Below are 56,419 nucleotides of genomic sequence, written 5' to 3' on the forward strand. Positions count from 1 at the left end.
GGCCAGGCGGCCGAAGCCGAACGAGCGCTGGGTGTCCACAGCGACGGGGTCGACGTCACGCAGGCCGTACACGGTGTTGAACAGGACAGGCCGCAGCGCGGGCGGGGAGCCGCACGGGTGCGACGGCGCAGCCGTCGCCTTGACGAGTTCGCCGATCCCGGCGATGAAGCCCTGATCTTCACCGGGGCACGAGGCGGCACCTTCCGGCGGAGCAACTTCCGCCGAGCGGCCGACTGGTCGAAGAACACACGGAAGATCGGTCACAAGGATCTGCACTTCCACGATCTGCGCCACACGGGAAACACGCTCGCGGCGGCATCTGGGGCGAGCCTGAGAGACCTCATGGAGCGCATGGGGCACGACTCCGTACGCGCCGCGATGATCTATCAGCACAGTACCGCCGAAACAGACCGAAAGATCGCCAACGCACTGGACGACAAGATCAATCAGCTCAGCCCGACCGACGCGAATGGATCTTCAGGAACGCTCACCCGGTGAGCGAATGGCACGCTAATGGCACGAAGCCCCGTTTCCAAGATCGGAGACGGGGCTTTTTCGCAGGTGGGCGGTACTGGGTTCGAACCAGTGACCCCTCGCTTGTAAGGCGAGTGCTCTACCGCTGAGCTAACCGCCCCTGATCGGCACTACACCTTACGACACCCCGGGCGTCGGTCGCACATCCATTGTCCACGAAGCCCCCAGTTCCCCCCGCCCCGCGGCCCGCCAGCCCAGTAGTGCCGCGCCCAGCATCCCGGCGTTGACCCCCAGCGCCGACCCCACCAGCGGGGGCGCCTCGCGGAAGGCCAGGCGCTTGACCAGCCGGGTACGCACGGGGTCGAAGAGTGCGGGCCCGGCCTCGGCCAGGCCGCCGCCCAGCACGATCATGGAGGGGTCGAGCAGCAGCGTGTAGGTGGCCAGGGCGAGGGAGAGCGCCTCGACGGCCTCGTCCCACACCTCTATGGCCAGCGGGTCGTCCGAGGACACCACCTCTTCGGCCTTGGCCCCGGCGACGCCGGACCGCTGGCTGTAGCGCCGCCCCACGGATGCCGCCGAGGCGTACGTCTCCAGGCAGCCGAACTGGCCGCAGGCGCACGGCTCTCCGTCGGGGAAGACGGGGATGTGGCCGATCTCGCCGCCCCAGCCCTCGGCACCGCCGTACGGCTCGCCGTGCACGATCATGGCTCCGGCGATGCCGGTGCCGATCGGCAGGAACAGGAAGTCGGTCATGCCGCGCCCGGCGCCGAGGACGCTCTCGGCCAGGCCGCCGGTGCGGACGTCGTGGCCGAGCATGACGGGCACGTCCAGGCCGGTGAAGGCGGTGGCGGGCACGTCGCGCCAGCCGATGTTGGCGGAGTACAGGGCGGTGTCGGCGGTGACGAGGCCGGGGACGGCCAGGCCGACGCCTGCGGGGCCGCCGCCGCCGCGTGCGGCGAGGTCGGCGATGAACTCCCGGATGACGCCCACGACCACGTCGGGCCCGTCGGCGCGGGGTGTGGGGCGGCGCTCGGTGAGCAGCACCTCTCCCGACTCGCTGACGAGGCCGCCCTTCATGGACGTGCCACCGACGTCGAGCGCGACAACGTAGGAACTCATAGCAGGCATCCCGAAGGGTCTCGCAGGTGAACGGCTATGAACGATAGCGCACCCGCATATCGGGAGATGTCAGGCGCGGCCCAGGACGCGGTTGAGTGCGGCCTCGACCTCGGCCGACAGTCCGGGGGGCGCGCCCGAGGTCACGAGCTGGGATTCGGCCCGTGCGAGCCGTACCTGGCCGCAGGCGCGGCATTCGACCTCGCCGAGCCGGCAGATGAGCGTGGTGGACCCGCACGAGCCGCAGGTGTCGAGCTCCGGCTCGTGCGAGTGCTGGCAGTCCGGGCAGATGAGCACCTGGGTCTCGCTGCGCACGCCGCGCTTCCACGGGCTGGCGCCTCGGACCGGGTCGGTCTGCCGGGCCCCGCAGCGGTAGCAGGGCATCGTGGCCTCCGTTACGACAGTGCCTTGAGGTAGTCGGCTACGTCGCGTGCCGAGGCGATCGGATTGACGACCGACCACTGGATCACGCCCTCGCCGTCGATGATGAAGGTCCCACGCACCGCGTGCCCCTTCTCCTCATCGAGGACACCGTACGCCCGCGCGACCTGTCCGTGTGGCCAGAAATCGGATAGCAGAGGGAAGGAATATCCCTCCTGGTCCGCCCAGGCACGGTGGGTGAACATGGAGTCGACTGAGACGGTCAGCACCTGGACGTCCGCCGGCGCGTACGGGATGAAGTCGTCGCGCAGTTGCGCCAGCTCGCCCTGGCACACGCCGGTGAACGCCAGTGGATAGAAGATCAGAACGACTCTCCCGCCCCGGAAGCCGGAGAGCTTCACGGGAGTGCCGTGCTGGTCCCTCAGCTCGAAATCCGGGGCAGGAGAGCCCACTTCGACAGAACCCACGATCGTCTAGCGCCGGCCCTTGGGCGCGACGAGTCTGGTCCCCGACCAGTCGGGGGCGGCCGAGATGCTGCTGGTCTGGGAGAGGCCCGCCGTCGTGGCGTCCTCGCCGATGTCGCTCGGTTCGACGTGGCCGTCACGCCCCGCCTTGGGCGTCAGCAGCCAGATCTGGCCGGCGTCTGCGAGTGCTCTCATGGCGTCGCTGAGGGCGTCGAACAGGTCCCCGTCCCCGTCCCGCCACCAGAGCAGGACGACTTCGACGACTTCGTCGCTGTCCTCGTCCACCATTTCGTTGCCGGTCAGGTCCTCGATGGACTCGCGAAGCTCCTCGTCGGAGTCCTCGTCCCAACCGATCTCCTGCACCACCTGACCCGGCTTGAGGCCGAGTCGTTCGGCCAGGCCGCGCTCGCCCTGCGCCTGACCCGCGGTCGCGCTCACGTTTATCCCTCCTGCTTGAATGGCCCCGCTTATGCGGTTGTCGCTTCGGGACAGTCCACACGCTGTGACCCTCAGTCGTCAACGGTCGCCACGAGGACGGCCGTAGACCCCAAGGATCAACCAGACAAAAACGACAGGCGAACCTGGCGTTCCCGGTTGTCGACGTTCAGGTCGACGATGACCACGGACTGCCACATGCCCAGTGCGAGCCGGCCCCCGAGCACGGGGACGGTCGCGTAGGGCGGAATGAAGGCCGGCATCACATGGGACCGGCCGTGCCCGCGTGAGCCGTGGGCGTGCCGCCAGCGCTCGTCGGCGGGCAACAGGTCGCCCAGGGCGGACAGCAGGTCCTCATCGCTGCCCGACCCTATCTCGATCAGTGCCACCCCGGCGGTCGCGTGCGGCACGAAGACGTGCAGCAGCCCGTCGCCGCCGGACGCGGCCGCGAAGGCGTCACACTCGGCCGTGATGTCGTGCACCGTCTCGCGTGACCCGGTGGTCAGCGAGATGAGCTGGGATCTCACACGGGAATCCTACTTGTGTTCGATGACCGCATCCGGGCCGGGAAACACCAGACCGGTGTGGCCGTCGTCGAACTTCACCATGTACGGAGGACCTCCGTCCTCGCCGCGGACCTCAATGATCTCTCCATGACGGTCCGCTTCGCCCACGGTCTTCCCATGGACGAGGATCCGGTCTCCTGCCATCGCGTTCATACCTCCACCCTCGTACGGCGGGCCGGAAACGAACAGCCTCCCCCATGAGAGGGAGGTCGAACCATGGCCGAAACGTTACGCCGCGCAAGCGAGGTGATCAGGGAACCGGGCGGCGGCCTGTAAGCCCCCTGCGAGAGCCTGGGGTCCCCGGCGAGCACTCCGGGCGGGCAACGCGACCCCAAGGCCACCCAGGAGGCCCCAGGGGTCGCGGTACGCGGAGGACAAGCTGCCCCCGGGCGCATGGGCGGGTCTCGGGGCATCGGACCTGCTCTAGGCTCGGTCGGTCACATCAGGTGTCAAGAGTGTGTGAACCTCCCCACACCAGCGAACCCCTCTGGTGCGAAATTTCGTGACTTTTCTGGTCTTGATAAATCCGAACCTCGATGTAACCTTTGGTGGCGATTCGTCCTACGATCGGTGGTCTAGGCCACCATGGTCGCACTGCCAGCAGGGACGTTCTGGTTACCGGTGAGTAGAGTCGCACTTTCCGGAGCAAGAGACCAGGATGGAAGGCGACCCAGACCAGACATCAGTCATCCTCGGAAGGCGAGACCCAGTGGCTTCCGGACGCCAGCGTTTCTCGATCATCAGCGACGGCCTACCCAGCCAACTGCCTGATGTCGACCCCAGCGAGACCAACGAGTGGCTCGAGTCGCTCGACAACGTCGTCAAGACGGAGGGGCGCACCCGCGCCCGCTACCTGATGCTCCGCATGCTGGAGCGGGCGCGCGAGCACCACGTCGGCGTGCCGGGCCTGCGCAGCACCGACTACATCAACACGATCCCGCCGGAGCGCGAACCCTGGTTCCCCGGCGACGAGCACGTGGAGCGGCGCATCCGCGCCTACATCCGATGGAACGCCGCGGTCATGGTCTCCCGGGCCAACGCCCGTACCAACGTGGGCGGCCACATCGCGACCTACGCCTCGGCGGCGTCGCTGTACGAGGTCGGCTTCAACCACTTCTTCCGCGGCAAGGACCACGGCGAGTCCGGCGACCAGGTCTTCTTCCAGGGTCACGCCGCGCCCGGCATCTACGCCCGCGCCTTCCTGGAGGGCCGCCTCAACGAGGCCCAGCTCGACGCGTTCCGGCAGGAGCTCTCGCACGGCTTCCACGGCCTGCCCTCCTACCCGCACCCGCGGCTCATGCCCGACTTCTGGGAGTTCCCGACCGTCTCCATGGGCCTCGGCCCGATCGGCGCGATCTACCAGGCGCGGTTCAACCGCTACCTGCTCAACCGCAAGATCAAGGACACCAGCCGCAGCCACGTGTGGGCCTTCCTCGGCGACGGCGAGATGGACGAGCCCGAGTCGCTCGGCGCCATCGGCCTGGCCTCGCGCGAGGAGCTGGACAACCTCACCTTCGTCATCAACTGCAACCTGCAGCGGCTCGACGGCCCGGTGCGCGGCAACGGCAAGATCATTCAGGAGCTGGAGTCCTACTTCCGCGGCGCCGGCTGGAACGTCATCAAGGTCGTCTGGGGCCGCGACTGGGACCCGCTGCTGGCCGCCGACGTCGACGGCGTGCTGGTCAACCAGATGAACAGCACCCCCGACGGCCAGTTCCAGACGTACTCCGTCGAGTCCGGCGAGTACATCCGCGAGCACTTCTTCAGCGGCGACCCGCGCCTGCGCAAGATGGTCGAGCACCTGACCGACGACGACATCCGCAAGCTGTCGCGCGGCGGCCACGACTACCGCAAGGTCTACGCCGCGTTCAAGGCCGCCCGCGAGCACGTCGGCCAGCCGACTGTGATCCTCGCCCAGACCATCAAGGGCTGGACGCTCGGCAAGGACTTCGAGGCGCGCAACGCCACGCACCAGATGAAGAAGATGTCCAAGGCCGAGCTGAAGGAGTTCCGCGACCGGCTCTACCTGCCGATCCCCGACTCCGCGCTCGAAGGCGACCTGCCGCCGTACTTCCACCCCGGGGAGAACGACGAGGAGATCGCGTACATGAAGGAGCGGCGCGCGGCGCTCGGCGGTGTGCTGCCCAAGCGCGTGGTCCGCGCCAAGACGCTCAAGCTGCCCGGCGACGAGGTCTACTCGCTGCTCGGCAAGGGCTCGGGCAAGCAGCAGGTCGCCACCACGATGGCGTTCGTCCGGCTGCTCAAGGACCTCATGCGGGACAAGGAGATCGGCCACCGCTTCGTGCCGATCATTCCCGACGAGGCGCGCACCTTCGGCCTGGACGCGATGTTCCCGACGGCCAAGATCTACTCCCCGCACGGCCAGACCTACGAGGCCGTCGACAGGGAGCTGCTGCTGTCGTACAAGGAGTCGACCGAGGGTCAGATCCTGCACGAGGGCATCAGCGAGTCGGGCTCGATGGCCTCGACCATCGCCGCCGCCTCGTCGTACGCCACGCACGGCGAGCACATGATCCCGATCTACATCTTCTACTCCATGTTCGGCTGGCAGCGCACCGCCGACCAGATGTGGCAGCTGGCCGACCAGATGGGCCGGGGCTTCCTGCTCGGCGCCACGGCCGGCCGTACCACGCTGAACGGCGAGGGCCTGCAGCACGAGGACGGCCACACGCCGCTGATCGCCTCGACGAACCCCGCGGCCGTCTCCTACGACCCCTCGTGGGGGTTCGAGGTCGCGCACATCGTCAAGGACGGCCTGCGCCGGATGTACGGCGACCAGCCGGAGAACGTCTTCTACTACCTCACCGTCTACAACGAGCCCTACCTGCAGCCCGCCCAGCCTGCCAACCTCGACGTGGCCGGCCTGCTGAAGGGTCTGTACAAGTTCGCCGACGCCCCGCGCCAGGACGGCCCGAAGGCCAACATCCTGGTCTCCGGCGTGGCGGGCCCGTGGGCGATGGAGGCCCAGCGCCTGCTGGCCGAGGAGTGGGGCGTGTCGGCCGACGTCTGGTCGGCCACCTCGTGGACGGAGCTGCGCCGCGACGCGCTGGCCTGCGACGAGCACAACCTGCTCAACCCCGACGCCGAGCCTCGCGTGCCGTACGTCACCCAGGTCCTGTCCCGGGCCCAGGGGCCGTTCGTGGGCGTCAGCGACTACATGAAGGCCGTGCAGGACCAGATCGCGCAGTGGGTGCCGGGTGACTGGTCCTCGCTGGGCACCGACGGGTTCGGCCTGTCCGACACCCGGTCGGCGCTGCGCCGGCACTTCCACGTGGACGCCGCGTCGATCACGCTGGCCGTGCTCACCCAGCTCGTCAAGCGGGGCGAGCTCGACGCCGAGGTGCTGCGCGAGGCGATCTCGCGCTACCACCTCAAGAACGGCGTCACCGAGGCCGGTGGCGCGGAGAGCAACGACACCCAGTCCATGGGCGTCTGAGACAGCCGAGAGAACCGCCCGGAATCCCGGGCGGTTTTTTCATGCCGAAGTCGCGTCATGAACACTCCGTGACCGCGTCTGGTCAGATGAGGCGGCAGGCTCAGGAGGGGGGCTTGCCGCCTCACCCTGTTACCGGGCTCTCACCCACCGTATGAAAGGATGCCTGCTGTGCTCGAATTTGGGGGAAATTCCATGCGCAGCGTCTTTTTGACCGCCACAGCGGTGGGCCTGCTCACATCGCTGGCCGCTTGCGGCACCACGGCCGACACGCCCAAGCCCGCCGCCACCGGCAGTCCGGGCACCGCCACCGGCGGCATGCCTCAGGCGGGTTCCATCGCCTGGGGGGCGTGCACCGACATCGTCCAGCCCGACGGGGAGGCTCCGGCCACGCCGAACTCCGCCCTGCAGTGCGCCAAACTGGCCGTCCCACTCGACTACGCCGCTCCCGAGGGCGAGAGTCTGGACCTGGCCCTGATCAGGGTGCCCGCCACGGGCCCCGGCAAGCGGCTCGGGTCGCTGGTGTTCAACTTCGGCGGCCCCGGCGCGTCGGGGGTCGACACGATGGCGCAGGCGGCCAAGGCGTTCGAGAGTCTCAACACGCGCTGGGATCTGGTCAGCTTCGACCCGCGCGGCGTCGAGCGCAGCGCGGGCGTCCGGTGCGGCAACGGCGCCGACATGGACACCTTCACCTCGATGAACACCCAGCCGGTCAACCCGGAGACACGCGCGAAGATGGCGGCGGCCAACAAGCAGTTCACCGAGCTGTGCGCGCGCGACTCCGGCCGCGTCCTGCCGTACGTCGGCACGGTCAACGCCGCCCAGGACATGGACCGCCTGCGCACCGCCCTCGGCGACGCCAAACTCAACTACTTCGGCATGTCGTACGGCACGCAACTCGGCGGCGTCTACGCCACCAAGTTCCCGAAGAACGTGGGCCGCATGGTGCTGGACGCGCCGCTGGACCCGAGCGTCACCCTCGAACAGCGCACCGTCGTCCAGACGGCCGGATTCCAGAAGGCCTACCAGAGCTTCCTGAAGGACTGCGTCAAGCAGGTCTGCGAGCTCGGCCCCGACGTGGCCGCCGCCGATCGCAACGTCGGCAAGCTGATGAACGACCTGACCGCCAAGCCGCTGAAGGTGGGCCAGCGCGACCTCACCCAGGGCTTGGCGAGCACCGCGGTCGCCGCGGCGCTGTACTCCGATCTGACCTGGCCGCTGCTGGAGACCGCCCTGGCCCAGGGGATGGCGGGCAACGGGGAGTCCCTGCTCTACCTCGCCGACAGCTACACCGGCCGCAAGCCGAACGGCACCTACACCACGGCGATGACCAGCTTCCCGGCCATCACCTGCGTCGACACGGCCGAGCGGCCGGACGCGGCGGAGCTGCTGCGCACCGAGGAGAAGGCGCTGAAGATCTCGCCGCTGTTCGGCGGGCCCGGGGCGGGCTCGTTGTGCGGGGTGTGGCCGGCGCCGGGCAGCGACGAGGCGCGCCATGTGGACGCGACGGGGTCCGCGCCGATCGTGGTGGTGGCGGGCAAGGGTGACCCGGCCACGCCGTACCAGTGGGGGCCCAAGCTGACGGCGCAGCTCAAGACGGCGACGCTGGTGACGTACGAGGGTGAGGGGCACGGTGCCTACCTGTCGGGCAGCCGGTGCGTGCAGGGTGTGGTCAACAGCTACCTGAACGACGGGCGGGTCCCGCAGAAGGGCGCCAGTTGCCCGGCGGCGTGACCGTCCCCGGGTGATCGTCCTGGGCGCGCCGCCACTCGGCGGTCGGCGGCGAGCCCAGGGTGAGGGCCGCGCGCTGGGGCGGCCACTCCACGCCGGCCCGCTGGCCAGGCCGGTGGGGAAGGTCTCCGGCGCGGCGGCTCCGGGCGCCGAGGGGAAAGACTCGGCGCTCGGGGGGCTCGGCGTAGCTTCTCGAACATTTGAACGATATATCCGCCAGGCGACAACCCTATGTCGGTGTTTCCACTGATTTATCGCTGCGTCAGTCGAGCATGGTGCCTTGCACGATCATCTCGGGCACCTCGGTGGCGAACCCCTCCAGCGGCCGGTCGGGGCAGCGCTCGCCGGTCGTCGCCGCCCCGGCGATGCGGTCCAGGCGGAAGACGCGGACGTCCTCACGCAGGCGGCACCAGGCGACTAAGTACCAGAACCCGCCGCGGCCCCCCAGGAACACGCCCGGTTCCACGTCGCGGGAGGTGAGCGCGCCCTTCCGGTCGGCGTAGTCGAGCCGCAGCACCCGGCGGCGCAGCAGGGCGTCCTCGATGGTGCGGGAGATGCCCGCCGGGCCCAGGGGCTGGATGTCCGGGTCCGGCTCGGCCGGGGTGACGAGCTGCACCCGGCGGGCCAGCTCGCGGGCCAGGTCGCCCTCGGTGCCCGGCATGGCGGCGACCAGCTTGTGCAGGGCGCTGCGCGCCTGCCTGGCGAACGGCTGGTCGCCCGCCCTGCTGAGCGCCACCGCGATCGCCACGGCCTCGGCGGGGGTGAAGTTGAGCGGCGGCAGCGACGCCTTCTTGTCGATCGCGTAGCCGCCGCGCCGGCCCGGCTCGGCGTAGATGGGCACGCCGGACTGCTGCAGGGCGGAGATGTCGCGTTCGATCGTGCGCACGCTCACGTCGAACCGCTTGGCCAGCTCGCGAGCGGAACGGCACCGGGGAGAGATCGCGCGCAGGTCCTCGACCAACGCGTAGAGCCGATCGGTACGGTTCACATCCGGAACGCTACGCCGCGCCACCGACATTTCCCCGTCGCCCCAGGGGGAGACCTCCTTCACGCTCGGCTGAACACCCAGAGCCACCGCGGAGTGCCGTCGCAGGAGGAGGCGTCAGCCCCCGGCGGCGGTCAGGGCCGGGCCCGCCGCCTGGTGGGCCAGGGGTTCGCCGCGGACGTAGCGGGCCACCTCCTGGGCCACGATGCGGGCCGCGTTGGCCGCCGTCTCCTTGCTGGCCCCGGCCAGGTGCGGTGTCATCACGATGTTCGGCGTGGTCAGCAGCCGAGACCCGGCCGGGATCGGCTCGGCGGGGAACACGTCGAGTCCGGCCCCGAACAGGTGCCCGGAGTTTAGCGCGTCGCACAGCGCGTCGTAGTCGAGCAGCGCCCCGCGCGCGCAGTTGACCACCACGGCCCCGCGAGGCAGCGCGGCGAGCTCGGCCGCGCCGATCATGCCGGTGGTTTCGGGCGTGACGCGGGCGTGCAGGGACAGGAACCGGGAGCGGGCCAGCAGCTCGTCCAGTTCCACCTTCTCGGCGGCGGAGCCGAGCAGGTCCTGGGATACGTAGGGGTCGAAGACGAGCACGTGGGCGCCGAAGCCGGTGAGCATCCTGGCCACCCGGCTGCCGATCGCGCCGTAGCCGACCAGGCCGACGGTGGCGCCCTCGAGTTCGGGCCCGACGTTGTCGTAGACGTAGTAGTCGCCGCGCCAGGTGCCGGAGGCCAGGTCGGCGTGGGTGGGCGGGATGCGGCGGGTGGCGGCCAGCAGCATGGCGAGGGTGTGCTCGGCGGTGGCCACGGCGTTGCGTCCGGGCGCGAAGGTGACGGCGACCCCGGCTTCGGTGGCCGCTTCCAGGTTGGCGTTGACCGGACCGCCCCGGCTGACGCAGAACAGTTTCAGGTCGGGCGAGGCCTCCAGCACGCGCCTGGTCAGCGGGGCCATCTGGGTCACGCACACGTCGACGCCGCGCAGCGACTCGATCAGTTCGTCCTCCACGTCGGACGCCTCGTCGACCTCGCCCACCCGGCCGAAGGGGACGACGGGCCAGGGCAGTTCCAGCTCGCTGATCTCCAGTTCGGCCGGGACCTCGCGGCGCAGGGCGTCGATGAGCAGGCGGTTGAGGACGAACTGGTCGCCGGCGGCAAGGACGCGGATGGTCACGAGGAACTCCAGGAGATAGGCGAGTTGTACTGCAGGAACGCGGTGTGCCCCGCCTCGAGGCGGATCTCGGTGATGGCGCAGTTGCGCAGGTTCGGGAAGGTCCGCCGGTAGTCCTTCAGCGGCACGCCGAGCAGCGCGCACAGCGCGAGCCTGATGGCGGTGGTGTGCGCGACCACGAGCACCCGGCCGCCGGGGTGGGCGGCGGTGATGTCGCGCAGGCAGGCCACGAAGCGTTCGGCGGCCTCGCGGGGGTCCTCCCCACCGGGCAGGTGGTGGGCGACGGGGTCGGCCTCGAAGGCGGCGCGGGCCTCGGGGAAGCGTTCGCGCATCTCGGCGGCGGTCAACCCGTCGCCCTGCCCGAAGTCGAGTTCGCGCAGCCGCTCGTCCAGCCGTACCCCGAGGCCGGTCGCCTCGGCGGTCCGCCGGGCGCGGCCGAGCGTGGAGGACCACACGGCGGTCAGGCCCGCCCCGCGCGCCCAGGCGGCGAGGGTGGCGGCCTGCTCGATCCCGCGCGGGGTGAGCGCGATGTCGCTGAGCCCGGCGTAGCGGTTCTCGGCGTGCCAGACGGTCTCTCCGTGGCGGACGAGCACCAGGTCGGTCATCGGGAGGTCCTCTCGCGGGCGTGGGCGGCGGCGTGGGCGGGCAGCCAGCCGCGCCCGGCCAGCTCCTCGACGAAGCGCAGGTACGCCTCGCCGAGACCGTGGTCCGGTCGGGGATCCACGACGCTCCTGGTACGGATCATGCCGTCGGGCGCCTGACCGCCGGTGGAGGCGGCCAGCACGGCCATCCCGAGGGCGGGTTCGGCGTTCTCGCGCAGCGTCACCGGGCGGCCGAGCACGTCGGCGCGCAGCCGGTTCCAGTAGTCGCTCCTGGTCGCGCCGCCGGTCAGGATGATCTCGCCGTCCACCGGCGCGCCGAGCAGGTCCAGGTAGTCGAAGCAGAGGCGCTCGACGAACGCGGCGCCGCGCAGCACTGCGGCGTACCTCTCGACGTCGTCGGCGGGGGTGCCGAGGGTGAAGCCCTCGGCGCGGGGCGCGTTGAAGGGGAAGCGCTCGCCGGGCGAGACCAGCGGGTAGGTGGTCGCGGTGAGCCCCTGGCGGCTCGCGGCGCGGCGGCTCAGGTCGTCGAGGTCGCGTCCGGCGAACTCGCGGGCCAGCACGCCCGCGCCGGTGCTGGAGGCGCCGCCGGGCAGCCAGTCGCCGCTCGGCGCGCGGTGGGAGTAGACGACTCCCAGGGGGTCGTGGATCAGCTCGCGGCTGACGCCCTTGAGGACGAGGGTGGTGCCGAGCACGGTGTTCCAGCTGCCGACGCGAGTCGCGCCCGCGCCGAGCTGGGCGGCGCAGCCGTCGGTGGTCCCGGCGATCACCGGCGTGCCCTCAGGGATGCCGGTCAGCCCGGCCGCCTCGGCGCAGACGGCGCCGAGCGTGCTGCCCGGCCGTACCACGTCGGGCAGCAGGGTGGCCGGGACGCCGAGAGTGTCGAGTACGGCGGCGGGCCACTCCTCGCGGACCAGGTCGACGCCGGTCTTCAGCGCGTTGCTCAGGTCGGTGGCGACCTCGTGGCCGACGAGCCGCCGGTTGACGAAGTCGTTCTGGTGCGCCAGCCGCGCGCCGGACGGCAGTCCGGGGTGTTCGCGCAGCAGCCACAGCAGTTTGGGCAGCGCCCAGGCGGCCTGCATGCGCCGGTAGCCGAGCCTGGCCCACACCTCGGCCCCGGCCTCGTCGGCGCGGGCGACCTCGCCGGCGGCCCGCCTGTCGTCGTACATCAGGCCGGGGGTGAGCGGCCTGCCGGCGGCGTCGGTCAGCAGGATCGTGCCGGAGGTGGCGTCCACGGCGACGCCGCGCACCCGCCCCGGCCGCACTCCGGCCAGCGCCTCCCGCGCGGCGGCGGCCAGCTCGCGCCACCACTGCTCCGGGTCCTGCTCGTGCCGCGACCCGTCACGACTGCTGGTGAGGGTACGGCCGGCCGCCCCGGCCACCTCGCCGGCGCCGGTGACGGCCATCACCCGCACGCTCTGGGTGCCGAGGTCGATCCCGATCCAGACGTCGTCGTTCATGACCGGCCTCGCGTCCGGGTGAGCACGGGCCAGGTGGGGGTGTTCATCTCGCGCACGGTCAGGAAGTCCTCGTACATCTGTGAGTAGAGCGCCCGGCGTCCCGGGTCGGGTTCGCGGGCGGGGCCGAGCCGTACGTGCCGGCGGGCCGCCTCGTCGACGTCCGGCGCGGCGCCGGTGGCGACGAGGCCGGTCAGGTACGCGCCTCTGGCGCCCACCTCGGCGTCTGCCGAGCGGATCACCGGCAGCCCGGTGACGTCGGCGATCAGCCGCAGCCACGGCGCGCTGGCCGCGCCTCCCCCGCACACCCGCAGCTCCCGCGGCCGGCCGCCCGCGGCGACCAGGCAGTCCTGGATGACCAGGCTGAGCCCTTCGAGTACGGCCCGCGCCACCTCCGCCCGCCCGTGCTCGAACGACAGCCCGAGCAGCGCCCCCCTGGCCAGCGGGTCATGGAACGGCGCCCGCTCGCCGGCCGGGGACAGGTAGGGCAGGAACGCCAGGCCGCCCGCGCCGGGCGCGGCGCCGTCGGCCAGGTCGGCGAGTTCGGCGGGGCCGCCGAGGCCGAGCAGCCGGGCGGCCCAGCCCACGACCTCGCCGCCGGAGAAGGTGGGGAAGGCGCGCAGGTAGCGGCCGGGGACGCCGAGCCCGACGTTGATCCCGGCGGGCTCCCCGGTCAGGCCGGGGGCGTCGACGACGGTCTGTGTGCAGAGGGTGGTGCCGAGGATGCTGCTGGCCTGGCCGGGCTGGACGGCGCCGACGCCGAGCGCGGTCGCGGCGATGTCGTAGGGGGCGAGGACCACGGGTGTGCCCGGGGGCAGGCCCAGTTCGGCGGCGGCCTCGCCGGTCAGGTCGGCGGCGCGGTCGGTGTCGGCGCGCAGGGCGGGCAGGAGGCGTTCGGCCCAGCGCATGCCGTACTCGTCGAGCAGGTCGGGGGTGTGGGCGCGGGTGCGGGCGTCCATGAAGGGGGACTCGTCGGCGGCCAGTTCGCCGGTCATCCGGGAGAAGATCCAGCCGGCGCAGGTGAGGACCGCGCTGGAGCGCTCCAGCCGCCGCGGTTCGTGGCGGCGCAGCCAGGCCAGGACGGCGTGCTGCAGGCCCGAGGAGGTCAGCGAGCCGTTGCGGCGGAAGGCCCGCTCGACGACGCCGTCGCGGGCCCACTCCTCGACGATCCCGGCGGCCCTGCCGTCGTTCCACAGGATGGCCGGGCCGGCGGGGCGGCCGGTCTCGTCGACCAGCCAGGCCCCGTCGCCCTGGGCGGTCAGCGCGACGAAGTCGGCGGGCTCGTCGAGGGCCGCCGCGACCTCGCGCACGCTCTGCGCGACGGCGTCCCAGACGGCGGTCATGTCCTGCTCGGCCGTGGCCGCCGCGCGGCGGATCACGCCCGCCTCCCGCCGGGCCAGCGCGACCTCGGCTCCCGACGCGTCGTAGCCGACGGCCTTGATCAGGGTCGTGCCGGCGTCGACGCAGATAGCGGCCACCGGGCTCACGCCCTGCCGTGCGAGGTGCGCGACTTGCGCGCCACCGAGTCCAGCGCCACGGCCAGCAGCAGGACCGCGCCGGTGACCATGAACCTGAAGGAGGAGTCGAGGTTCAGCAGGGTGAGGCCGCTGGAGATGGACTGGATGACGATGATGCCGAGCAGGGCGCCGAAGGCGGTGCCGCGCCCGCCGAACAGGCTGGTGCCGCCGATGACGGCCGCGGCGATGGCGTTGAGGTTGACGTCGCCGCCGCCGCTGCTCTGGTTGGCGGCGGCCAGCCGGGCCGCGGCCAGGATGCCGCCCACCGCGGCGAACGTGGTGCACAGCACGAACGCCGAGGTGAAGACCGCCTTGACGTTGATGCCGGAGCGGCGCGCGGCCTCGGTGTTGCCGCCGACCGCGTACACCGCCCTGCCCCACTTGGTCCTGGTCAGCAGGTAGTGCATCACCAGGACGAGCGCGACGAAGAAGACGAACATCCAGCCCACGCCGCGCGTCTGGTTGAGGTACCAGACCACGAAGCCGAGCGCGAGCAGCAGGGCGGCCGAGCGGGCGAGCAGCGTACTGACGCTCTTGAACGACAGCCCCGCCCCGCGCCGTTCCCTGGCGTGCAGGAACCCGGTGGCGAACAGGCCGCCCGCGGCGACCGCGACCAGGACGTAGGACAGCCAGGCCGGGACGAAGGCGAGCTGGGCGAAGAACACCAGGCCCGAGTCGAACGGCAGGTTGATCGAGCCCTTGGCGCCGAGCACCCACAGCTGGAAGCCGAGGAAGGCGAGCAGGCCGGCCAGGGTGACGACGAAGCTCGGCACGCCGAACCGGTTGTACACCTGGGCGTACAGCCAGCCGATCACGGCGCCGGCGACGACGGCGCCCAGGATGGCGGCCCACACGGGCAGCCCCTGGTCGACGAAGAGCACGGCGACGATGGCGGCCGACAGTCCGCTGATCGAGCCGACCGACAGGTCGATCTCGCCGACCAGCAGCACGCACACCACGCCGAGCGCGATGACGCCGACAGCCGCGCTCTCCATCGCCAGGTTCACCAGGTTGGCGCTGGACAGGAAGTACGAGTTGAGGATCTGCAGGACCGTCCAGATCACCACGAGCCCCGCGACCACGGGGATCATGCCGAGATCGCCGCCACGGGCCCTGTCGATCACCCCGTCGAGCACGCCGCGCACGCCCTGGCGCTCCAGCAGACGCTCGTCCTGCAGATCTTTCGCGGTGTCGGTGACGCTCACGGACGCACCCCTCCCTCGGTACGGCGGGCCGCCCGCTGCGCGACCACGTTGTCGCTGGCCCCGGTGATGGCCGCGATCAGGTCCTCGGCCGTGACGTCCTTGACGGCGAAGACGCCGTTGTTGCGGCCGAGCCGCAGGACCGCGACGGTGTCGGCCACGGCGCGCACGTCGGCCATGTTGTGGCTGATCATGATGACGCCCAGGCCGCGCTCCCTGAGCCGTTCGACGAGGTTGAGCACCTCGGCCGTCTGGGCGACACCCAGGGCGGCCGTCGGCTCGTCCAGGATGATGACCTTCGGGTCGCCCAGCAGCGACCTGGCGATCGCCACCGTCTGGCGCTGTCCTCCGGACAGGGAGGCGACGGGCACCCGCACCGTGGGGATCTTCGCCGAGAGCTGGCGCAGCAGCTCCCACGAGCGCGTCTCCATCTCCACCTCGTTCAGGCGGAACGGGCGGACCTCCTGGCCGAGGAACAGGTTCTCGACCACGTTGAGGTTCTCGCACAACGCCAGGTCCTGGTAGACGGTCGCGATGCCCAGGTGCTGGGCGGCGGCGGGCGTCGGGATGCCGACGACCTTCGACTCGAAGGTGATCGTCCCGGAGTCGGCCGGGTGCACGCCCGACAGGATCTTGACGAGAGTCGACTTCCCGGCTCCGTTGTCGCCCACGACCGCCACCACCTCGCCCGCCGCGACGTCGAGGTCGACGTCGGTGAGCGCGGCGACGGCTCCGAAGGTCTTGGTGACCCCGCGGAGGGACAGGACGTTCTGCTGAGCGGACATGGCTACTTGATCCCGAGGTCCGCGCAGGCCGCCGCGTAGTTGCCGGTGCACACGTCGGCCGCCTTCATCTCGCCGCTGGTGAACAGCACCTCGGCGAGGTTCTCCTTGGTGACGACGGTCGGCGTGAACAGTTCCGAGGGCGTGTCGTACAGGGTGGTCTTGCCCGCGGGCTTCTTGCCCTGCATGAACTCCCACGCCACCACGGCGGACGCCTCGGCGACGATCTTGATGGGCTTGGAGATGGTGTTGTACTGGTCGCCGGCGATGATCCGCTGGGCGGCGGCCACCTCGGCGTCGTTGCCGGTCACCGGCGGCACCTTCTCGCCGGCGGCCTTGAAGGCGGCGATGGTGCCGCCGCCGGTGCCGTCGTTGGCCGCGACGACACCCGCGATCTTGCCCTTGAACTGGGTGATCTGACCGCTGACCCACTGCTGCGCCTTCTCCGGCTGCCAGTCGGGGGTGTCGTACTCGGCCAGCAGCTCGAAGCCGCTCGGGTCGACCGCGCTGTGGATGCCCTTCTTGATCAGGCCGGCCGCGGCGTCCGTGGGCGAGCCGTTGACCTGGAGCAGGCCGCCCTCGGCCTTCTCCTTCTTGAGGTGGTCCACGAGGGACTGGGCGATCAGCGCGCCGATCTTCTCGTTGTCGAAGGAGACGTAGTAGTCGGCCTTCGCGTCGGGGATCGGGCGGTCGTAGGCGATGACGGCGACGTTCTGCGCCTGGGCCGTCTTGACGATGGTGGCCGCCGCGGCGGAGTCGACGGGGTCGAGGACGATCGCCTTGACGCCCTGGGTGAGCGCGGAGTTGGCCTGCTGCTGCTGCTTGGCGGCGTCGGAGTCGGCGTTCTGGTAGATCACCGTGCAGCCGGAGCACAGCTCCTTCATCTTGGCCTCGAAGCGGGGCCGGTCGGCGAGTTCGTATCGGGTGGAGGCGAGGTCCGGCATCAGGAAGGCGACCTTGGCGCTCTCCGCGCCGCCGCCGGCCGTACCGGTGTCGCCTGCCTCGGAGGCACATGCGCTGAGGGCGAGTGCCAACGCCGCCAATGCGGCTACCTGAGCTTTCTTCACAGCAGTTCCTTACTCACCGCGCCCGTGCCGGACGCTTTCCGGTCGCCAGACCGTGACGCCCCCGAAATGCCGCTCCGTGCGTCTGGCGAGTCTCACAACGGGGCGAGCCGCCCTGTTGGTGCGCACACGCTAGCGTGGTGACAGAATATTTGTCCAGCACATGTGTTCAGGCTTTTTGCGAGCTGAAACGATGTGCGAAGCTTTGCCCCGGCCCTCCACGCACCACGCGGGAACAGGAGTACGCGCGATGAATGCCCCCGGCCCGGTCACGGCGGTGACGCGCTTTCCGCACGAGCTGATGTACGCGGCCGCCTCGCAGTACTACCTCGAGGACGCTACCCAGGCTGACATCGCCAAACGCCTCGGCGTCAGCCGGGCCACGGTCAGCAGGCTGCTCACCGAGGCACGCCGGCAGGGCATCGTGGAGATCAAGGTGCATCGCCCCGCCAGGTTCGAGGACGGCCTGCTCGCCGCCGAGGTCGCCAGGGCCCTGGCGCTGCAGGAGGTGCACCTCGTCCCGAACGCCGGCGGGCGGCTCGGGCCGTGGCTCGCCCCCGGCCTGGCCCGCGCCCTGGCCGCGGCCGGGCTGGAGTCCGGCGACGTGGTGCTGGTCTCCTCGGGCACCACGATCTACGAGTGCGCCCAGGAGGAGCTCGGCCGCCTGCCGGGCGTCGTCATCGCCCCGGCCGTCGGCGGCCAGGAGGAGCCGCAGCCCTGGTTCCAGACCAACGAGACCACCCGCATCCTGGCCGAACGCGTCGGCGGCGTGCCCAGCTACCTCTACGCGCCCGCGCTGCCCGGCCCCGAGCTGTTCCGCTCGCTGCAGCACGAACCGTCCTTCCAGCGCATCACCGCGCTGTGGGGGCGGGCCAAGTGCGCGATCGTCGGCATCGGCTCGGCCCCGGTGACCCGGCAGACCATCCCGGCCTTCGTGCCCTCCGACGCGGCCAGCCTGCGCCAGGCCGTGGGCGACGTCTGCTCCCGCTTCTACGACCGCGACGGCGAGGCCGTCGGCTACCCCGGCAGCGAGCGGCTGGTCGCCACCGGCCTGGCCGAGCTGCGGCGCATCCCCGTCTCCATCGCGGTGGCGGTCGGCGCGGAGAAGATCCTGTCGATCGTGGCCGGCGCGCGCGGCGGCTACTTCAACCGGCTGGTGACCGACGTGGCCACCGCCGAGGGGCTGCTCGCCTCGGCGGCGCTCAGACCGCCGTCCACTCCATGAGCTCGCCCAGCGGCCAGGCGTTGACCACCCGCGCGGGCTCGACGCCGCAGCGGGCGGCCCGCTCGCAGCCGAAGGACAGCCAGTCGAGCTGGCCGGGGGCGTGCGCGTCGGAGTCGATCGCGAACACGCAGCCCATCTCGTAGGCCAGCCGTATCAGCCGCTTCGGCGGGTCCTGCCGGTCCGGCCTGGAGTTGATCTCCACGGCCACGCCGAACCTGCGGCACGCCTCGAACACCAGCTCCGCGTCGAACTCCGACTCCGGCCGCAGGCCGCTGCGCCTGGAGCCGCCCCTCACGATCCGGCCCGTGCAGTGCCCCAGCACGTCGACGTGCGGGTCGGCGACCGCGGTGACCATCCTGCGGGTCATCTCGTGGGAGTTCATCCGCAGCTTGGAGTGCGCGCTGGCGACCACCACGTCCAGCCGGGCCAGCAGCTCGGGGTCCTGGTCGAGGGTGCCGTCGGGGTTGATGTCGACCTCGATGCCGGTGAGGATCCGGAACGGCGCCAGCTCCCGGTTCAGCCGCTCCACCAGGTCGAGCTGCCTGCGCAGCCGGGCGGGCGACAGGCCGTTGGCGACGGTGAGGCGCGGCGAGTGGTCGGTCAGCGCCCAGTACTCGTGGCCGAGGGCCCTGGCCGCCGCCGCCATCTCCTCGATCGGCGAGCCGCCGTCGGACCAGTCGGAGTGGCTGTGCAGGTCGCCCTTGAGCGCCGCGCGCAACGCCCTGGTCTCCTCGTCGAGGTCGGTGCCCTCGGTCGCGCGCAACCTGCGCAGGTAGGTGGGGACCTGGCCGTCGAGCGCCTCGGTGACGGCCAGGGCGGTGACCTTGCCGATGCCCGGCAGGTCGCCGAGGGCGCCGGAGCGGGCCAGCCGTACCAGTTCGTCAGGGGGCAGGTCCTCGACGACGGCGGCGGCGCGGCGGAAGGCGCGCACGCGGTAGGACGGCTCACCGGCACGTTCCAGGAGGAAGGCGATGTCGCGCAAGGCTTCGACCGGCTTCATTCCGGCAATGTACCCGGGGAACCAGCGCCTTCCCTTCGACGTTGAAACGGGCGAATCGGTACCGATAGGCTGGGCCGCTTACGAATCAGGAGCCCGATGGCAGCCCTACCGAAACAGAAGTCGTCGAAGATCGTCACCTTGTCCGTCGTCGGAGTGGTGTCCTTGATGGTGGTGGGGTTCTGCGCGGCACAGAACAACTATGAAGAGGTCGGCGCCGACTGCGTGGACCTCGACACGCGTAACCCCGACGGCTCCTACGTCGTGGTCGACGACGACTACTGCGAGGAGCGCCGCTACCACGGCTCCACCGGCGCCTACGGCTGGTACTACGCCGGCACCAGGCTCGGTACCCGGGTGGTCCAGGGCACCACCGTGCGCCCCTCGAACGCCCAGATCACCTCCCGGACCGGGTATGTCATCCAGCGTGGCGGATTCGGCGGCCGCGGCAGCAGCAGCGGCGGCTGAGGGTGCGCAGGCTCTCGTCGCGGTCGGTCACGGCCGGCGCCGTCACCGCGGTGTCCGCGCTCGTGCTCGCCTCCTGCGCGAGCCCGTCCGAGCCCACCTGGCGCCAGGCCGACCCCGCCCCCCAGGGCTACACCCCCTCCGAGCAGGTCGTCGAGGACTACGACGAATGGCTGGAGGAGGAAGAGGACGACGTGGTGGCGCACTGTGTGCGGCGTTCCAGCGAGGACGACGGCACCTACCTCGTCGTGCGCGACAAGCTGTGCGACGGCACCGGCAAACACCACGCCTACCTGTGGTACTACGGCGGCAAGCGGGTGAAGAACCTGGTCTCCAAGGGCTCCACCACCCGACCCCGCCATGTCACCGTGGTCACCAGAGGTGGCGACGAGGTCGGCCGCGGCGGCAAGATCTCCCGTGACGGGTTCGGCAACCGTACGACTGTGGGGTCCTGAGACAGATGCGGCGCGAGACCGGAACCCCCAGGCCCGGCTGGGAGAAGACCATCGAAGGCCACGGCCTGGCCTACCACCGCTCGGTGCACCCCGACCACCTGCACCGGCCCTACTGGGACGAGTCCGTCCACTACGTCTTCGGCATGGACGAGATCCTCACCCTGGAGGCCCAGGTCGAGGAGCTGCACCGGATGTGCCTGGCCGCGGTCGAGCACGTCATCGGCGCCGGGCGCTTCCGTGACTTCGCGCTGCCCGAGTGGACCTGGCAGGAGATCACCCATTCCTGGGAGCGCCGCGACCCGCACCTGTACGGCCGCTTCGACCTGCGCTACGACGGCGTGAACCCGCCCAAGCTGCTGGAGTACAACGCCGACACCCCGACCTCCCTGGTCGAGTCGAGCATCGTGCAGTGGTTCTGGCTGCAGGACGCCCACCCCGGCGACGACCAGTGGAACTCCCTGCACGAGCGGCTCATCGACCGCTGGCGCGAGCTGGCCCTGCCCACCGGGCCGACACACTTCGCCTGGACGAACATGGACGAGACCGGCGAGGAGGCGATGACCGTCGCCTACCTGCAGGAGACCGCCGACCAGGCCGGCCTCCGCACGATCGCGGTCGCCATGGAGGACATCGGCTGGGACCAGCTCAACCGCCGCTTCGTCGACATGGAACAGCGCGTCATCCGCTCCGCCTTCAAGCTCTACCCATGGGAGTGGATGCTCGCCGACCCCTTCGGCCAGCAGGCGGTACGGCACGCCGCCTCCACCACCTGGATCGAGCCGCTGTGGAAGACGCTGCTGTCGAACAAGGCGCTGCTGGCCGTCCTGTGGGAGATGTACCCCGGCCACCCGAATCTGCTGCCCGCCTACCTCGACGGCCCCCGCGACCTGACCTCCCACATCGCCAAGCCGCTGCTCGGCCGGGAAGGCGCGTCCATGCGCATCGTGACGCCCTCGCAGGACCTCAGCACCCCCGGCTCCTACGGCGCCGAAGGCTACGTCTACCAGGGCTTCGAGCCGCTCCCCGAGTTCGGCGGGCAGCGTCCCGTGCTAGGCGCCTGGATGGTCGCCGACGAGTCCGCGGGGCTCGGCATCAGGGAGACCTCAGGTTTGATCACGGACGACACCTCGTCGTTCGTCCCGCACCGCATCGAGATCTAGCGCCCAGGAGAGACCTGCCATGACCCCGGTTACCGCGACCGTCGCCGCCCCCCTCGCCGAGAACCTCGGCCGCGGCGCGCTGGCCATCGGCGCCTACGCGCTCCTCGGCGTGATCCTGCTCATCGTCGGCTTCTACGTGATCGACCTGGCCATCCCCGGCAAGCTCAGCGCGATCATCAAGACCGAGCGCAACCCCAACGCCACCCTGCTCACCACCTCCGGCATGATCGCGGTGGGGCTCATCGTGGCCGCCTCCATCTGGTCCTCGGGCGGCGCGCTGCACGAGGGGCTGCTCAGCACGGCGGTGTTCGGGCTGGTGGGCATCGCCGTACAGACCGTGGCCATGCTGGCCTTCGACCTGGTGGCCGGGGTGTCGGTGCGCGAGCTGGTGAAGGAGGCCGAGTTGCAGCCCGGCGCCCGCCTGCTGGCCGCGACGCACGTGACGATCGGCCTGATCACCGCCGTCGCCGTCATCTGACCTGCGGGCTCGGCACGCCCTCGGAGGTGGCACCCTAGAGGGCGTGAACGACCACGAGGATCGCACCCGCGAGGACACCACGCGGCGGCTCGAGCGCAACATGGGCACCCTGGGCACCGCGGCCATGGCCCGGATGGACGACCGGCTGCCCTGGTTCAGGGCGCTCAGCGCCGAGGACCGCTCCTGGGTGGGCCTGGTCGCCCAGGCCGGCATCGCCGCGTTCGTGGAGTGGTTCCAGCACGCGGGCGAGGGCCGGCCCACGCCCAGCATCGAGTTCTTCGGCACCGCGCCGCGCGAGCTCAAGCGCTCGATCTCGCTGCAGCAGACCGTCGACATCGTGCGCATCGTCGTCGAGGTCGTCGAGACGATGACCGACGAGCTGGCCGCGCCCGGCGGCGGCGACCAGCTCGAACAGGCCATGCTCCGCTACACCCGCGACGTCGCCTTCGCCGCCGCCCAGGTGTACGCCCGCGAGGCCGAGGCGCGCGGCGCCTGGGACGCCCGGCTGGAGGCGCTCATCGTCGACGCCCTCGTCCGCGGCGAGGTCGACGACGGCCTGCACTCGTGGGCGGCGGCGCTCGGCTGGACCTCCTCCCCCGTGGTCGTGATCGCCGGGCACGCGCCCGACGACGACCCGCGCGCGGTGATCGACGGACTGCGCGAGAAGGGCCGCCGCATCGGCATGGACCTGCTGGCCGGCGTCCAGGCCGACCGGCTGATCGTGATCGTCGGCGGCGCCGCCAGCGTGGAGGGCGCGGCCCGGCAGGTGGTCCCCCGCTTCGGGCCCGGCTCCATCGTCATCGGCCCCGAGGTGCCCGACCTGCACGCGGCGGCCCGCTCGGCCAGGGCGGCGATCGCCGGGCTCAAGGCCTCCTCGGGCTGGCCGGACGCGCCGCGCCCGGTGCACGCCGAGGATCTGCTCGCCGAGCGGGCGCTGGACGGCGACGAGGACGCCAGGGCGCAGCTCGTCGAGAACGTCTTCCAGCCGCTGACCGGCACCCCGCTGCTCGACACGCTGGCGACCTACCTGGAGCAGGGCACGTCGCTGGAGGCCACCGCCAGGCTGCTGTTCGTGCACCCGAACACGGTCCGCTACCGGCTCAAGAAGATCACCGAACTCACCGGGTACCAGCCGACGGAGGGCAGATCCGCCTTCACCTTGCAGGTCGGGCTGATCCTGGGCAGGCTGTCTGAGAGCGCCGTAACCTGGCGGGCTCTAACGTAACCCGCCCGAAACCCGTACTGTAGGAGTCCTACAAAGTACCCCGGACAAAGTTCGTGCAGATCTCTACCCCTGTAGTGAAGTTCCACAGGGCAAGGTGGATTTCGTGCTCGTACTCGTCGCTCCGGGCCAAGGCGCCCAGACTCCAGGATTCCTGTCCCCATGGCTTGAGCTACCCGGCCTGGCGGACCGGCTGTCCGCCTGGTCGGAGGTCGCCGGGCTCGACCTGATCGCCTACGGCACCACCGCCGACGCCGACGAGATCCGCGACACCGCCGTCGCCCAGCCCCTCCTCGTGGCCGCCTCCCTGGCCGCCGCCGAGGCGCTCGGCGCGACCCCTGACCTGCTGGCCGGCCACAGCGTCGGCGAACTGGCCGCGGCCGCCCTCGCCGGGGTGCTGACCCCCGAGCAGGCGCTCGGCCTGGTCCGCGAGCGCGGCCAGGCGATGGCCAAGGCCGCCGCGGTCACCCAGACCGGCATGACCGCCGTGCTGGGCGGCGCCGAGGACGAGGTGCTGGCCTCCCTCGACAAGCACGGCCTGACCCCCGCCAACGTCAACGGCGCCGGGCAGATCGTCGCGGCGGGCACGCTGGAGCAGCTCGCCGCCTTCAAGGAGGAGCCGCCGGCCCGCGCCAGGCTGATCCCGCTGTCCGTGGCGGGCGCCTTCCACACCGTGCACATGGCCCCGGCCGTGGAGCGGATGCGGCAGGCCGCCGCCGGGCTCACCCCCGCCGACCCGCACACCCGGCTGCTGTCCAACGCCGACGGCCAGGTCGTCGAGAGCGGCGCCGAGATCCTCGACCGGCTGGTCACCCAGGTGAGCAACCCCGTCCGGTGGGACTCGTGCATGGAGACCATGGCGGGGCTGGGCGTCACCGCGATGATCGAACTGCTGCCCGGTGGCACGCTGACCGGCCTGGCCAAGCGCGGCCTGCGCGGCGTGCGGACCGTCGCCCTCAAGACACCCGACGACCTCGACTCGGCCAGGGAGCTGCTCAAGTGAGGATCCCCGAAGCGGCGCCCGGCTCGAAGGTACTCGCCTTCGGCCACTACCAGCCCAGCGACGTCGTCACCAACGACGATCTCGCCAAGACGATCGCCACCAACGACGAGTGGATCCAGAGCCGGGTCGGCATCAAGGAGCGCAGGATCGCCCCGGCCGGCGAGTCCGAGGTCGACATGGCGATCCAGGCCGGCGGCAAGGCACTGGCCGCCAGCGGGCTCGCCGCCACCGACATCGACCTGGTCATCGTCGCCACCTGCACGCCCGAGTCGACCATCCCCAACGTGGCCGGCCGGGTCGCGCACCGCCTCGGCATCGGCGCGCCCGGTGCGTTCGACGTCAACGCCGCGTGCGCCGGCTTCTGCTACGCGCTGGCCGCGGCCGACTCCGCCGTCCGCTCGGGCTCGGCCCGCAACGTGCTGGTCGTCGGCACCGAGAAGCTCTCCCAGTGGATCGACTGGACCGACCGGGCGACCGCGGTGATCTTCGCCGACGGCGCCGGCGCGGCCGTCGTCAGCCGCTCCGAGACCCCGGCCATCGGCCCGGTGGTCTGGGGCAGCGCCGGCGACAAGTACGACGCGATCATCATCAAGGACCGCGACTCGTTCCTGCACCAGGAGGGCCAGACGGTCTTCCGCTGGGCCACCACCGCGCTGCACCCGGTGGCCAAGGAGGCCTGCGAGCGCGCCGGGGTGGACCCGTCGGAGCTGGCCGCCTTCGTCCCGCACCAGGCCAACCTGCGCATCATCGAGACCATCGCCCGTAAGCTGGGCGCCGAGCAGGCGGTCATCGCCCGCGACATCGTCCTGGCGGGCAACACCTCGGCGGCCTCCGTGCCGCTGGCCCTGTCGCGCATGATCGAGCGCGGCGAGGTGCAGTCAGGCGGGCTCGCCCTGCTGCTCGGCTTCGGGGCGGGGCTGACCTATGCGGGCCAAGTGATCGAGATTCCATAGGATCCGGTACGGCTTCGCCGTACCTCCAGAGTTTGTGCGGCGTGGCCGTGCAGAACCCAGAGTAAGAAACCTAAAGGAGAACCACCGACATGGCAGCCACCGAGCAGGAGATCCTCGAGGGCCTCGGCAAGATCGTCAACGAGATCACCGGTATCCCGGCCTCCGACGTCACCCCGGAGAAGAGCTTCGTGGACGACCTCGACATCGACTCCCTGTCGATGGTCGAGATCGCCGTGGCCGCCCAGGACGAGTTCGGCGTCGAGATTCCGGACGACCAGCTCAAGAACCTGAAGACGGTCAAGGACGTCCTCAGCTTCATCCAGGCCTGAACGAGTACCCCTGCTGATCGACAAGGAGCGTAAACAAGTGAGTGCAAACCGGGTACGTGTCGTCGTCACCGGGCTCGGCGCGACGACGCCCCTCGGTGGAGACGTCACCTCGACCTGGTCGGCGCTCCTCGCCGGTCAGTCTGGTGTTCGCACGCTCACCGAGGACTGGGTCGACGCCGTCCCCGTGAAGTTCGCGGGAACCGCGGCCGTCGACCCGGCCGAGGTGCTGCCCCGGCCCGAGGCCCGGCGCCTCGACCGGAGCGAGCAGTTCGCCCTGGTGGCCTCCCGTGAGGCCTGGCGGGACGCGGGCGCGCCCGACGTGGCGCCCGAGCGACTCGGCGTCGTGGTCTCCAGCGGCATCGGTGGCATCACCACCACGCTGTCGGCCTACGACACCTTCAAGGAGAAGGGCTGGAACCGGCTCTCGCCGTTCACCGTGCCCATGCTCATGCCCAACGGCCCCGCCGCCTGGATCGGTCTCGACCTGGGCGCCATGGCCGGCGTGCACGCCACCGTCTCCGCCTGCGCCTCCGGCGCCGAGGCGATCGGCTACGCGATGGACATGATCAGGTCGGGCCGGGCGGACGTGGTCGTCGCCGGTGGCACCGAGGCCGCCATCCACCCGCTCAACATCGCCGCCTTCGCGGCGGCGCGGGCCATGTCGACCCGCAACGACGACCCGCAGGGCGCCTCGCGCCCGTGGGACCGCGACCGTGACGGCTTCGTGCTCGGCGAGGGCGCCGGCATCGTCGTCCTGGAGTCCGAGGAGCACGCCCGCGCCCGCGGCGCCCGCGTGTACGGCTACGCGGCCGGTGTCGGCTACTCCGCCGACTCCCACCACATCACCCAGCCCGAACCCGAGGGCAGGGGCATCATCATGGCGATGACCATGGCGTTGACCGACTCGGGCGTCTCCGGCACCGACATCAGGCACATCAACGCGCACGGCACGTCGACCCCCGCGGGCGACGTGATCGAGGTGCAGTCGATCGCCAAGTCCATCGGCACCCACCCGCTCGTCACCTCGACCAAGTCCATGACCGGCCACCTGCTGGGCGGCGCCGGCGGCATCGAGTCGGTGTTCACGATCAAGGCGCTCCAGGAGCGCATCGTGCCCGCCACGATCAACCTGGCCAACCCTGACGACGGCATCGAGGTGGACCTCGTTCACGGCGAGTCCCGCAAGCTGCCCGAGGGCGACATCGCCGCGGTCAACAACTCGTTCGGGTTCGGTGGCCACAATGTGGCCGTCGTCTTCGCCACGCACTGAGGGAGCTCCAGATGACCGTGCTCGACAACGGGGTGGTGACGGCGTCCTCCGAACAGGACGCCGCCGATCCCCGCGACCCCGTCGTCCGCCTCTCCGCGATGCTCGACGAGGGCTCGCTGCGACTGATCACGCCCGAGGACAACAGCGGCGTGCTGGCCGCGATGGGCCGCGTCGAGGGCGTGCCCGTGGTCGCCTTCTGCAGCGACGCCCGCTTCCAGGGCGGCGCGATGGGCGGCGAGGGCTGCGAGCACATCGGCCACGCCTATGACGTCGCGGTGCGCGAGCGGGTTCCGGTCATCGGCGTCTGGCACTCCGGTGGCGCGCGGCTCGCCGAAGGCGTCGAGTCGCTGCACGCCGTCGGGCGCGTCTTCGCCGCCATGACCAAGGCGTCGGGCGTCGTCCCGCAGATCTCCGTGGTCGTCGGTCCCGCCGCCGGCGGCGCCGCCTACGGTCCCGCGCTCACCGATGTCGTCATCCTCGCCGACGAGGGCCGCATCTTCGTGACCGGCCCCGACGTCGTGCGCAGCGTCACCGGCGAGGACGTCACCAGCGCGGCGCTGGGCGGCCCCGAGCCGCACAGCAAGCGCAGCGGCGTCGTGCACATCGTCACCAAGACCGAGGCCGACGCGCTGCTGCGCGCCCGCCAGCTCGCGGTGCTGCTCGGCCACCAGGGCCGGGTGCGCGCCGACAGCGTCGGCGAGGTCGACTTCTCCTCCCTGCTGCCCGAGTCGGCCAGGCGTGCCTACGACGTCAAGCCGCTCGTCAACGGTCTGCTCGACGAGCCCGGCCTTGAGCTGCACCCGAAGTGGGCGCCCAACATCGTCACATCGCTCGGCCGCCTCGGGGGCCGGACGGTCGGTGTGATCGCCAACAACCCGATGCGGCTCGGCGGCTGCCTCGACGCCACGTCCGCCGAGAAAGCCGCCCGCTTCGTTCGTATGTGTGACGCTTTCGGCGTCCCTTTGGTTGTCCTGGTGGACGTGCCCGGATATCTCCCCGGTGTCGGGCAGGAGCACGACGGCGTGGTCAGGCGCGGCGCCAAGCTGCTGCACGCCTTCGCCGAGGCGTCCGTGCCGCGCGTCACGCTGGTCACCCGCAAGGCGTACGGCGGCGCCTACATCGCGATGAACTCCCGCTCGCTGGGCGCCACCAAGGTGTTCGCCTGGCCGACGACCGAGATCGCCGTCATGGGCGCGGTCGCCGCGGTGCGCGTCCTCAAGCGGCGCCAGCTGGCCGCCGCCCCCGAGGAGGAACGGGCCGAGCTGGAGGCGAAGCTGGCCGAGGAGCACCAGCTGCAGGCCGGTGGCCTGCAGCGGGCGCAGGAGCTGGGCGTGATCGACGAGGTCATCAAGCCCGAGGAGACGCGCGGCGCGATCGCCAAGGTGCTCGCCCAGGCCACCCCTGCCAGGGGGGCGCACGGCAACATCCCGCTGTAGAACGTGAACGAGAAGGTCCCCGCCTGGTGGCGGGGACCTTCTCGCGTTCCGGGGGCCGCTTCGGGAGGAGGAGCGGCCCCGGCCGTACGGGCGAAGGGGGTGCGGGCGGTCAGACGGCGGCGTGCAGCCAGCGGACGGGGGCGCCGTCGCCGGCGTAGCGGAACGGCTCCAACTCCTCGTCCCACGGGCGGCCGAGCATGCGGTCCAGCTCGTCCTCCAGCGCGCACCGCCCCTGCGCCGACATCAGCATGGCGGCCCGCAATCGGTCCTCGGGGATCAGGATGTCGCCCGCGGCGCCGGTGACGGCGGTGAAGGCGCCGAGCGTCGGCGTGTAGGCATGCCGGGACCCGTCGACGCCGGGCGAGGCGTCCTCGGTGATCTCGAATCGGATGCGTTGCCAGCCCATGAGAGAGGAGGCGATCGCCGCGGCGATGCCCGCGCGTCCTTCCCATTCGGCCTGCGCGCGCAGAACGCCGGGCGCGGCCGGTTGGGGGGTCCACGTCAGGTCTACGGGCACGCCAAGGACACCCGCGACTGCCCATTCGATATGAGGGCACAGCGCGGGCTGAGCCGAGTGGACGTAAAGCACGCCACGAGCAGACACCGGACCTCCCGTTTCGGTACGAGGTGCGCCTTCCCCAACGGCCTCGCCCCGGGATGATCACAAGTGACTAGGGAGAGACTACCGTCGGTTGCGACCTGACACCAGTGGGGGGCTATACCAAGATGTTGCGCCAGTGGCACGTGACACCCGTCCCGAGGCGGAAAGATACAGCGCCATGAACGCCCAAGCGGTCGGCGCCGCTCTCATCCGCCCAGGTCAGCTCCTTACCGATCGGAGCGCGGTGTCGGCTGTGGCGCAGTGGACGCAAGCGGTCGCCGAGGCGGACGGGGTCTGCCGGATCAGACTGACGCCTGGGGTGGATCCGTGCGAACTGGTGGTGCGGTTGCGCGAGGAGGGACACCGCGCCTCGCCCAACCACGTGCTCGTCGGGCAGCCGCTGTTCTTCGGCGGGCCCGCCTCACGGCCCTTCCCCGCCGAGCCGGAGGACTTCACGGCGCGCCCGGCGCGACACCCTGTGACCGTCGGCGTGCTCGACACCGGGATCGCGCCGCACCGCTGGTGGTCCGGCAGCGACTGGTACACCGCGCTCGGCAGGGAGTGCGCGGACCTGCCCGGCTCCCCCGGCGACGGGCGGCTCGGCGCGCAGGCCGGCCACGGCACGTTCGTCGCGGGGCTGATCCTGCGGGGCGCGCCCGAAGCCGCGCTGCGGGTGACGCGGGTGCTCGACAGCGACGGCATCGGAGACGAGGCCGGCGTCCTGCGCGCCCTGTACCGGCTGCGCGAGCGGGCGCCCCAGGTGCTCAACCTCTCCTTCGGCGGCCACACCTTCGACGACAAGCCCTCGCCGCTGCTGGCCGACGCGCTGGCCGGGCTGCCCGCCACGGTCACCGTCGCCTGCGCGGGCAACACCGGCGCCGACCGCCCGCTCTGGCCCGCCGCGCTGCCCGGCGTGATCGGGGTCGGCGCGCTCGACTCAGCGGGCGAGTCGCGGGCGCCGTTCTCGGCGTACGGGCCGTGGGTGGACGCCTGCGCCCCCGGCGAGTGGCTGACCAGCGCCTTCCTGGAGGTCGGCGACTTCGCCGGGTACGCCCGCTGGAGCGGCACCTCCTTCGCCGCCGCGCTCGTCACCGGAGCGATCGCCGAGGCGGCCCGCGAGCGGACCCCGGCCGAGGCCGCCGCTCACCTCCTCGAAGGGCCCGGAATCCGGCGCGTCGCAGGTCTGGGCGTCGTGGTGGCGGGGAAAAATCGTCGATCCGAGGACCTAGATCCTCCCCGGTAGATAGAGTTCACACTCAGTCCTCGACCGATTACGAGGAGGCAGAGTGGAAGATCCGCGCGGCGGGGCGGAGCTGCTTGTAGCCATGGCAGCAGGAGACCACTCGGCCTGGTGTGATCTCGAGGCGAGGTTCGGTCAGCAACTGTGGTCGGTCGCCCGCGCGTGCGGGCTCAACGAGGCCGATACCGCGGACGCCGTCCAAGGAACCTGGCTGCGATTGCTTGAGCACCTCTCCTGCATCAGGGAACCGGCGAGCATCGGCGCGTGGCTGTCCACCACCGTCCGGCGCGAAGCCATGCTCATCGCACGCAGGGGCGGTGCCGAGTCCGCACTCGACACCGCGTCGCACCCTTGTGAAGCGGATCCCGCGTCGGCCATCCTCGAAGCCGACGAGGGGCGCCTGCTCTGGCAGGCGATCTCCACCCTGCACGAACCATGCCGCACGCTCCTCCGACTGGTCGCCGGCGACACCGGCAACCAGCAACTAGCGGTACGGCTGGGCGTGCCCGCGGGCAGTGTCGGTCCTACCAAGGCCCGCTGTCTCGACAAGCTGCGCACCCTGATCTCTCTAGAGGAATTGGTGCCATGATCGACGACGAATATCTCCTAGCCGCCCTCCGCATCGCCTCCGGGCACGACCCGATACCCGCACATGTGTCGGCGACCGCCCGGGATCTCTATTCGCTACGACTGGCCCACGCCGTCACCGCCGCCCCCGTCCAGTGCGCCGCCACCCGCGGCGTCCGCGGGGCCGAGGGGCCGCGCGTGGTCCGCTTCGCCACCGACGACCTGCTCTTCGATCTGGAGGTGACGATCGGCGACGGGCTGATCGACCTGACCGGCCGGGTGTCCCCGTACCCCGGGCAGGACAGCACCGTCGACATCCGCACGCCCCACCTGACGGTGACCCGCATACCGGCCCCGGGCGGCCAGTTCGCGGCGACGGGTCTGCCGCCGGGCTGGTTCAGTGTGGTCTGCCACCGACCCGGCCACCGCCCGGTGGCCACCCGGTGGGTGCGCATCAGACCGTGACCTTCTCCCCCGCCTTCGGGCGGGGGACTCGACACCCGCTCCTGCGGCCGCCGTAGCCGGTGCCGATCAAACCCTCCGACAGAACCGGGAGCCCGACGTGCGGCACACAGCCACGTTTCCTTACCGCTCTGTAGGTGATCGGTGACCGATGTGGCCTGGAAGGAACTGGTGGGGGCCGCCGAGGCGGCCGTTCTCAGCTCGGGAATCGACCCAGGTCACGCGCTGGCCAGCGCCCGCGAGGTGCTGGCGGCGGCCGAGCGCATGGAGGCCGTCGAGCCCGCCGTGATCGCGCTGCGGGCGATGGCGCTGGCCTCCCGGGAGCTCGGTGACCTGCAGAACGCCGAATGTCACCTGCGCCGCGCGATCGCCACGACCGGTGCGCCCGCGGAGCGGCTGGCCCAGGCCAGGCTCTCGCTGGTGACGGTGCGCACCGAGCGCGGCCATCCGCTGCAGGCGCTGCGGGTGGCCGCGCTCGCCTGGTCCTACCTGTCGCCGCTCGACCGCGCCAAACTCGACACCCAGCGGGCCGTCGCCCTGGCTCACCTCGGGCGGCACCAGGAGGCGATCGCCTGCTGCGACCGGGCCTTAGCCGTACTCGCCGATGCTCCCGGCACCGTCGACGACCTGCGCTTCCTGGCCGGGGGCCTGCTCAACCGCGGGCTCGTGCACGCCTACCGGGGCCGCTGGGACGCCGCGACCCGCGACATCGGCGGCTGCCTCGACGTGGCCCAGCGCGCCGGCCTGGCCCACCTGGCCAGGCTCGCCGCCGCCAACCTGCCCTTCCTCGCGGTACGGCAAGGCGACATCCCCCGAGCCTTCGCCCACTACCGGGCCTCCGAGGACACGCTGTTCGGGTTCCCCGAGCGGCTGGCCACGATGCGCGCCGACTTCGCGGGCGCCCTGCTGGCCGCCCATCTGCCGGGCGAGGCGCGGGCGCTGCTGCGGCTGGCCATTCCCGACCTTGAGGCGTCGGGGGCCCGGGTGGCGCTGGCCGAGGCGCGGCTGAAGCTGGCCCAGGTGGAGTTGCTGGCCGGGGACGCCCGGCAGGCCGTATCCGTGGCCGAGCAGGCCAAGGCCGAGCTGGCCTCGCAGGATCGCGCCTCCTGGGTGCCGCTGGCCGCCGAGGTCGTGCTGCGGGCCCGGCTGGTGCTCGAACCGGCCCGGGCGGAGCTGCTGGCGGAGTTCCTCGCCTGCGTGCGGGAGTTGGAGGATCACGGGCATCATGCCGGGTCCGCGGCGCTGCGGCTGGCGGCGGCCGAGGTGGCGCTCACCCTCGGCGACGAGGACGCCGCCCTGGCCGAGCTCGACCGCATCAACGCGAACGAGCCCGCCGAGCCCGGCCCCGGCGCGGCACCCGCGCCGGAGCCCGAACCCGCCCCTGACTCCGGCGAGGGAGTCTCGGGCCGTCACCTGGCCTTCGCGTACGGGGCCGGGGGCGGGTCGCTGGTGCTGACCCGGCTGGCCTCCCGGCAGCAGGCCGCGTACCTGCAGCCCGGCGCGCGCGACGACGGCGTCCCGGCGGTCGTCAGCCGGCACGCGGCGGCGTTGCAGGCCGCGCTGCGCGGCGACACGGCGGCCGCGTACCGGGCGGTGCTCGACGGGCTGGCGAACGTGGGCGCGCGGGCCGGGACGCTGGAGGACCCCTCGCACAAGGCGCACGCGGTCCGGGCGGGCGAGCGGCTGGCCGACCTCGGCCTCGACCTCGCCGTCAAGGGCGGGGAGCCCGAGGAGGTGTTCGCCTGGGCGGAACGCTGGCGGGCCGTCGCCGCGACCGGCGCCCCGGCGGCCCCCTCACTCGACGCCGTCCGAACGGCTCTCGCCGGAACCGTGCTGATCGAGTTCATCCGGCACGGCGACGACCTGCTCGCCGTCCTCATCTCCCGGGACCGCGTCCTGCTGCGCCGCCTCTGCGCGGCGACCACGGCGGCCGAGGCCGTCATGATGCTCAGGTACGGCCTGCGCCGCGCCATCCTCGGCGACTGCGCCACGCTTTCCCGGCCCCACGAACCCACCCCGGTCACCGCCGAGGGGGCGCAGTTGGAAGAGCTGCTGCTTGGCCCGTTCAAGGCGGAGCTCGCCGGCCACCCGCTGGTCGTCGTCCCCACCGGAGCGCTGCACACCCTCCCCTGGTCGGCTCTGCCCTCCCTGCACGCCCGCCCGGTGAGCGTCGCCCCCAGCACGGCCGCCTGGCTCGCCGCCCAGTCGCCGGAACCCGCCGTCCAGGCTGTGGCCGGTTCCCGGGGCGGTCCGCTGGTGGTGGCCGCGGCGGGACCCGGGCTTGAGTACGCGGAGGCCGAGGTCGAGCGGGTGCTCAGGTGTCATGGGCGGGCGGAGCGGGTGGCGGCGCGTACGGGCGAGGTGCTCGACGCGCTGGACCGGGCGGACGTGCTGCACCTGGCCACCCACGGTGTGTTCCACTCCCGGAGCCCGCTGCTGTCGGCCATCACGCTCGACGACGGCCCGCTGATGGCCTACGACCTGCTGACCCTGCGCCGGCCGCCGCGGCTCGTCGTGCTGTCGGCGTGTGACAGCGGGATGGCGCACGTCCCCGCCGAGGGCGCGCCGCTCGGGCTCGCCGGTACGTTCCTGGCGCGGGGTGTGGCCTGTGTCGTCGCGGGCCTGGTGCCGGTGGACGACGAGGAGGCCGTGAAGGTGATGACGCTGTTCCACGAACTCCTCGCCGGTGGCGCCTCACCGGCTGCGGCCCTGGCCACGGCCACCGCCCGGACCGGCACCCTCGGCTTCGCCTGCTTCGGCGCGGGCAACCAGCCCCTGGCGAGACCGGCAACCGGCCAACCGGTCAGCCCGTGGCGACCGGGCGGGTCGGGTCGGTGAGCCAGTGGGACCAGGAGCCGACGTAGAGGGCGGCGGGGATGCCGGCCAGTTCCAGGGCCAGGACCTCGTGGGCGGCGGTGACGCCTGAGCCGCAGTAGGCGCCGACCTCGACGCCCTCGCGGGCGCCCAGGCCGGTGAACCGGGAGCGGAGTGACGCGGAGGTGAGGAATCGGCCGTCGGGGCCGACGTTCGCCGCCGTGGGGGCGTTGACCGCGCCGGGGACGTGCCCGGCGACCGGGTCGATCGGCTCCACCTCGCCCCGGTAGCGTTCGGCGGCGCGGGCGTCGAGGAGCAGGCCGGTCTTCGCCAACGAGCCGGCCTCGTCGGCGGTGAGGATCGGCATCCCGCCGGGCCTGGCCGTGAAGTCGCCGCGCGGAGGCTGTTCCGTCTCCCGCGTGACCGACAGCCCCGCCTCGGTCCAGGCGCGGAACCCACCGTCGAGAACGCGGACGTCGGAGTGGCCGAAGTAGCGCAGCGTCCACCAGGCCCGCGCGGCGGCCGTGGAGTCGGCGTCGTCGTACACGGCGACCATCCGCCCGGCGCGCACGCCCAGCCGCCGCATCGCCTCCTCGAACGACTCGGCGGACGGCAGTGGGTGGCGCCCGCCGCTGCCGGGCGGCGCGGCCAGGTCGGCGTCGAGGTCGCAGAAGGCTGCCCCGGGGATGTGCCCCTCGGCGTACAGCGAGGCTCCGGTCGGCCCGCCCGCCGACGCCGTGAGCCGGAAGCGTACGTCGAGGACGGTGACCTCGCCCGCGTCTGCGAGGTCGGCGGCGGTGATCAGCGGGCTCATCGGGTGCTTACCTCCAGAAGTGGTACATGCTGCTCGATCGGCGTGAGCGAGCCGTGGTAGCCGGTGAAGAGCGCCTCGATCGGGTGACTCGCCGCGGTGATGATCGCACAGTCGGCGTACGGCACCGCCACCACGTCCCCGATCCTGCCCAGCCACCGCTGCCGCACCACGGGCCCGAACCAGCCGGACTCGACGGCCTCCTGCCGGGAGACCACCCACGCCTTGCCGGACAGCGTCTCACGCCAGGCGGCCAGGGTGTCGGCGGCGCCACCGTCGACGGTGTACACGTGCCGGGCCCTGGCGTCACCGCCGAGCATCGCGACGCCTTCCACCAGGGCCGGAACGGTCTCGGCGTCGATCTTCTCGGTCACGTTGATCATGCCGTGGTCGGCGGTGACGTACAGCGCGGAGCCCGGCGGCAGCGTCTCGGCCAGGCGCTCGGCCATCCGGTCGACGATGGCGAGCTGGTCGAGCCACTCCTCGCTGCCCCAGCCGGTCATGTGCCCGGCGGCGTCGAGGTCGCCGTAGTAAACGGTGACGTGCGCGCGCGGTTCCGCCATGGCCGCCTTGACCCCCGCGACCCTGGCGTCCACCGTGTCGGCGGGGACGTAGGAGACGCCGCGGTAGACGGCGTCGGTCAGACCGGTGCCCTCGAAGGCGGCGGGCGCGACGTAGGTGGAGGCGACGCCGTCGGCGTACGCCTGCTGGTAGACGGTGGTGGCGGGCTGCCAGGTGGCCGGGTCCATCGGTTCGACGCCTCTGGGCAGGGTCCAGCGCAGGCAGTTCAACAGGTGGCCGGTGCCGGGCACGGCCAGCAGCATGCCGAGCATCCCGTGGTCGCCCGGCGGGACCCCGGTGCCGAGCGAGCACAGGCTGGTGACCGTCGTGGCGGGGAATCCGGCGGTCAGCACCCTGCTGGTCAGGCCGGACAGGAAGGGCGCGCGGTCGGCGTGGGCGCGCAGCAGCTCGGCGCCGAGCCCGTCCACCAGGAACAGGCAGACCCGGCGGGCGGGTTCGAGGCCGAGCACGTTGCCGTCGCCGACGCCGAGCGCGCCCAGCAGGGAGCGGGGCAGGTCGGCGAGTGACGAACCACCGTAGGCGGGAATCGTGGGGGTCGGTTCCATGCCTTGAGTATGCGCCGTGTCAGGTGGCGGCGAGAGCGGTGGCCTCCGACAGCGCCTTGGCGAAGGCGAGGACGTGGGTGACGGCTTCGGGACCGTCGGCCGCCTCGCTGACCCGCAGGGACAGGTCGTCGGCGGTGATCGCGCCGGTGTAGCCGTGGTCGGCCTCGCAGTTCTCGTCTCCGCAGGTGGCCGGTTCCAGGTCGACGTGGGAGATGGCGCCCCAGCCGATGGTGAGGGTCACCTCGGTGGGCGGCACGCCCGGGGAGTAGGAGGCGGGGTCGGGCACCACGCGGGTGACGGCGACGGACTGCACGCGGCTCAGCCGCACGGCCTCGGTGGTGGTCGAGGCGTGAGCGGAGGAGACCCCCTCGACGGGGGGATGCTCGTCGGTGTGGCAGACCAGCAGGCGGGAGGTGGACAGCACGAGCACGGTGACGTGCCTGCGCACCTCCATGGCGGGGTCGAACGTGGCCTCGTGGTGCACCACGAAGGCGGTCACCGCCTCCTTGCCCAGCGCGGATTCGACCGCATCGGTGACGAGGTCGGGGTAGTAGCCGCTGCGCTCGATCGCTTCGCGCAGGCCCGCGGCTGAGACTCGGGTTTCCCTCATGGGTCCATCCTGCCAGCCTCCCGCCTGTGGCTCATACGGCTGCCGTATAACGGGATATATCAATCTATAAAGCGATTAAAAATGACATTTCCGACTTTGGGCGAGTTGCTAATGGCATTTGGGGAATTCGGAATTCAGCTGAGGCGGCGGGGGCCGCCGTCGCGGCGGGGCACGACAGGGCTGTGGAGTACGGCGTGGGCGCCGAGCACGATCACTCCCGACTCCCCCACCAGCACCTGATCCAGGTCGAGGCGGGCCACCTCCGGCAGGTCGTGCGCCAGCCGCCCCACCCGGACCAGCAGGTCCTCCAGAGCGTCCACCGCGACGGGCGGGTAGCCGTACTCGCCGAACAGCAGGGGGGCCGCGCGCACCGAGCGGACCAGCCCGGCCGCGTCCTCGCCGGTGAGGGGCGCCAGACGGTAGCCCTGGTCGCGCAGGAGCCGCGCGGTGACCTCGCCGAGCCCGAAGGAGACGACGGGCCCGAAGGCCGGGTCCTCCACGACGCCGACCACGGTCGGCACCGCGGGCTGCGGCGCCATGCGCTGGACCGCCAGCACGGCGTCGTCGCCGAGCAGGGCGGTGAACTCGGCGTAGGCGTGGCGCACGCTGTCGGGGGCGCCCAGCCCGAGGCGTACCGTGCCGGCGCGCCGGGACGCCTCCGGGTCGGCCACCTTGAGCACGACCGGCCAGCCGAGCCGCTCGGCGGCGGCCACCGCCTCGTCCGGCGAGGAGACCGTCTCGGACGGCCACACCTGGACGCCGTAGCGGGCGAGCAGCTCGGCCGCCTCGACCTTCCCGGACTCGACCAGCTCGCGGGCGCCCGCCGTGTCGACGTCCTCCAGCGGCGGGGGCGGGGCGGCGGGCTGGTCGCGCCAGGCGGCGTAGCGCACCACGTGCGCGAGCGCCCTGACCGCCTCCTCGGGCGCGGCGTAGGAGGGCACGGACCCGCGCGGCGGTGTGACGCCCCCACCGGCGCTCAGCTCGCTCAGCATGCCGAGATGCCCCTGGAAGGTGGCGAGCACGGGCTTGCCCGTCTCCTCCGACACCCGGACCAGCTCGGCGGCCACCTCGTCGGCCCGGCCGGGAATGGGCGGCATGTAGATCACCACGGCGGCGTCCACGTCGGGCGAGGCGAGCACGCCGGCGAGCGCCGTGCCGAACTCGGCGGCGCCCGCGGCCGGGCCGAGGTTCACCGGCGGGCGGGGTTCCAGCTCCGCACTGACGCACGCGTCCACCGCGAGCAGGCCGAGCGCGTCGGAGTTGGTGACCAGGCCGACCCGCGGTCCCGCGGGCAGCGGCTGGTAGGCCAGCAGTTGGCCGACGTCGAAGAGCTGGATGAGGTCGTCCACGCGGATCACGCCCGCCTGCGCGAACAGCGAGCTGAGCGCGGTGTCGGGCAGGCGCAGCGCCGAGGCGGAGTGGCCGATCGGCACGCCCTGGGTGGTGCCGCCGCTCTTGACCACCACGATGGGCTTGTGGCGCGAGATGCGCCGGGCCAGGCGGGTGAACTTGCGCGGGTTTCCGAGGGACTCCAGGTAGAGCAGGATCACCTCGGTCGCCGGATCCTCCTCCCAGTACTGCAGCAGGTCGTTGCCGGACACGTCGGCCCGGTTGCCCGCCGACACGAACGAGGAGATGCCCATCCCGCGCTGGGCCACCCGCTGCAGCAGGGCGGTGCCGAGCGCGCCCGACTGGCTGAAGAAGCCGACCCGGCCGCGCCCGGGGACGGTCGCCGCGAGCGTGGCGTTGAGCCGTACGGCGGGGTCGGTGTTGGCGATGCCGAGGCAGTTGGGGCCGACCACGCGCAGGCCGTACGCGCGGGCGAGGCTGGCCAGCTCGTCCTGCCTGGCCCGGCCGGCGGGGCCGGTCTCGCCGAAGCCGGAGGAGACGACGACCAGGCCGCGCACCCCCTTCTCCGCGCACTCCTTGACCACGCCGAGCACGCTGTCGGCGGGCACCGCGACCACCGCGAGGTCCACCTCGCCGTCGATGGCGGTCACGCTCGGATAGGCGCGCACCCCCGCCACCGCCCGCACCTCGCGGTGCACGGGGTAGACGGGGCCGGTGAAGTCGGCGGCCAGCAGGTTGCGCAGCACGGTCTGGCCGACGCCGCCGGGCTCGCGGGAGGCGCCGATGACCGCGACCGAGCCGGGCGTGAGCAGGCGGGCGATCGAGCGGGCCTCGGCGCGGTGCTCGCGGGCGGTCGTGACGTCCTGGGCGGTCTCGGTGGGCGTGAGGTCGAGGGTCATCCGGACGACGCCGTCGGCGAACCGGCTCTGCGCGGTGTAGCCGGCTTGGCGCAGCACGGCCATCATCTTCATGTTCGCGGGCAGCACGTCGGCGACGAAGCGCTCGATGCCGCGCTCGCGGGCGGTGGCCGCCAGGTGTTCGAGCAGGATGGAGGCGACGCCCCGGCCCTGGTGGGCGTCCTCGACGAGGAAGGCGACCTCGGCCTCGCCGGGCTCGATCCGGTCGTAGCGGATCACCGCCACCATCTCGGCGCCGATGGTGGCGATCAGCGCGACCCTGTCGACGTAGTCGACGTTGGTGAAGCGGTCGACCTCCTTGTCCGACAGCCTCGGGTGCGGGCCGAAGAACCGGAAGTAGATCGTCTCGGCGGAAAGGCGGGAGTAGAAGGAGCGCATCCGGTCGGCGTCGGCCGGCCGGATCGGGCGTACGTGCGCGGTGCCGCCGTCGGTCAGGACGACGTCGGCCTCCCAGTGGGCCGGATACTGAGCCTCCACAGTCCCGAGGGTAGACCCGCATCCCATATGCCAAGACATCGCGCGCCCTTTGGGCAACGCTTGTGCATCGACTGCGGCCCGGTGTCCGGTGTATGCCCCACGAGCAGGCCGGAAGCTGTTAGTTTTCTCGGCGTCAGGCTCGTACGGGAGCGCATGACCGAAGGCAGCAAGGTGGTGACATCATGACGCGGGTGGTCGTGGTGGGCGATCTCATGACCGACGCGGTCGCGCGCGCCCGCTATGCACTCGCCAGGGCGAGCGACACCCCGGCCGTCGTGACGATGCACGGCGGCGGGTCCGGAGCCAACATCGCCTCTTGGCTGGCCGTGGAGGGCGCCGAGGTGGCGTTCATCGGCCGCCGGGGCGCCGACATCACCGGCCGCAACCGCGACATGGAACTGATGGGGTACGGCGTGGACGCCCGCCTCGTCATGGATCCCGAGCGGCCCACCGGCACCTGCGTGGTGCTCGTCACGCACAAGGGCGAGCGCACCATGCTCTCCGACCCGGGCGCCAACGCCGCCCTGTCCCCCGAGGACCTGCCCCGCGACCTGTTCGCCGGCGGCACCCACCTGCACCTGTCGGGCTACACCCTGATCAACGAGGGTTCGCGCGAGGCCGGGCTGGCCGCGCTGGAGATGGCCCGCAGGACCGGCATGTCCATCTCGGTCGACTGCTCCTCCTCCGCCCCCCTGGAGCGCACCGGCGCCGAGCCGTTCCTGGAGTGGACCAACGGCGCCAAGCTGCTGTTCGCCAACGGCGACCAGGCCAAGGTGCTGACCGGCCGCGACGACCCCGAGGCCGCAGCCAAGGTGCTCACCGCCTGGTTCCCGCAGGTCGTCATCAAGCTCAACACCGAGGGCGCGCTGTGGTACACGAACGGCCGCCCGGAGCCGGTCCGCGTGCCGGCCGAGACGGTCGAGCGGGTCGTCGACGGCACCGGCGCGGGTGACGCGTTCACCGCGGGCTTCCTGCCCGCCTGGCTGGAGAACAAGCCACCGGCCGAGTCGCTGGCCTCGGGCTGCCATCTGGCCGCCAAGGCCATCTCCCACCTCGGCGCCAGGCCGCGCCTCTAGCGGCGAGCAGGCGTGCGTCCGCTGCGGCCCGGCGATCCGCGGGCGGTCGGCGCCTACCGGCTGACGGGGTTCGTCGGCGAGGGCAGCGTCTATCTCGGCAGGGGCTCTTCGGCCTCGCCACGGCCCCGCCGCCCCTCTTACCCACCCCGCCCCTCGACGTGCGGCACGACCAGGTCATGGCCCCTTCCCCAGTGCGGCGGCGCGGCCTGCTCCTGCCGGCGGGCGCGGTCGCCGTGGCGGCCGTGGTGGGCGCTGCAGATCCTGCCCGCCGTCTGGCAGCGCAGCGTGCTGCTGCGCGCCAAGACGGCCACGAACGTCCAGGTCAGCGACGCCTACCAGAACTACGACCTGCTCAACATGGGCGTGCGCTAGCTGGTGGTGGCGAGCGCCAGCGGCAGGACGGCGGGAGCTCCGGCGTGGCGCACCAGCGCGGCGCCCAGCGTCATCGTCCAGCCGGTGTCCACCCGGTCGTCGACGAGCAGGACCGGACCGCCCGCCTGGGCGATCGCGGCGGCCACGTCGGTGGGCATGGCGAGCGTCGCCCTGATCGCCTGGACCCGCTTGGCGCTGTTGAACTGCTTGCCCGGCGTGCCCGCCCGGTAGCCGAGCTCGCCCAGGTAGGTGAGCCTGCCCACCTGCGCCAGCCGCTCGGCGAAGCCGCGTACCAGCAGGGGCCGTGAGGCCGAGGGCACGCTGACCACGCCGACGGGCCGCTCGCGCCAGTCCCAGGCGGCCAGCACCTGGATGACCGCCTTGAACATGTCGTCGGCCATCGGCCCGTCGGCACCGTTGAACAGCTCGCGCAGCCGGTTGCCCCAGCCGATGTCGGTCAGCCGGCCGAGCGCCCGGCCCGGCTCCGCGCCCAGCTCGGGCTTGATCCGGCCGGACAGGTCGGCCAGCCCGGTGGGCCACTGCCTGCGCGCCTCCAGCTCGACGCCGGGCCTGGCGAGCCGTTCGCGGGCGGTGCGCACGGCCCCTTCGGCGATGTCGGGCGAGCGGTGCCGTCCCGTGCAGTTGTCGCAGCGCCCGCACGGCTTCGCGGTGTCGTCGTCGAGGCGCCTGCGCAGGTACTCCTCCCGGCAGTCGGTCGTCGTCAGGTAGCCGATCATGGCCTCCTGCTCGGCCCGGCGTTCGCCCGCGATGCGGGTGTAGCGCTCGGCGTCGTAGTCCCACGGCTCGCCGGTCGCCTCCCAGCCGCCCTTGACCCTGCGCACCGCGCCGTCCACGTCCAGGACCTTGAGCATCATCTCCAGCCTGCTGCGGCTCAGGTCGACGCGGCTCTCCAGCGCGGGCGTGGACAGCACGCCACCCTCGGCCAGCGCCTGCAGCGTGGCCCGCACGACCGGCTCGGGCGGGAAGGCCAGCGAGGTGAAGTAGGCCCAGATGTCGCGGTCCTCGACGCCCGGCAGCAGGATGACCTCGGCCCGCTCCACCCCGCGCCCGGCCCGGCCGACCTGCTGGTAGTAGGCGACGGGCGACTGCGGCGCGCCGACGTGGATGACGAAGCCCAGGTCGGGCTTGTCGAAGCCCATGCCGAGCGCGCTCGTCGCCACCAGCGCCTTGATCTTGTTGTTGAGCAGCGCCTCCTCGGCGGCCAGCCGCTCGGCCGGATCCGTTTGCCCGGAGTAGGCGGCCACCTCGTGGCCCTGCTCGCGCAGGTAGGAGGCGATCTCGCCGGCGGCGGCGACGGTCAGCGTGTAGACGATGCCGGAGCCCGGCAGCTCGTTCAGGGTCTGCGCCAGCCAGGCCAGGCGCTGCTCGGCGGTCGGCAGCCGGACCACGCTCAGGTGCAGGCTGTCGCGCTCCAGCGCGCCGCGCAGGACGAGGGTCTCCTCGCCCATCTGCTCGGCCACGTCGCGGGTCACCCTGGCGTTGGCGGTGGCGGTGGTCGCCAGCACGGGCACGCCCGGCGGCAGCTCCTCGAACATGGTGCGCAGCCTGCGGTAGTCGGGCCTGAAGTCGTGGCCCCAGTCGGAGATGCAGTGCGCCTCGTCGACCACCACCAGCCCGGCGCTCTCGGCGAGCTCGGGCAGCACATTGTCGCGGAAGTCCGGGTTGTTGAGCCGCTCCGGGCTGACCAGCAGCACGTCGACCATCCCGGCCGCGACCTGCCCGTAGACCTCCTCCCACGACTCCGGGTTGGCCGAGTTGACGGTGACCGCCCGGATCCCGGCCCGCTCGGCGGCGGCGATCTGGTTGCGCATCAGCGCCAGCAGCGGCGAGACGATGACCGTCGGCCCCTCGCCGAGCTCGCGCAGCAGCGCGGTGGCCACGAAGTAGACCGCCGACTTGCCCCAGCCGGTGCGCTGCACCACGAGCACCCTGCGCCGCTCGACCACCAGGGCCTGGATGGCGGCCCACTGGTCCTCGCGCAGCCGGGCGTGGTCTCCGGCCAGTGCCCGCAGGCGTTCCTCGGCCTCTTCGCGCAACGCCGCTACATCTTCAAACATGTGCTCCTTGTTACCAGGCTTCTGCGACGAAATCCTCCCAACGGGCGGCGATCTTCCGGCCGGGCGGTCGGTCGCCCGGCCGGAAGCCCGGTCTCAGCCGAAGATGGGCAGCAGGCGGCGCAGCTCAACCTCGTCGGCCTGCCTGCCGTACTCGGCCAGTTGGAAGGTCTCCGCGTGGTGGACGGTGGCCGCGTGCTCGGCGCCGTAGGAGCGGGTCAGGGCCGGGCGCGTCTGTTCGGTGGCGAGCAGGAAGTCCGCCCAGTGCGTGCGGACGAAGTCGCGGCCGGCCGCCATGTCGCCCTGGGCGGGGGCCTGGTCAAGGAAGCCGCGCTGCCAGGGCGCGTACTCCAGGAACTGGGAGGCGTGCGCCAGGCAGGCGTCCAGCTTGGCGTCGAGGACCGGGTCCACGTCCACGGCCAGGTCGGGCCGGTGGAAGGGGGTGGAGGCGTAGTCGGTCATGACCAGGCAGACCGGCTGGCGTTCCAGTGGCGGCGGGCCCGCCTCGACGTTGCGCGTGGTGGCGAAGGCGACCGCGTGCTCGACCAGGCGGCCGGCCGCGCGGTTGTCCGGATGCCCGGGACCGTCGGCGTGCAGCGCGATCACCAGGTCGGCCCGCCACGCGCGGATCGCCGCCAGCACCCGCAGCCGCAGCTCGACCGTGGGTTCGAGCAGGCCGTCGTGGACGTCGAAGATGGAGTAGTCGACCACGCCGAGCGCGTCGGCCGCCCGCCAAGCCTCCTCGGCCCTGCGGCGGGCCAGCGGCGCGCGCTCCATCTCGTGGTGTCCGGCGTCGCCGTTGGTGAGCGTCAGGAACTTCACCGCGTGCCCGGCGCGGGCCAGCAACGCGGCGGTGCCGCCCGCGTAGATCTCGGGCTCGTCGGGATGAGCGGCGATCACCAGGGTTCGCAACATGTGTCTCAGGTTTCCTTCAGGGAGTTGTCTCGCCGGTACGGCCTGCCGTACCGGCTTGGAAGACCCGCTCACGGGCCAGGTCGAGGGCGTGGCGCACGGCGCCGTCGAGCACCGCGTTGCCGTCTCCGGCGCCGCAGGCGACGGGCACGGGCGCCAGCGAGGTGGCGGCGAGGTGCTCGGCGACCAGCGCGCGCAGCGGCTCGCCCGCGGCGGCGCAGAGCGGGCCGCCGAGCACCACCAGGCCGGGGTCGAGCACGCCGACCGCGGCGATCACGCCGAGCGCGACGCGGGCGGCGACGTCGGCCAGGAAGTCCGGATGGGCCGCGGCGCCGCACAGCGTCTCGGCGACGGCGGCCAGGGTGGGTTCGGTGGTCAGGCCGTGCGCCGCGGCGAGGTCGGCGAGGGGCCCGGCGCCGAGCAGGGCGCCGAGGGGGCCGCCGCCGGGGCCGTAGACGCGGCCGCGGCCGACGGGGTCGGGCACGACGACGGAGCCGATCTCGCCGCCGCGACCGGTGGCGCCGCGCCACAGCCTGCCGTCGAGCACGGCTCCCGCGCCGACGCCGCCGCCCAGCCAGAACAGCACGAAGGTGGACTGCTCGCGGAGGGCGAGTTCCTGGATGGTGACGAGGTTGACGTCGTTCTCCAGGCGGACGCGTTCGGGGCCGAGCCGCTCGCGCAGGCCGGTGAGGTCGTCGAGGTGGGACCAGCCGGACAGCTGGACGGCCTGGCGCAGCCGCTCGCCGCCGGGGTCGACGACGCCGGGGACGCCGACGACGATCTGGTCCAGGTCGTCGAGGTCGACCCCGGCGTCCCGGGCGGCGGCGCCGAGCGCGCCGGCCAGGAACTCGGCGGCGTCCCGTCCCTCGTCCGGCGCCTGCGCGCGGTAGGGGCCGACGACCGCGCCGGTCAGGTCCGCGACGGCGATCTCCACGGAACGCGCGGTGAGGTCCACGCCGGCCACCCGGGCGGCGGTTCCCTCCAGCACCCATACCTGCGCGGCGGGGCCGGCGGGGCCGGGCCGGTGGCCGCCCTTCCTGGCCAGCCTGCCCTTCTCCAGCCGGCGCAGCACCTCGGCGGCGGACGCCTTGGACAGGCCGGTGTGTGTCTCCAGCTCGGCCCGGGTGAGGGAGCCGTGGCGGAGCAGGAGCTCAAGGGCGGCGCGCTCGTTCAGGGTGCGCAGGACCGTGGGGTTTCCCGTTCTCATCTGCGTGATCCTTGCCTATTTCACGGCGCCCGAGGTGAGCCCGGACTGGATGTGCCGCTGGAAGAGGATGTAGGCGAGCACGACGGGGATGACGGTCATGCTGAGGGCGGCGAACAGGCCCGGCCAGTCGGCCTCGTACCCGGCGATGGTGGAGATGTCGGCGATGCCCTGGGTGATGACCCACTTGTCCTTGTCGCCGGCCACCAGCACCAGGGGCAGGAGGTACTGGTTCCACTGGCCGAGCACGTTGAAGATGGTCAGGCTGATCAGGCCGGGCTTCGCCATGGGCAGCATGACCTGGAAGAACGTCCGGGTGTGCGAGGCGCCGTCGATCATCGCGGCCTCGGCCACCGCGGTGGGCAGCGACCTGAAGAACGAGGTGAGGAAGAAGACCGTGAACGGCAGCGAGTAGGCGATGTACACCAGGACCAGGCCGGTGTGCGTGTTCAGCAGGCCGACCCGTTCGACGACGAAGAACAGCGGCACCAGGGCGAGGAACACGGGGAAGGCCATGCCGGAGACGAACAGGTAGTAGATGATCCTGTTGCCGAAGAACTTGTAGCGGGCCAGTACGTAGGCGGCCATCGAGCTGAGCAGCATGGTGCCCGCGACGCCGAAGAAGACCACGATGACGGTGTTGAGCAGGTATCTGCCGATGTTGGCCCGGTCCCAGGCCCGTACCCAGTTGTCGAAGCGCAGTTCGGCGGGCAGTTGCAGGGCGTCGCCGAAGATCTCGGCGTTGCTCTTGAAGGAGGCCAGCAGGGTCCAGATCAGCGGGGCGATGATGAGCAGCGCCCAGACGGCCAGCACGACCTGGGCCAGGCCGCCGGACAGGCGGGTGGAATTCCTGGGCATGTCAGAACTCGATCTTCTCTCGCCGGGTGACCCGCAGGGTCAGCGCGGCGAAGGTGAGGGTCAGGAAGAACAGCGCCACACCCATGGCGGAGGCGTAGCCGAAACGGGAGTAGCCGAAGGCGTTCTTGTAGATCTCCAGGGCCAGCACGGTGGTGGCGCCACCGGGTCCGCCCTGCTCCATCGACAGCACGTTGACCAGGGCGAAGGCGTCGAACGCGGCGATGCCCAGGTACACCCAGCCGACCTGGACGGTGTCCCAGAGCAGCGGCAGGGTGATGGAGGAGAACATCCGCAGCCGCCCGGCCCCGTCCAGCGCGGCGGCCTCGAACACGTCCTTGGGAATGGCCGCCATGCCCGCGGAGAACAGCACGACGTAGAAGCCGACGGCCTGCCACACCATCACCGCGATGATCGACCACAGGGCCAGCCGCGGGTCGGTGAGCCAGCCGACCGGTTCCAGGCCCAGCTTCGCCAGCACGCCGTTGATCACGCCGCTCTGGTCGGGCCGGTAGACGGCCTTGAACAGCACGCCGACCACGGCCACGGCGAGGACCTGGGGCAGGAAGAACACGACGCGGTAGAACCCCGCGCCCGGGACCCCGGTCATCTTGCCCTCGCGCGTGCCGCCCGCCGCGTTGAGCAAGTAGGCGAAGACCAGGGCGAGGGCGATCGTCAGGAGCGGCAGCGCGACGAGCAGGATCCCGTGGTTGCGCAGGGCCTGCCAGAAGGCGGCGCTGCCCAGCAGCCGGGTGAAGTTGTCCATCCCGACGAAGTTCAGGTTCGCCGACACTCCGCGCCAGTCGGTCAGCGCGATCTGGAACGCCTGGGCGTACGGGCTGATCACGAAGATCGCGTAGAGGGTGACGGGGAGGACGAGGAAACCGGTGACGAAGCCGTACGCGCGCAGCCGCCCCATCGCTCAGACGCTCCGGGTCTGCTTGACGATGGCGGAGTCGGCCTTGAGCTCGTCGGCCTTCTTCTGCATCTCCGCGCAGAACTGCTCGGGGGTGACGCGCCCGGACATGACGGCGTTGGTCTGCGTCTGCCCGTGGTCGAACAGCTCCTTGTACCAGGTCTCGAACCTGGCGTCGGTGATGATGTGCTGCCCCGCGGCCTCCTGCGCCCTGGCGGCGCTGCGCACGGCCGAGGTCAGCTCCAGGCCCTCGACCACGCCGTTGACCACCGTGAGGTTCTTGGTCATCTCGGTGTAGCCGCGCGCGCCCTCCCGGGAGAGCATCTGGCGCAGGTACTCCATGCCGCCCTGCGGGTTCTTGCCCTTGGCCCCGACGAAGAACGCCTCACTGACCCCCACCATGATCGCCTCGTACGGCATGGCGTCCGCACCGGTGACGCTCGGCACGGGGGCGAGGGCGTAGTCGAACCCGGCAGGCTTGTCCTTGGCCATCTCGTTCTCCAGCCACGACCCGCACGGGTAGAACAGCACCTTGTCCTGCAGGTGCTTGATCTGCGTCTGGGTGTGGTCCAGCCCGAGGTAGGCCTTGTCGCCGAAGTCGCGCTGGACGTCGGCCCACGCGGTGACGGCCTTGAGCACCGCGTCGGCCTGCCAGGCGCCGTCGGCCAGGTTGTCGATGTCGACGATCACCTTGTTCCCGCCGATCTTGGCGGCGCTGTAGACCAGGTTCCAGAGCTGGTAGAAGGGGCCGACCTGGCCGGGGTAGGCGAACAGCGCGACGCCGTCCTTCTTGGCCTCCTCGCCGAGCGCGGTGAACTCCTGCCAGGTCTTGGGCGCCTGCCAGCCGCGCTTGGCGAAGAGCTTGGCGTTGTACCAGAGGGCGCGGTGGGCCACGGTGTACTGCAGGACCCGGGGCACGCCGTCGATCAGGGAGTTCTCGTAGACGCCGCCCACCAGCGTCTCGCGTACCGTCTTGGCCGGGTCGGCCAGCGACGGCACCTCGAACAGCGGGGTCAGGTCCGCCACGTGCCCTTCGGCGACCAGGGTCTGCAGGTCGAGGGCCTCGGGTCCGGAGTTGTTGACCACGTCGGGGGTGTCGCCGCTGATGAAGCGGGGGCGAAGCTGCGTGCCGACCTTCTGGGTGGCGACGTGGTTGATCTTCGCCTTGGGGTGGGCCTTGCTGTAGAGCACCTCGTGCAGCTTGGTGGCGTAGCCGTCACCGTTGCCGCCGCTGAAGATGACGACCTCGAGCTGCTTGGCGGAGTCGACGCCGAGGGGGTTGGCGGCGGAGGTGGGGACCGCCGAGGCCGCCCCGGAGGCGGTGGGGGTGGCTGAGCCGCCGGTGGCACAGGCGCTGAGCAGGCCCGCGCCCGGGCCCGCGGCCAGGGCGGCGAGGCCGATCCTGCGCAGGACTTCGCGGCGGTTCGGCTCGCTGGGGGTGTGGGACATCGACGTCCTCCGTGAACCAAAACCGTCTGGATACTTTCCAGACGGTTAGCGGGAGAATAGAAACTTCCGCCGCGCACGTCAACCCCCCGAAACCACCCCTGACCTGGGCATGCTTGAACCGGGACGGGCGCTCGGCGCCCGCCCCGGCAGGGCGTTCGGCTCAGAAGTGTCCGCGCAGCCGGATCTTCGCCTCCTCGCTCGCGCCGATCCGGTCCAGGCCGTTCAGCGCCGCCCCCACGATGGGCGGCACCTCGGCCACGACCTGCTTGGCCCGCGGCGCGCGGGCGGCGAACCGCTCGTCGAGCAACCGCGTCAGCAGCGGATCACGGGCCCGCAGCACGCCGCCGCCCAGCACCACCTCCGTCGGCGTCTCCAGCAACCCCAGGCGGCGCAGGCACACCTCGGCCAGCGACACCACCTCCTCGGCCAAGCGCGTCACCAGCGAGACGGCGACCGCGTCACCCGCCGCCGCGACCGTGAACAACCCGGGCGTCAGCTCCAGCAACCGGATCGGCTCCAGCCGCCCGAAGTGCAGGCCGAGCACGACCTCCTCGACCGTGGCCGCCCCGAAGCGCGCCTTGACCAGACCGGCCAGCGCGGTCGGCTCCCCCCGCCCGTCCTCAGCCCGTACGGCATGCCAGAGCGTCTCCTCGGCCAGCCCCTGCCCCCCTCCCCAGTCGCCGCTGATGCGGCCGAGCGCCGGGAAGCGAGCCACCTGGCCGTTCGGCGAGACGCCGACCGCGTTGATCCCCGCGCCGCACACCACCGCGACGCCCCACGGCTCCGAGGTGGCCGCGCGCAGCAGCGCGAACGTGTCGTTGCCGACCACGACGTCACCGGCGAACCCCCTGGACCTGAACTCCGCGGCCAGCGCCTCCTCCTCGACCGGCAGATCGGCCCCGGCCAGGTAGGCGGCCACCAGACCGGCGTACGGCGGCGCGGCGCCGGGGCCGAGCGCCTGCCGTACCGCCTCCTCCACGACGTCGACGGCCGCGGCCACCCCCGCGCTCTGCGGCAGGAAGGGGCCGCCCCGGCCCTGGCCCAGGATCGTGCCGTCGGAGGCGAGCAGGAGCACGTCGGTCTTGCTGTTGCCGCCGTCGACCGCGAGGACCGTCGTCACCTGGTCACCCACGGCAGGTGCGCGGCGTTGGCGTCCAGCAGCAGGCCGGTCAGCTCGCCGGCGACCGCCTCCTGGCCGATCAGCGGATGGGCGAGCAGCGCGTTGCGGACCCGGTCGGCGCCGCCGCGCAGGGCCGCCTCCAGGGCCAGGCTCTCGTAGGCCGACACGTTCGCGATCAGCCCGGCGTACAGCGGCTCCACGGCGGGCACGGCCAGCGGTACGGCTCCCGCCGCGCCGACGGCGGCGGGCACCTCGATGACGGCCTCGTCGGGCAGGAACGGCAGCGTCCCCGCGTTGCGCACGTTGACCACCTGGGTGTCGCCGCCATCGCCCAGCAGCGAGGCGATGAGCGCCACGGCCGCCTCGGAGTAGTAGGCGCCGCCGCGCTTCTCCAGGAGTCCGGGCTTGGTGTCGACGGCCGGGTCCGCGTACAGCTTCAGCAGTTCGGTCTCCATCGCGGCGACCTCGGCGGCGCGCGACGGCTTGGCCCGCTGCTCGGCCACCACGAGGTCGTGGGCGTAGAAGTAGCGCAGGTAGTAGGAGGGGACCACGCCGAGCCTGGTGAGCAGGGCGGGCGGCAGGCCGATGTCGTCGGCGATGGCCTGGCCGTGCTCGGCCAGCAGTTCCGGCAGCACGTCGACGCCGTCCAGCAGGACGGAGCGCTCCCAGGTGAGGTGGTTCAGCCCGACGTGGCCGAGGCCGATCCGCTCGGGCGCGACGCCCAGGTGCCCGGCGAAGCGCCGCTGGAAGCCGATGGCCACGTTGCAGAGGCCGATGGCGCGGTGCCCGGCGTCCAGCAGGGCGCGGGTCACGATGCCGACCGGGTTGGTGAAGTCCACGATCCAGGCCTCGGGCGCGTGCTCGCGCACCTGCTCGGCCAGCTCCAGCACGACCGGCACGGTGCGCAGCGCCTTGGCCAGGCCGCCCGCGCCGGTGGTCTCCTGCCCGACGCAGCCGCACTCCAGCGGCAGCGTCTCGTCCACAGCGCGGGCGGCCTGTCCGCCCACCCGGAGCTGGAAGAGCACGGCCTGCGCGCCCGCGACGCCCTCCGGGACCGAGGAGGTGGCCACGACGACGGCCGGATGCCCGGCCCTGGCCAGCATGCGGCGCGAGACCCCGGCGACCAGTTCCAGGCGGCGGGGGTCGGGGTCGATGAGGGCGATCTCGGTGAGCGGCAGGTCGTCCCGCAGGCGGGCGAATCCGTCGATCAGTTCTGGGGTGTACGTCGAACCGCCCCCGATTACGGCGAGTTTCAACCCTTTGCTCCCATCTCTGAATTAGGAAAGTTTCCTAACTACATTAGCCGGAGCCCGGCGATCGCGACATCCGGGGGGCGCAGAGCCGTACATATCGCCCCGCCTGGAACTCGAAGTCGCGGGCACCCGCAGTTCTTCGGCACAATGTTCGGATGGCCCGACGTACGACCACACCCCCGCCCGAGGACTTCGAGGAACGGATCGTCGACATCGACGTGTCCTCGGAGATGCGCACGAGTTTCCTCGAGTACGCCTACTCGGTGATCTACCAGCGCGCGCTCCCCGACGCCCGAGATGGTCTCAAGCCCGTCCAGCGGCGCATCCTCTACTCGATGAGCGAGATGGGATTGCGCCCCGACCGCGGGCACGTGAAGTCCTCGCGCGTGGTCGGCGACGTCATGGGCAAGCTGCACCCGCACGGCGACAGCGCCATCTACGACGCGCTGGTCCGGATGGCCCAGCCGTTCTCCATGCGGCTGCCGCTGGTCGACGGGCACGGCAACTTCGGCTCCCCCGACGACCTGCCCGCCGCCATGCGGTACACCGAGGCCCGGCTGACCTCGGCCGCGATGCTCATGGTGCAGTCGCTCGACGAGGACACCGTCGACTTCAAGCCCAACTACGACGGCCAGGAGACCGAGCCCACGGTCATGCCGTCGGCCTTCCCCAACCTCCTGGTCAACGGCACCACCGGCATCGCGGTCGGCATGGCGACCAACATGGCGCCGCACAACCTCACCGAGGTCGTCGCCGCGGCCCGGCACCTGATCAAGAAGCCGGACGCCACGCTCGACGAGCTGATGCGCTTCGTGCCCGGCCCCGACCTGCCGACCGGCGGCTCGATCATCGGCCTGGCCGGCATCCGCGACGCCTACGAGAGCGGGCGCGGCACCTTCCGGATGCGCGCCAAGTGCACGATCGAGCAGGTCACCCCGCGCCGCAGGGGCATCGTCGTCACCGAGCTGCCGTACAACGTGGGCCCCGAGCGGGTGGTCACCAAGATCAAGGAGCTGGTGACCAGCAAGAAGCTCCAGGGCATCTCCGACCTCAAGGACCTCACCGACCGGCACAAGGGCCTGCGCCTGGTCATCGAGATCAAGAACGGTTTCATCCCCGAGGCGGTGCTGGACGAGCTCTACCGGCTCACGCCGATGGAGGAGACCTTCGGCATCAACAACGTGGCGCTCGTCGACGGCGAGCCGCGCACGCTGGGGCTGAAGGAGCTGCTGCGGGTCTACGTCGACCACCGCCTGGAGGTCGTCCGCCGCAGGTCCGAGCACCGCCGCCGCAAGCGCGAGGAGCGCCTGCACCTGGTCGACGGACTGATCGTCGCGCTGCTCAACATCGACGAGGTCATCCAGGTCATCCGCTCCTCCGACGACTCCGGCCAGGCGCGCACCCGCCTGATGGAGGTCTTCGAGCTGTCGGAGATCCAGGCCGCCTACATCCTCGACACGCCGCTGCGCCGGCTGACCCGCTTCGACAAGCTGGAGCTGGACAGCGAGAAGCGGACGCTGAGCGAGGAGATCGCCGAGCTGACCGAGATCCTCTCCTCGCCCGAGCGGCTGCGCCAGGTGGTCTCCGGCGAGCTGGCCCAGGTCGCCAAGCAGTACGGCACGCCGCGCCGTACCGTGCTGCTGGAGTCGTCGGGCGTGGTGCGCAACACGGCCGTATCGCTGGAGGTGGCCGACGACCCGTGCCTGGCGCTGCTGTCGTCCACCGGGCTGCTGGCCCGCACGAGCGACGCCACACCGCTGGCCGGCGGGGACGAGCGGTCCGCCCACGACGTGCTGATCTCCGCGGTCCGCACCTCCGTGCGCGGCGACGTGGGAGTGGTGACCTCGCTGGGCCGCATGATCCGCGTGTCCGTGGTCGACCTGCCCACCCTGCCGCCGTCGGCCAACCCGCCGTCGCTGTCGGGCGGCCATCCCGTGGCCGAGTACATCACGCTCGAACCCGGGGAGAGCGTGGTCGGCCTGGGCTCCTTCGACCCGGACGGGCCCGGTCTCGCGCTGGGCACCGCGCAGGGCGTGGTGAAGCGGGTGGTGCCCGACTACCCCGCCAACCGCGACGACTTCGAGGTGATCACGCTCAAGGACGGGGACCTGGTGGTCGGCGCCGTCGAGCTGGAGTCCGAGGCGCACGACCTGGTGTTCATCACCTCCGAGGCGCAACTGCTGCGCTTCCAGGCCACGCTGGTGCGCCCGCAGGGGCGGCCCGCGGGCGGCATGGCCGGGATCAAGCTCGACGGGGCCGCGAAGGCGATCTGGTTCGGCGCGGTCGATCCCGGACGGCCCGCCCAGGTGGTGACGGTCGCCGGATCGTCCACCGCGCTGCCCGGCACGCAGGTCGGCGGCGGCAAGATCTCCGACTACGCCGAGTTCCCCGCCAAGGGCAGGGCGACGGGCGGCGTACGGGCACAGCGTTTCCTCAAGGGAGAGGACGTGCTCCTGCTGGCCTGGGCCGGTCCCGCGCCCGCCAAGGCGGTGTCGGCGGTGGGCAAGCCGGTCCCGCTGCCGGAGGAGATCGGACGCCGCGACGGCTCCGGCGTACGGCTGACGCACACGATCGTGGCGGTCGGCGGCTCCCTCGCCGCCGACACCGCCCCACCGCCCGCCTAGCCCGCCTCCCCTTCCCGCTCCGGGCCAGGCAGCCCGGGGCGGGGCTTCAGGAGGAGGGCGCGAGAGAGGGCAGGGCGAGCAGGAGCTCGCAGGGCTCGCCGCCGTACCAGTCACGGATGAGGCGGGCCCCCTTCTCACCAGGGTCGAACGTGCCGAGGTCGAAGAATCCGGCCTTGACCAGCAGGTCGATGAGCGGATCGTCGCCGGGCAGGCTCTCGGCGTAGGCGGCGGCGTCGAGGAGCGCGAGGGCGCTCCGCGCGTTGCGGCCGTCGTCGTGGGTCTCCACCCGGTCCAGGCGCCGTCTGGCCTGCGCGCGGAGGTAGACGCCAAGCGATTCGGTCCTGCTCACAGCAACCTCCTTCGATCACGCACCAAGGGCTACGACATCATCACGCAAAGTGAGGGGTGATCGTGGGATCTTCGCCAACTCGGCCCCGGAAATCATCAGGAAACGGGCGTACGCCATCATCAGTCACATGAGCGCGTTCGACGACATCCTGCAGGCCAACCAGAAGTACGTGGGAGGGTTCGCCTACTCGGGACTCACCGGCAAGGCGGCGCGCGGTCTCGCCGTCGTCACGTGCATGGACTCCCGCATCGACCCGCTCGGCCTGCTGGGCCTCAAGGCGGGCGACGCCAAGATCCTGCGCAACGCGGGCGCCCGGGTGACCGACGACGTCCTGCGGACGCTGGTGCTGGCCGTGTACCTGCTCGGGGTCGAGCGGGTGCTGGTGATGCCGCACACGGACTGCGGCATGTCGAAGGTCACCGACGCGGACGTGCACGCGCTGACGTACGCGCAGGGGGTCGACACGCGCAGCCTGGAGTTCCACACCGTCCCCGACCAGAGCGCCGCCCTGCGCCACGACCTGACCCGGATCAGGACCAGCCCGTTCCTGCCCGACAAGCTGCCGGTGGCCGGGGCGATCTACGACGTCCACACCGGCGGCCTGGTTCCGGTCGAGATGCCATAACTTCCCACCCCGGGGAATTTCCGGAAACGGCTTCTCGCGGTTGTACGGTGGCCTCACCGCGTACTGGCGGGAGGAGGTCGGGCATGAACGTGCTCGTCGTCGCGGACTGGGTGCTGCTCGCCGTCGCGGTGGTGTGTGCCTTCGTGGGGGTGCCGGAGTCGTGGACGGTGCGGGCCGCGGCGCTCCTGGGCGGTCGTGAGGCCGGTGCGAGAGGCTCCGACACTGTGCTGACCGAGGAGTTCCGCGCTCTGTTGGACGCCCTGGCCGACCGTCCCCGAAGTGACGAGGCCGATCTTCTGGCGTGGCGGCTGGACCGGTTGACCGTCCGCTCGCGCAAGCTCGTGTGCGAGCTCATTGACACCGACAGCGCGCCGGCGCGCGATCAGGCCGTCGACGAGCTGGCCCTCTTGCTGTGCATGTCAACCGGCGCCGGCAAGACCCAGTCCGCCGTCCTGCACCGGCTGGCCACCTCCCGGAGGGGGGCGACGTTCGGGTCTCTCCGCTCCGGTCGGACGAGGTACCTGGTGCACGGGACACCCGGTAGCGGCAGATCGGCTCTGATCGCGCGCATGATGGCGGAGGCCGGCCGCTCCAGCGGATACCGCGACCTACGGATGGCCCTGCACAAGCTGTGGTCCCATCTCACCGACCAGAACGAACCACGTGATCCGGAAGCGGATTGGACGGCGCTCGTTCTCGCCTCCCTCCTGTTCGCGGACGCCCCCTGGCCGAGCCGCGCGAGCCTGCTGCGGGAGCTGCCGTGGCAGGCGTTCAGGGCCGTCGAGAGTGCCGTCGGCCGCGCCGAGACCCACCTGTTCGTGCTCACCCGGCGATGCCTCGGCGAACTGCGCGCACAAATCACACGCGCCCTGACCTTCCCCGCGAACGCCGCCCTGCACCCGCCGGGCGCGCTCATGACCTCGCTTCCCCGGGTGACGAGGGGCCCGACCGCCTCGCGGTCCGTCCTGGTCATGTCCGTCAGCGGGTAGCCCTGTCGCTCCCCGCCTTTCCGGGGAGTGCTCCCATGCTCGATCCTCTCCTGCGCCTGCTCGTGGCGCTGGGCGAGACCGCGGCCTGGATCGGCGTGTTCGCCGCGGCCGTCGTCGGCGCCTTCGTGTTGTACGTGGGCGTGGCCCTGTGCGCCGCGCTGTTCACCGCCCGGACGCCCGACGACCGGGCGTACAAGTACAAGATCCTGCTGAGGCTGCTGTCCCTGTTCCAGGGCAGGCGGAAGTGAACGCGCCCGCCCGCCTGCGCGGACGCCCTCGCGCGTGCCCGGACGAGGTGCTGCGAAGGGTGGTCGCCCTGCGACAGGCAGGCGCCATCTACGCCGACATCTGCGCGGCCCTCAACGCCGAGGGCGTCCCCACCCCGGGCGGCGGCCACCGCTGGTGGCCCTCCCACATCTGCAGGCTCCTCCGCACCCGAGACGCCCAGCGCCTCCTCAACGCGCCTCCCTGAGCCCCACAGCCCCCGCTGAGGCCCTCCCAGCCGTGCCCATGCCTTCCGGCTACGACTGGGAAGCCCGTGGTGGAGGTCCTCCACCACGGGCCGTTCGTCTGGGATGGTCAGGCGTCGATGTGGTCGCGGTCGACTTCCGCGGCGCTGTTGACGATGAACTCGCGGCGGGGGGCGACCTCGCTGCCCATCAGCAGGTCGAAGATGCGCTCCCCGGCCTGGGCGTCCTCGATGCGGACGCGGCGCAGGATCCGGTGGCGCGGATCCATGGTGGTCTCGGCCAGCTGGTCGGCGTCCATCTCGCCCAGACCCTTGTACCGCTGCACCGGGTCCTTCCAGCGCTTGTTCCGCTTCTGCAGGTCGCGCAGCACCTTCTGCAGCTCGGCGTCGGAGTAGCAGTAGATGTACTTCTCCTGGCCCCGCCCGGGGTTGGTGAGCTCGATGCGGTGCAGCGGCGGCACGGCGGCGAAGACCCGGCCCGCCTCGACCAGCGGACGCATGTAGCGGTGGAAGAGGGTGAGCAGCAGGCAGCGGATGTGGGCGCCGTCGACGTCGGCGTCCGCCATCAGGATGATCTTGCCGTAGCGGGCCGCCTCCAGGTCGAAGGACCGGCCCGACCCGGCGCCGACCACCTGGATGATCGAGGCGCACTCGGCGTTCTTGAGCATGTCGCTCACGGACGCCTTCTGCACGTTGAGGATCTTGCCGCGGATCGGCAGCAGGGCCTGGAACTCCGAGTCACGGGCCAGCTTGGCCGTACCGAGGGCGGAGTCC

Annotated in this window: 55 protein-coding genes and 1 tRNA gene (1 of these 56 cut by a window edge); 25 read left to right on the forward strand and 31 right to left on the reverse strand. The window is 71.8% G+C overall.

All coding sequences use genetic code 11. The features are described 5' to 3' along the window. The coding region (locus ABZ911_RS31525) for a tyrosine-type recombinase/integrase (protein WP_358064068.1) at positions 1–498 on the forward strand (498 nt) is incomplete at its 5' end. A 64-nt stretch (positions 499–562) separates the two neighbouring features. Here ABZ911_RS31525 and ABZ911_RS31530 read toward each other — a convergent pair. The 7 genes from ABZ911_RS31530 to ABZ911_RS31560 all read right to left on the reverse strand — a co-directional run bounded on the left by ABZ911_RS31530 (position 563) and on the right by ABZ911_RS31560 (position 3,589). Next, positions 563–634: transfer RNA gene (locus ABZ911_RS31530), tRNA-Val, on the reverse strand. A 17-nt stretch (positions 635–651) separates the two neighbouring features. Then, positions 652–1,593, reverse strand: coding sequence for an ROK family protein (locus ABZ911_RS31535; protein ID WP_358064071.1), 942 nt, complete (start codon positions 1,591–1,593; stop codon positions 652–654). A gap of 69 nt (positions 1,594–1,662) precedes the next feature. After that, complete coding sequence (locus ABZ911_RS31540) at positions 1,663–1,974, reverse strand: hypothetical protein (protein ID WP_358064074.1); 312 nt, start codon at positions 1,972–1,974, stop codon at positions 1,663–1,665. Positions 1,975–1,985: 11 nt separating this feature from the next. Next, a complete protein-coding gene (locus ABZ911_RS31545) occupies positions 1,986–2,441 on the reverse strand; it encodes a peroxiredoxin (protein WP_358064341.1) in 456 nt (151 codons plus the stop codon). A gap of 3 nt (positions 2,442–2,444) precedes the next feature. Beyond that, positions 2,445–2,873: a DUF3052 domain-containing protein gene (locus ABZ911_RS31550; protein ID WP_358064077.1), complete on the reverse strand. Its 429-nt coding sequence runs from the start codon at positions 2,871–2,873 to the stop codon at positions 2,445–2,447. A gap of 116 nt (positions 2,874–2,989) precedes the next feature. Then, the gene (locus ABZ911_RS31555; protein WP_358064080.1) at positions 2,990–3,397 is read right to left on the reverse strand and encodes a YjbQ family protein; all 408 of its coding nucleotides are present in this window, start codon (positions 3,395–3,397) and stop codon (positions 2,990–2,992) included. Positions 3,398–3,406: 9 nt separating this feature from the next. Further along, on the reverse strand, positions 3,407–3,589 hold the full coding sequence (locus ABZ911_RS31560) for a DUF1918 domain-containing protein (protein ID WP_358064083.1): 183 nt from the start codon (positions 3,587–3,589) through the stop codon (positions 3,407–3,409). Positions 3,590–4,145: 556 nt separating this feature from the next. On the opposite strand from ABZ911_RS31560, the gene aceE reads away from it, so the two are divergent. Together aceE and ABZ911_RS31570 are read left to right on the forward strand one after the other, a co-directional pair. Continuing rightward, positions 4,146–6,893: a pyruvate dehydrogenase (acetyl-transferring), homodimeric type gene (gene aceE / locus ABZ911_RS31565; protein WP_358064086.1), complete on the forward strand. Its 2,748-nt coding sequence runs from the start codon at positions 4,146–4,148 to the stop codon at positions 6,891–6,893. A 192-nt stretch (positions 6,894–7,085) separates the two neighbouring features. Next, positions 7,086–8,624: an alpha/beta fold hydrolase gene (locus tag ABZ911_RS31570; RefSeq protein ID WP_358064089.1), complete on the forward strand. Its 1,539-nt coding sequence runs from the start codon at positions 7,086–7,088 to the stop codon at positions 8,622–8,624. A 259-nt stretch (positions 8,625–8,883) separates the two neighbouring features. On the opposite strand, the gene ABZ911_RS31575 is transcribed toward ABZ911_RS31570, so the two are convergent. The 8 genes from ABZ911_RS31575 to ABZ911_RS31610 form a co-directional block, all read right to left on the reverse strand. Further along, positions 8,884–9,609 carry a YafY family protein gene (locus ABZ911_RS31575; RefSeq protein ID WP_358064092.1) on the reverse strand — a complete coding sequence of 242 codons (726 nt, stop codon included), beginning with the start codon at positions 9,607–9,609 and terminating at the stop codon, positions 8,884–8,886. 114 nt (positions 9,610–9,723) lie between these two features. Continuing rightward, the gene (locus ABZ911_RS31580) at positions 9,724–10,770 is read right to left on the reverse strand and encodes a 2-hydroxyacid dehydrogenase (protein ID WP_358064095.1); all 1,047 of its coding nucleotides are present in this window, start codon (positions 10,768–10,770) and stop codon (positions 9,724–9,726) included. Continuing rightward, complete coding sequence (locus ABZ911_RS31585; protein WP_358064098.1) at positions 10,767–11,372, reverse strand: histidine phosphatase family protein; 606 nt, start codon at positions 11,370–11,372, stop codon at positions 10,767–10,769. The genes ABZ911_RS31580 and ABZ911_RS31585 overlap by 4 nt, the downstream gene beginning before the upstream one ends. Then, a complete protein-coding gene (locus ABZ911_RS31590) occupies positions 11,369–12,826 on the reverse strand; it encodes an FGGY family carbohydrate kinase (protein ID WP_358064101.1) in 1,458 nt (485 codons plus the stop codon). Before ABZ911_RS31590 ends, ABZ911_RS31585 begins: the two co-directional genes overlap by 4 nt. Further along, positions 12,823–14,301, reverse strand: coding sequence for an FGGY-family carbohydrate kinase (locus ABZ911_RS31595; protein WP_358064104.1), 1,479 nt, complete (start codon positions 14,299–14,301; stop codon positions 12,823–12,825). Before ABZ911_RS31595 ends, ABZ911_RS31590 begins: the two co-directional genes overlap by 4 nt. A gap of 5 nt (positions 14,302–14,306) precedes the next feature. After that, positions 14,307–15,545: a sugar ABC transporter permease gene (locus ABZ911_RS31600; RefSeq protein WP_358064107.1), complete on the reverse strand. Its 1,239-nt coding sequence runs from the start codon at positions 15,543–15,545 to the stop codon at positions 14,307–14,309. Further along, complete coding sequence (locus ABZ911_RS31605; protein ID WP_358064110.1) at positions 15,542–16,327, reverse strand: ATP-binding cassette domain-containing protein; 786 nt, start codon at positions 16,325–16,327, stop codon at positions 15,542–15,544. The genes ABZ911_RS31600 and ABZ911_RS31605 overlap by 4 nt, the downstream gene beginning before the upstream one ends. 2 nt (positions 16,328–16,329) lie before the next feature. Beyond that, entirely contained in the window at positions 16,330–17,391 is a 1,062-nt protein-coding gene (locus ABZ911_RS31610) for a sugar ABC transporter substrate-binding protein (protein ID WP_358064113.1), read from the reverse strand. A 247-nt stretch (positions 17,392–17,638) separates the two neighbouring features. Between ABZ911_RS31610 and ABZ911_RS31615 the strand changes: the two genes are divergently transcribed. Further along, positions 17,639–18,613 (forward strand): sugar-binding domain-containing protein, encoded by a 975-nt coding sequence (locus ABZ911_RS31615; RefSeq protein WP_358064116.1) that lies wholly within the window; start codon positions 17,639–17,641, stop codon positions 18,611–18,613. Here ABZ911_RS31615 and ABZ911_RS31620 read toward each other — a convergent pair. Further along, positions 18,591–19,613, reverse strand: a complete 1,023-nt coding sequence (locus ABZ911_RS31620; protein WP_358064119.1) for a PHP domain-containing protein — start codon at positions 19,611–19,613, stop codon at positions 18,591–18,593. The two genes, ABZ911_RS31615 and ABZ911_RS31620, sit on opposite strands and share 23 nt — an antisense overlap. Before the next feature lie 96 nt (positions 19,614–19,709). On the opposite strand from ABZ911_RS31620, the gene ABZ911_RS31625 reads away from it, so the two are divergent. The 10 genes from ABZ911_RS31625 (at position 19,710) to ABZ911_RS31670 (ending at position 28,381) form a co-directional block, all read left to right on the forward strand. Next, on the forward strand, positions 19,710–20,078 hold the full coding sequence (locus ABZ911_RS31625) for a hypothetical protein (RefSeq protein WP_358064122.1): 369 nt from the start codon (positions 19,710–19,712) through the stop codon (positions 20,076–20,078). A 2-nt stretch (positions 20,079–20,080) separates the two neighbouring features. Next, on the forward strand, positions 20,081–20,530 hold the full coding sequence (locus tag ABZ911_RS31630) for a hypothetical protein (RefSeq protein WP_358064124.1): 450 nt from the start codon (positions 20,081–20,083) through the stop codon (positions 20,528–20,530). 5 nt (positions 20,531–20,535) lie between these two features. Further along, positions 20,536–21,690 carry a glutathionylspermidine synthase family protein gene (locus ABZ911_RS31635; RefSeq protein WP_358064127.1) on the forward strand — a complete coding sequence of 385 codons (1,155 nt, stop codon included), beginning with the start codon at positions 20,536–20,538 and terminating at the stop codon, positions 21,688–21,690. Positions 21,691–21,709: 19 nt separating this feature from the next. Continuing rightward, complete coding sequence (locus ABZ911_RS31640) at positions 21,710–22,168, forward strand: DUF350 domain-containing protein (RefSeq protein WP_358064130.1); 459 nt, start codon at positions 21,710–21,712, stop codon at positions 22,166–22,168. 100 nt (positions 22,169–22,268) lie between these two features. Then, positions 22,269–23,393: a helix-turn-helix domain-containing protein gene (locus ABZ911_RS31645; RefSeq protein WP_358064344.1), complete on the forward strand. Its 1,125-nt coding sequence runs from the start codon at positions 22,269–22,271 to the stop codon at positions 23,391–23,393. Between the two features lie 103 nt (positions 23,394–23,496). Next, positions 23,497–24,393 carry an ACP S-malonyltransferase gene (locus ABZ911_RS31650; protein WP_358064133.1) on the forward strand — a complete coding sequence of 299 codons (897 nt, stop codon included), beginning with the start codon at positions 23,497–23,499 and terminating at the stop codon, positions 24,391–24,393. Then, positions 24,390–25,346, forward strand: a complete 957-nt coding sequence (locus ABZ911_RS31655; RefSeq protein WP_358064136.1) for a beta-ketoacyl-ACP synthase III — start codon at positions 24,390–24,392, stop codon at positions 25,344–25,346. Before ABZ911_RS31650 ends, ABZ911_RS31655 begins: the two co-directional genes overlap by 4 nt. An 89-nt stretch (positions 25,347–25,435) precedes the next feature. After that, entirely contained in the window at positions 25,436–25,675 is a 240-nt protein-coding gene (locus ABZ911_RS31660; protein WP_358064138.1) for an acyl carrier protein, read from the forward strand. Between the two features lie 37 nt (positions 25,676–25,712). After that, entirely contained in the window at positions 25,713–26,945 is a 1,233-nt protein-coding gene (fabF, locus tag ABZ911_RS31665) for a beta-ketoacyl-ACP synthase II (protein ID WP_358064141.1), read from the forward strand. Between the two features lie 11 nt (positions 26,946–26,956). After that, the gene (locus ABZ911_RS31670) at positions 26,957–28,381 is read left to right on the forward strand and encodes a carboxyl transferase domain-containing protein (protein ID WP_358064144.1); all 1,425 of its coding nucleotides are present in this window, start codon (positions 26,957–26,959) and stop codon (positions 28,379–28,381) included. Between the two features lie 109 nt (positions 28,382–28,490). Here ABZ911_RS31670 and ABZ911_RS31675 read toward each other — a convergent pair whose 3' ends face one another. Next, positions 28,491–28,985 (reverse strand): DUF3145 domain-containing protein, encoded by a 495-nt coding sequence (locus ABZ911_RS31675; RefSeq protein ID WP_358064146.1) that lies wholly within the window; start codon positions 28,983–28,985, stop codon positions 28,491–28,493. A 175-nt stretch (positions 28,986–29,160) separates the two neighbouring features. Between ABZ911_RS31675 and ABZ911_RS31680 the strand changes: the two genes are divergently transcribed. From ABZ911_RS31680 to ABZ911_RS31695, 4 genes are all read left to right on the forward strand, one after another. Beyond that, positions 29,161–30,225 carry a S8/S53 family peptidase gene (locus ABZ911_RS31680; protein ID WP_358064149.1) on the forward strand — a complete coding sequence of 355 codons (1,065 nt, stop codon included), beginning with the start codon at positions 29,161–29,163 and terminating at the stop codon, positions 30,223–30,225. A gap of 43 nt (positions 30,226–30,268) precedes the next feature. Beyond that, positions 30,269–30,811: a sigma-70 family RNA polymerase sigma factor gene (locus ABZ911_RS31685; RefSeq protein ID WP_358064152.1), complete on the forward strand. Its 543-nt coding sequence runs from the start codon at positions 30,269–30,271 to the stop codon at positions 30,809–30,811. Continuing rightward, a complete protein-coding gene (locus ABZ911_RS31690; protein ID WP_358064155.1) occupies positions 30,808–31,254 on the forward strand; it encodes a hypothetical protein in 447 nt (148 codons plus the stop codon). Before ABZ911_RS31685 ends, ABZ911_RS31690 begins: the two co-directional genes overlap by 4 nt. A 141-nt stretch (positions 31,255–31,395) precedes the next feature. Further along, positions 31,396–34,089 carry a CHAT domain-containing tetratricopeptide repeat protein gene (locus ABZ911_RS31695; protein WP_358064158.1) on the forward strand — a complete coding sequence of 898 codons (2,694 nt, stop codon included), beginning with the start codon at positions 31,396–31,398 and terminating at the stop codon, positions 34,087–34,089. On the opposite strand, the gene ABZ911_RS31700 is transcribed toward ABZ911_RS31695, so the two are convergent. The 4 genes from ABZ911_RS31700 to ABZ911_RS31715 form a co-directional block, all read right to left on the reverse strand. After that, entirely contained in the window at positions 34,055–34,879 is an 825-nt protein-coding gene (locus tag ABZ911_RS31700) for a sulfurtransferase (RefSeq protein WP_358064161.1), read from the reverse strand. The two genes, ABZ911_RS31695 and ABZ911_RS31700, sit on opposite strands and share 35 nt — an antisense overlap. After that, on the reverse strand, positions 34,876–36,003 hold the full coding sequence (locus ABZ911_RS31705) for a nucleotide pyrophosphatase/phosphodiesterase family protein (RefSeq protein WP_358064163.1): 1,128 nt from the start codon (positions 36,001–36,003) through the stop codon (positions 34,876–34,878). Before ABZ911_RS31705 ends, ABZ911_RS31700 begins: the two co-directional genes overlap by 4 nt. A gap of 19 nt (positions 36,004–36,022) precedes the next feature. Beyond that, positions 36,023–36,613: a DUF5998 family protein gene (locus tag ABZ911_RS31710; protein ID WP_358064166.1), complete on the reverse strand. Its 591-nt coding sequence runs from the start codon at positions 36,611–36,613 to the stop codon at positions 36,023–36,025. A gap of 134 nt (positions 36,614–36,747) precedes the next feature. Continuing rightward, positions 36,748–39,384: a GNAT family N-acetyltransferase gene (locus tag ABZ911_RS31715; RefSeq protein WP_358064169.1), complete on the reverse strand. Its 2,637-nt coding sequence runs from the start codon at positions 39,382–39,384 to the stop codon at positions 36,748–36,750. A 155-nt stretch (positions 39,385–39,539) separates the two neighbouring features. On the opposite strand from ABZ911_RS31715, the gene ABZ911_RS31720 reads away from it, so the two are divergent. Together ABZ911_RS31720 and ABZ911_RS31725 are read left to right on the forward strand one after the other, a co-directional pair. Beyond that, a complete protein-coding gene (locus ABZ911_RS31720; protein WP_358064172.1) occupies positions 39,540–40,433 on the forward strand; it encodes a sugar kinase in 894 nt (297 codons plus the stop codon). A gap of 12 nt (positions 40,434–40,445) precedes the next feature. Beyond that, entirely contained in the window at positions 40,446–40,805 is a 360-nt protein-coding gene (locus ABZ911_RS31725; RefSeq protein ID WP_358064175.1) for a hypothetical protein, read from the forward strand. Here ABZ911_RS31725 and ABZ911_RS31730 read toward each other — a convergent pair. The 8 genes from ABZ911_RS31730 to ABZ911_RS31765 form a co-directional block, all read right to left on the reverse strand. Further along, positions 40,802–42,883, reverse strand: a complete 2,082-nt coding sequence (locus ABZ911_RS31730) for a RecQ family ATP-dependent DNA helicase (RefSeq protein ID WP_358064178.1) — start codon at positions 42,881–42,883, stop codon at positions 40,802–40,804. The genes ABZ911_RS31725 and ABZ911_RS31730 overlap by 4 nt on opposite strands. Before the next feature lie 93 nt (positions 42,884–42,976). Continuing rightward, entirely contained in the window at positions 42,977–43,795 is an 819-nt protein-coding gene (locus tag ABZ911_RS31735; protein WP_358064181.1) for a PIG-L family deacetylase, read from the reverse strand. Between the two features lie 16 nt (positions 43,796–43,811). Continuing rightward, positions 43,812–44,999 carry an ROK family protein gene (locus ABZ911_RS31740; protein ID WP_358064184.1) on the reverse strand — a complete coding sequence of 396 codons (1,188 nt, stop codon included), beginning with the start codon at positions 44,997–44,999 and terminating at the stop codon, positions 43,812–43,814. A gap of 15 nt (positions 45,000–45,014) precedes the next feature. After that, positions 45,015–45,854, reverse strand: coding sequence for a carbohydrate ABC transporter permease (locus ABZ911_RS31745; RefSeq protein ID WP_358064187.1), 840 nt, complete (start codon positions 45,852–45,854; stop codon positions 45,015–45,017). A 1-nt stretch (position 45,855) separates the two neighbouring features. Next, positions 45,856–46,770 carry a sugar ABC transporter permease gene (locus ABZ911_RS31750; RefSeq protein WP_358064190.1) on the reverse strand — a complete coding sequence of 305 codons (915 nt, stop codon included), beginning with the start codon at positions 46,768–46,770 and terminating at the stop codon, positions 45,856–45,858. A 3-nt stretch (positions 46,771–46,773) separates the two neighbouring features. Further along, complete coding sequence (ngcE, locus tag ABZ911_RS31755) at positions 46,774–48,216, reverse strand: N-acetylglucosamine/diacetylchitobiose ABC transporter substrate-binding protein (protein WP_358064193.1); 1,443 nt, start codon at positions 48,214–48,216, stop codon at positions 46,774–46,776. Between the two features lie 160 nt (positions 48,217–48,376). After that, the gene (locus tag ABZ911_RS31760; RefSeq protein WP_358064196.1) at positions 48,377–49,336 is read right to left on the reverse strand and encodes a BadF/BadG/BcrA/BcrD ATPase family protein; all 960 of its coding nucleotides are present in this window, start codon (positions 49,334–49,336) and stop codon (positions 48,377–48,379) included. Then, positions 49,333–50,592: a 6-phospho-beta-glucosidase gene (locus ABZ911_RS31765; protein ID WP_358064199.1), complete on the reverse strand. Its 1,260-nt coding sequence runs from the start codon at positions 50,590–50,592 to the stop codon at positions 49,333–49,335. Before ABZ911_RS31765 ends, ABZ911_RS31760 begins: the two co-directional genes overlap by 4 nt. Before the next feature lie 152 nt (positions 50,593–50,744). On the opposite strand from ABZ911_RS31765, the gene ABZ911_RS31770 reads away from it, so the two are divergent. Further along, positions 50,745–53,213 carry a DNA topoisomerase IV subunit A gene (locus tag ABZ911_RS31770; RefSeq protein WP_358064201.1) on the forward strand — a complete coding sequence of 823 codons (2,469 nt, stop codon included), beginning with the start codon at positions 50,745–50,747 and terminating at the stop codon, positions 53,211–53,213. A 46-nt stretch (positions 53,214–53,259) separates the two neighbouring features. Here the strand turns inward: ABZ911_RS31770 and ABZ911_RS31775 are convergent, their stop codons facing one another. Then, positions 53,260–53,562: a hypothetical protein gene (locus tag ABZ911_RS31775; protein WP_358064204.1), complete on the reverse strand. Its 303-nt coding sequence runs from the start codon at positions 53,560–53,562 to the stop codon at positions 53,260–53,262. Between the two features lie 127 nt (positions 53,563–53,689). On the opposite strand from ABZ911_RS31775, the gene ABZ911_RS31780 reads away from it, so the two are divergent. From ABZ911_RS31780 to ABZ911_RS31795, 4 genes are all read left to right on the forward strand, one after another. After that, positions 53,690–54,187 carry a carbonic anhydrase gene (locus ABZ911_RS31780; RefSeq protein ID WP_358064207.1) on the forward strand — a complete coding sequence of 166 codons (498 nt, stop codon included), beginning with the start codon at positions 53,690–53,692 and terminating at the stop codon, positions 54,185–54,187. Positions 54,188–54,270: 83 nt separating this feature from the next. Further along, complete coding sequence (locus ABZ911_RS31785) at positions 54,271–55,176, forward strand: hypothetical protein (RefSeq protein WP_358064210.1); 906 nt, start codon at positions 54,271–54,273, stop codon at positions 55,174–55,176. Between the two features lie 35 nt (positions 55,177–55,211). Beyond that, positions 55,212–55,424: a hypothetical protein gene (locus ABZ911_RS31790; protein WP_358064213.1), complete on the forward strand. Its 213-nt coding sequence runs from the start codon at positions 55,212–55,214 to the stop codon at positions 55,422–55,424. Beyond that, positions 55,421–55,648 (forward strand): recombinase family protein, encoded by a 228-nt coding sequence (locus ABZ911_RS31795; protein ID WP_358064216.1) that lies wholly within the window; start codon positions 55,421–55,423, stop codon positions 55,646–55,648. The genes ABZ911_RS31790 and ABZ911_RS31795 overlap by 4 nt, the downstream gene beginning before the upstream one ends. A 107-nt stretch (positions 55,649–55,755) precedes the next feature. Here the strand turns inward: ABZ911_RS31795 and ABZ911_RS31800 are convergent, their stop codons facing one another. After that, positions 55,756–56,419, reverse strand: partial view of a DNA topoisomerase IV subunit B gene (locus ABZ911_RS31800; RefSeq protein WP_358064219.1) — the 3' portion only. Its footprint extends 1,403 nt past the window's final position; 664 of the gene's 2,067 nt are visible here — the last part of the coding sequence; its start codon lies beyond the right edge, outside the window — the gene reads right to left on this strand; its stop codon occupies positions 55,756–55,758.

The organism is Nonomuraea sp. NPDC046570 (assembly GCF_040645915.1).
Classification (GTDB): domain Bacteria; phylum Actinomycetota; class Actinomycetes; order Streptosporangiales; family Streptosporangiaceae; genus Nonomuraea.

Bases quoted from the DNA above. Each gene is read 5' to 3' on its own strand.
- ABZ911_RS31535 (WP_358064071.1), bottom strand. From the start codon at position 1,593: ATGAGTTCCTACGTTGTCGCGCTCGACGTCGGTGGCACGTCCATGAAG.
- ABZ911_RS31540 (WP_358064074.1), bottom strand. From the start codon at position 1,974: ATGCCCTGCTACCGCTGCGGGGCCCGGCAGACCGACCCGGTCCGAGGC.
- ABZ911_RS31560 (WP_358064083.1), bottom strand. From the start codon at position 3,589: ATGAACGCGATGGCAGGAGACCGGATCCTCGTCCATGGGAAGACCGTG.
- ABZ911_RS31570 (WP_358064089.1), top strand. From the start codon at position 7,086: ATGCGCAGCGTCTTTTTGACCGCCACAGCGGTGGGCCTGCTCACATCG.
- ABZ911_RS31585 (WP_358064098.1), bottom strand. From the start codon at position 11,372: ATGACCGACCTGGTGCTCGTCCGCCACGGAGAGACCGTCTGGCACGCC.
- ABZ911_RS31590 (WP_358064101.1), bottom strand. From the start codon at position 12,826: ATGAACGACGACGTCTGGATCGGGATCGACCTCGGCACCCAGAGCGTG.
- ABZ911_RS31605 (WP_358064110.1), bottom strand. From the start codon at position 16,327: ATGTCCGCTCAGCAGAACGTCCTGTCCCTCCGCGGGGTCACCAAGACC.
- ABZ911_RS31615 (WP_358064116.1), top strand. From the start codon at position 17,639: ATGAATGCCCCCGGCCCGGTCACGGCGGTGACGCGCTTTCCGCACGAG.
- ABZ911_RS31620 (WP_358064119.1), bottom strand. From the start codon at position 19,613: ATGAAGCCGGTCGAAGCCTTGCGCGACATCGCCTTCCTCCTGGAACGT.
- ABZ911_RS31625 (WP_358064122.1), top strand. From the start codon at position 19,710: ATGGCAGCCCTACCGAAACAGAAGTCGTCGAAGATCGTCACCTTGTCC.
- ABZ911_RS31635 (WP_358064127.1), top strand. From the start codon at position 20,536: ATGCGGCGCGAGACCGGAACCCCCAGGCCCGGCTGGGAGAAGACCATC.
- ABZ911_RS31640 (WP_358064130.1), top strand. From the start codon at position 21,710: ATGACCCCGGTTACCGCGACCGTCGCCGCCCCCCTCGCCGAGAACCTC.
- ABZ911_RS31645 (WP_358064344.1), top strand. From the start codon at position 22,269: ATGGGCACCCTGGGCACCGCGGCCATGGCCCGGATGGACGACCGGCTG.
- ABZ911_RS31660 (WP_358064138.1), top strand. From the start codon at position 25,436: ATGGCAGCCACCGAGCAGGAGATCCTCGAGGGCCTCGGCAAGATCGTC.
- ABZ911_RS31670 (WP_358064144.1), top strand. From the start codon at position 26,957: ATGACCGTGCTCGACAACGGGGTGGTGACGGCGTCCTCCGAACAGGAC.
- ABZ911_RS31680 (WP_358064149.1), top strand. From the start codon at position 29,161: ATGAACGCCCAAGCGGTCGGCGCCGCTCTCATCCGCCCAGGTCAGCTC.
- ABZ911_RS31690 (WP_358064155.1), top strand. From the start codon at position 30,808: ATGATCGACGACGAATATCTCCTAGCCGCCCTCCGCATCGCCTCCGGG.
- ABZ911_RS31700 (WP_358064161.1), bottom strand. From the start codon at position 34,879: ATGAGCCCGCTGATCACCGCCGCCGACCTCGCAGACGCGGGCGAGGTC.
- ABZ911_RS31705 (WP_358064163.1), bottom strand. From the start codon at position 36,003: ATGGAACCGACCCCCACGATTCCCGCCTACGGTGGTTCGTCACTCGCC.
- ABZ911_RS31710 (WP_358064166.1), bottom strand. From the start codon at position 36,613: ATGAGGGAAACCCGAGTCTCAGCCGCGGGCCTGCGCGAAGCGATCGAG.
- ABZ911_RS31715 (WP_358064169.1), bottom strand. From the start codon at position 39,384: ATGGGATGCGGGTCTACCCTCGGGACTGTGGAGGCTCAGTATCCGGCC.
- ABZ911_RS31720 (WP_358064172.1), top strand. From the start codon at position 39,540: ATGACGCGGGTGGTCGTGGTGGGCGATCTCATGACCGACGCGGTCGCG.
- ABZ911_RS31730 (WP_358064178.1), bottom strand. From the start codon at position 42,883: ATGTTTGAAGATGTAGCGGCGTTGCGCGAAGAGGCCGAGGAACGCCTG.
- ABZ911_RS31735 (WP_358064181.1), bottom strand. From the start codon at position 43,795: ATGTTGCGAACCCTGGTGATCGCCGCTCATCCCGACGAGCCCGAGATC.
- ABZ911_RS31740 (WP_358064184.1), bottom strand. From the start codon at position 44,999: ATGAGAACGGGAAACCCCACGGTCCTGCGCACCCTGAACGAGCGCGCC.
- ABZ911_RS31745 (WP_358064187.1), bottom strand. From the start codon at position 45,854: ATGCCCAGGAATTCCACCCGCCTGTCCGGCGGCCTGGCCCAGGTCGTG.
- ABZ911_RS31750 (WP_358064190.1), bottom strand. From the start codon at position 46,770: ATGGGGCGGCTGCGCGCGTACGGCTTCGTCACCGGTTTCCTCGTCCTC.
- ngcE (WP_358064193.1), bottom strand. From the start codon at position 48,216: ATGTCCCACACCCCCAGCGAGCCGAACCGCCGCGAAGTCCTGCGCAGG.
- ABZ911_RS31770 (WP_358064201.1), top strand. From the start codon at position 50,745: ATGGCCCGACGTACGACCACACCCCCGCCCGAGGACTTCGAGGAACGG.
- ABZ911_RS31780 (WP_358064207.1), top strand. From the start codon at position 53,690: ATGAGCGCGTTCGACGACATCCTGCAGGCCAACCAGAAGTACGTGGGA.
- ABZ911_RS31785 (WP_358064210.1), top strand. From the start codon at position 54,271: ATGAACGTGCTCGTCGTCGCGGACTGGGTGCTGCTCGCCGTCGCGGTG.
- ABZ911_RS31790 (WP_358064213.1), top strand. From the start codon at position 55,212: ATGCTCGATCCTCTCCTGCGCCTGCTCGTGGCGCTGGGCGAGACCGCG.